Origin of the sequence: Streptomyces sp. NPDC001544, from assembly GCF_042894285.1 — a bacterium.
Lineage (GTDB): Bacteria > Actinomycetota > Actinomycetes > Streptomycetales > Streptomycetaceae > Streptomyces.
In genome coordinates this window covers 245,741-302,128 of the sequence record NZ_JBIAVN010000005.1, presented here as the reverse complement: position 1 = coordinate 302,128, position 56,388 = coordinate 245,741, and the positions used below count along the sequence as shown (strand labels likewise).

The 56,388-nt window shown below is 72.1% G+C and carries 48 protein-coding genes and 1 riboswitch (2 of these 49 only partly in view); of the genes, 28 read left to right on the top strand and 20 right to left on the bottom strand.

The genetic code is table 11. From position 1 onward, the window contains the following. The 4 genes from ACFY0F_RS16445 to ACFY0F_RS16430 form a co-directional block, all read right to left on the bottom strand. On the bottom strand, window positions 1–1,684 hold the 5' portion of the coding sequence (locus tag ACFY0F_RS16445) for an NHLP bacteriocin export ABC transporter permease/ATPase subunit (protein WP_388793721.1). The gene continues 1,169 nt to the left of window position 1, outside the view; the window shows 1,684 of its 2,853 coding nt (coding positions 1–1,684); its start codon is at window positions 1,682–1,684; its stop codon lies beyond the left edge, outside the window. Between the two features lies 1 nt (window position 1,685). After that, window positions 1,686–3,905, bottom strand: coding sequence for an NHLP family bacteriocin export ABC transporter peptidase/permease/ATPase subunit (locus ACFY0F_RS16440; RefSeq protein WP_388793719.1), 2,220 nt, complete (start codon window positions 3,903–3,905; stop codon window positions 1,686–1,688). Continuing rightward, the gene (locus ACFY0F_RS16435) at window positions 3,902–4,714 is read right to left on the bottom strand and encodes an HlyD family efflux transporter periplasmic adaptor subunit (protein WP_388793717.1); all 813 of its coding nucleotides are present in this window, start codon (window positions 4,712–4,714) and stop codon (window positions 3,902–3,904) included. Before ACFY0F_RS16435 ends, ACFY0F_RS16440 begins: the two co-directional genes overlap by 4 nt. Window positions 4,715–4,811: 97 nt before the next feature. Beyond that, window positions 4,812–5,027, bottom strand: a complete 216-nt coding sequence (locus ACFY0F_RS16430) for a type A2 lantipeptide (RefSeq protein ID WP_388793715.1) — start codon at window positions 5,025–5,027, stop codon at window positions 4,812–4,814. Between the two features lie 939 nt (window positions 5,028–5,966). Between ACFY0F_RS16430 and ACFY0F_RS16425 the strand changes: the two genes are divergently transcribed. Beyond that, on the top strand, window positions 5,967–7,436 hold the full coding sequence (locus ACFY0F_RS16425) for a S1 family peptidase (protein ID WP_388794086.1): 1,470 nt from the start codon (window positions 5,967–5,969) through the stop codon (window positions 7,434–7,436). A gap of 145 nt (window positions 7,437–7,581) precedes the next feature. Here ACFY0F_RS16425 and ACFY0F_RS16420 read toward each other — a convergent pair whose 3' ends face one another. After that, on the bottom strand, window positions 7,582–9,741 hold the full coding sequence (locus ACFY0F_RS16420; RefSeq protein WP_388794083.1) for a SpoIIE family protein phosphatase: 2,160 nt from the start codon (window positions 9,739–9,741) through the stop codon (window positions 7,582–7,584). 257 nt (window positions 9,742–9,998) lie between these two features. On the opposite strand from ACFY0F_RS16420, the gene ACFY0F_RS16415 reads away from it, so the two are divergent. Next, window positions 9,999–10,607, top strand: a complete 609-nt coding sequence (locus tag ACFY0F_RS16415) for a LuxR C-terminal-related transcriptional regulator (RefSeq protein WP_388793713.1) — start codon at window positions 9,999–10,001, stop codon at window positions 10,605–10,607. Here ACFY0F_RS16415 and ACFY0F_RS16410 read toward each other — a convergent pair. From ACFY0F_RS16410 to lanKC, 4 genes are all read right to left on the bottom strand, one after another. Further along, the gene (locus tag ACFY0F_RS16410; protein WP_388793711.1) at window positions 10,584–12,287 is read right to left on the bottom strand and encodes an ATP-binding cassette domain-containing protein; all 1,704 of its coding nucleotides are present in this window, start codon (window positions 12,285–12,287) and stop codon (window positions 10,584–10,586) included. The two genes, ACFY0F_RS16415 and ACFY0F_RS16410, sit on opposite strands and share 24 nt — an antisense overlap. Then, on the bottom strand, window positions 12,287–14,011 hold the full coding sequence (locus tag ACFY0F_RS16405; RefSeq protein ID WP_388793709.1) for an ABC transporter transmembrane domain-containing protein: 1,725 nt from the start codon (window positions 14,009–14,011) through the stop codon (window positions 12,287–12,289). Before ACFY0F_RS16405 ends, ACFY0F_RS16410 begins: the two co-directional genes overlap by 1 nt. 113 nt (window positions 14,012–14,124) lie before the next feature. After that, entirely contained in the window at window positions 14,125–14,241 is a 117-nt protein-coding gene (locus ACFY0F_RS16400; protein ID WP_388793707.1) for a SapB/AmfS family lanthipeptide, read from the bottom strand. 76 nt (window positions 14,242–14,317) lie between these two features. Then, on the bottom strand, window positions 14,318–16,930 hold the full coding sequence (gene lanKC, locus ACFY0F_RS16395; RefSeq protein WP_388793705.1) for a class III lanthionine synthetase LanKC: 2,613 nt from the start codon (window positions 16,928–16,930) through the stop codon (window positions 14,318–14,320). Between the two features lie 194 nt (window positions 16,931–17,124). Between lanKC and ACFY0F_RS16390 the strand changes: the two genes are divergently transcribed. The 3 genes from ACFY0F_RS16390 to ACFY0F_RS16380 all read left to right on the top strand — a co-directional run bounded on the left by ACFY0F_RS16390 (window position 17,125) and on the right by ACFY0F_RS16380 (window position 21,467). Continuing rightward, window positions 17,125–19,578: a SpoIIE family protein phosphatase gene (locus tag ACFY0F_RS16390; protein WP_388793703.1), complete on the top strand. Its 2,454-nt coding sequence runs from the start codon at window positions 17,125–17,127 to the stop codon at window positions 19,576–19,578. A 102-nt stretch (window positions 19,579–19,680) separates the two neighbouring features. Continuing rightward, window positions 19,681–19,956: a hypothetical protein gene (locus ACFY0F_RS16385; RefSeq protein ID WP_388793701.1), complete on the top strand. Its 276-nt coding sequence runs from the start codon at window positions 19,681–19,683 to the stop codon at window positions 19,954–19,956. Next, window positions 19,953–21,467: a cytochrome bc complex cytochrome b subunit gene (locus ACFY0F_RS16380; protein ID WP_388793699.1), complete on the top strand. Its 1,515-nt coding sequence runs from the start codon at window positions 19,953–19,955 to the stop codon at window positions 21,465–21,467. Before ACFY0F_RS16385 ends, ACFY0F_RS16380 begins: the two co-directional genes overlap by 4 nt. Here ACFY0F_RS16380 and ACFY0F_RS16375 read toward each other — a convergent pair. After that, entirely contained in the window at window positions 21,403–21,786 is a 384-nt protein-coding gene (locus ACFY0F_RS16375) for a cytochrome c oxidase subunit 4 (protein WP_388793697.1), read from the bottom strand. The genes ACFY0F_RS16380 and ACFY0F_RS16375 overlap by 65 nt on opposite strands. Beyond that, the gene (locus ACFY0F_RS16370) at window positions 21,783–23,333 is read right to left on the bottom strand and encodes a cbb3-type cytochrome c oxidase subunit I (protein WP_388794080.1); all 1,551 of its coding nucleotides are present in this window, start codon (window positions 23,331–23,333) and stop codon (window positions 21,783–21,785) included. The genes ACFY0F_RS16375 and ACFY0F_RS16370 overlap by 4 nt, the downstream gene beginning before the upstream one ends. Window positions 23,334–23,564: 231 nt before the next feature. Between ACFY0F_RS16370 and ACFY0F_RS16365 the strand changes: the two genes are divergently transcribed. The 6 genes from ACFY0F_RS16365 (at window position 23,565) to ACFY0F_RS16340 (ending at window position 28,047) form a co-directional block, all read left to right on the top strand. Next, entirely contained in the window at window positions 23,565–23,933 is a 369-nt protein-coding gene (locus tag ACFY0F_RS16365; protein WP_388793695.1) for a DUF6479 family protein, read from the top strand. Window positions 23,934–23,997: 64 nt separating this feature from the next. Then, window positions 23,998–24,174, top strand: a complete 177-nt coding sequence (locus ACFY0F_RS16360) for a hypothetical protein (protein ID WP_388793693.1) — start codon at window positions 23,998–24,000, stop codon at window positions 24,172–24,174. Window positions 24,175–24,327: 153 nt separating this feature from the next. Continuing rightward, complete coding sequence (locus ACFY0F_RS16355; RefSeq protein WP_388793691.1) at window positions 24,328–25,395, top strand: glucose-1-phosphate thymidylyltransferase; 1,068 nt, start codon at window positions 24,328–24,330, stop codon at window positions 25,393–25,395. Then, complete coding sequence (gene rfbB, locus ACFY0F_RS16350; RefSeq protein ID WP_388793689.1) at window positions 25,392–26,369, top strand: dTDP-glucose 4,6-dehydratase; 978 nt, start codon at window positions 25,392–25,394, stop codon at window positions 26,367–26,369. Before ACFY0F_RS16355 ends, rfbB begins: the two co-directional genes overlap by 4 nt. After that, complete coding sequence (rfbD, locus tag ACFY0F_RS16345) at window positions 26,369–27,247, top strand: dTDP-4-dehydrorhamnose reductase (RefSeq protein ID WP_388793687.1); 879 nt, start codon at window positions 26,369–26,371, stop codon at window positions 27,245–27,247. Before rfbB ends, rfbD begins: the two co-directional genes overlap by 1 nt. After that, window positions 27,244–28,047 carry a class I SAM-dependent methyltransferase gene (locus ACFY0F_RS16340; RefSeq protein ID WP_388793686.1) on the top strand — a complete coding sequence of 268 codons (804 nt, stop codon included), beginning with the start codon at window positions 27,244–27,246 and terminating at the stop codon, window positions 28,045–28,047. The genes rfbD and ACFY0F_RS16340 overlap by 4 nt, the downstream gene beginning before the upstream one ends. On the opposite strand, the gene rfbC is transcribed toward ACFY0F_RS16340, so the two are convergent. Then, entirely contained in the window at window positions 28,037–28,648 is a 612-nt protein-coding gene (gene rfbC, locus ACFY0F_RS16335; protein ID WP_388793684.1) for a dTDP-4-dehydrorhamnose 3,5-epimerase, read from the bottom strand. The two genes, ACFY0F_RS16340 and rfbC, sit on opposite strands and share 11 nt — an antisense overlap. 4 nt (window positions 28,649–28,652) lie before the next feature. Then, window positions 28,653–30,617, bottom strand: a complete 1,965-nt coding sequence (locus tag ACFY0F_RS16330) for a glycosyltransferase family 2 protein (protein WP_388793683.1) — start codon at window positions 30,615–30,617, stop codon at window positions 28,653–28,655. Window positions 30,618–30,884: 267 nt separating this feature from the next. Between ACFY0F_RS16330 and ACFY0F_RS16325 the strand changes: the two genes are divergently transcribed. The 6 genes from ACFY0F_RS16325 (at window position 30,885) to ACFY0F_RS16300 (ending at window position 40,767) form a co-directional block, all read left to right on the top strand. Continuing rightward, a complete protein-coding gene (locus tag ACFY0F_RS16325; RefSeq protein WP_388793681.1) occupies window positions 30,885–33,929 on the top strand; it encodes an FAD-binding and (Fe-S)-binding domain-containing protein in 3,045 nt (1,014 codons plus the stop codon). A 65-nt stretch (window positions 33,930–33,994) separates the two neighbouring features. Next, the gene (locus ACFY0F_RS16320; RefSeq protein WP_388793679.1) at window positions 33,995–35,104 is read left to right on the top strand and encodes an enolase C-terminal domain-like protein; all 1,110 of its coding nucleotides are present in this window, start codon (window positions 33,995–33,997) and stop codon (window positions 35,102–35,104) included. A gap of 13 nt (window positions 35,105–35,117) precedes the next feature. After that, on the top strand, window positions 35,118–36,875 hold the full coding sequence (locus tag ACFY0F_RS16315; RefSeq protein ID WP_388793677.1) for a glycoside hydrolase family 15 protein: 1,758 nt from the start codon (window positions 35,118–35,120) through the stop codon (window positions 36,873–36,875). Window positions 36,876–36,877: 2 nt separating this feature from the next. After that, window positions 36,878–37,885, top strand: a complete 1,008-nt coding sequence (locus ACFY0F_RS16310) for an SDR family oxidoreductase (protein ID WP_388793675.1) — start codon at window positions 36,878–36,880, stop codon at window positions 37,883–37,885. Window positions 37,886–37,931: 46 nt separating this feature from the next. Next, window positions 37,932–38,432: a metallophosphoesterase family protein gene (locus ACFY0F_RS16305; protein WP_388793673.1), complete on the top strand. Its 501-nt coding sequence runs from the start codon at window positions 37,932–37,934 to the stop codon at window positions 38,430–38,432. A gap of 478 nt (window positions 38,433–38,910) precedes the next feature. Then, on the top strand, window positions 38,911–40,767 hold the full coding sequence (locus ACFY0F_RS16300) for a cellulase family glycosylhydrolase (RefSeq protein ID WP_388793672.1): 1,857 nt from the start codon (window positions 38,911–38,913) through the stop codon (window positions 40,765–40,767). 51 nt (window positions 40,768–40,818) lie between these two features. Here the strand turns inward: ACFY0F_RS16300 and ACFY0F_RS16295 are convergent, their stop codons facing one another. Then, on the bottom strand, window positions 40,819–42,087 hold the full coding sequence (locus tag ACFY0F_RS16295; RefSeq protein ID WP_388793670.1) for a YncE family protein: 1,269 nt from the start codon (window positions 42,085–42,087) through the stop codon (window positions 40,819–40,821). A 148-nt stretch (window positions 42,088–42,235) separates the two neighbouring features. Between ACFY0F_RS16295 and ACFY0F_RS16290 the strand changes: the two genes are divergently transcribed. Next, entirely contained in the window at window positions 42,236–42,895 is a 660-nt protein-coding gene (locus ACFY0F_RS16290; protein WP_388793668.1) for a TetR/AcrR family transcriptional regulator, read from the top strand. A gap of 29 nt (window positions 42,896–42,924) precedes the next feature. Here the strand turns inward: ACFY0F_RS16290 and ACFY0F_RS16285 are convergent, their stop codons facing one another. Beyond that, window positions 42,925–43,332 (bottom strand): RidA family protein, encoded by a 408-nt coding sequence (locus ACFY0F_RS16285; RefSeq protein ID WP_388793666.1) that lies wholly within the window; start codon window positions 43,330–43,332, stop codon window positions 42,925–42,927. Window positions 43,333–43,472: 140 nt separating this feature from the next. Between ACFY0F_RS16285 and ACFY0F_RS16280 the strand changes: the two genes are divergently transcribed. Both ACFY0F_RS16280 and ACFY0F_RS16275 read left to right on the top strand, forming a co-directional pair. After that, window positions 43,473–43,853 carry a winged helix-turn-helix transcriptional regulator gene (locus tag ACFY0F_RS16280; protein ID WP_388793664.1) on the top strand — a complete coding sequence of 127 codons (381 nt, stop codon included), beginning with the start codon at window positions 43,473–43,475 and terminating at the stop codon, window positions 43,851–43,853. Between the two features lie 179 nt (window positions 43,854–44,032). Continuing rightward, on the top strand, window positions 44,033–46,000 hold the full coding sequence (locus ACFY0F_RS16275) for a ricin-type beta-trefoil lectin domain protein (RefSeq protein WP_388793662.1): 1,968 nt from the start codon (window positions 44,033–44,035) through the stop codon (window positions 45,998–46,000). Window positions 46,001–46,011: 11 nt separating this feature from the next. Here ACFY0F_RS16275 and ACFY0F_RS16270 read toward each other — a convergent pair whose 3' ends face one another. Further along, a complete protein-coding gene (locus ACFY0F_RS16270) occupies window positions 46,012–46,860 on the bottom strand; it encodes a bifunctional 5,10-methylenetetrahydrofolate dehydrogenase/5,10-methenyltetrahydrofolate cyclohydrolase (protein WP_388793660.1) in 849 nt (282 codons plus the stop codon). Window positions 46,861–46,883: 23 nt separating this feature from the next. Next, window positions 46,884–46,966, bottom strand: a riboswitch (ZMP/ZTP riboswitch). A gap of 25 nt (window positions 46,967–46,991) precedes the next feature. Next, window positions 46,992–47,840 carry a hypothetical protein gene (locus ACFY0F_RS16265; RefSeq protein ID WP_388793658.1) on the bottom strand — a complete coding sequence of 283 codons (849 nt, stop codon included), beginning with the start codon at window positions 47,838–47,840 and terminating at the stop codon, window positions 46,992–46,994. Window positions 47,841–47,900: 60 nt separating this feature from the next. On the opposite strand from ACFY0F_RS16265, the gene ACFY0F_RS16260 reads away from it, so the two are divergent. Then, entirely contained in the window at window positions 47,901–48,449 is a 549-nt protein-coding gene (locus ACFY0F_RS16260) for a MarR family winged helix-turn-helix transcriptional regulator (RefSeq protein WP_388793656.1), read from the top strand. A gap of 24 nt (window positions 48,450–48,473) precedes the next feature. On the opposite strand, the gene ACFY0F_RS16255 is transcribed toward ACFY0F_RS16260, so the two are convergent. Continuing rightward, the gene (locus tag ACFY0F_RS16255; RefSeq protein WP_388793654.1) at window positions 48,474–48,836 is read right to left on the bottom strand and encodes a nuclear transport factor 2 family protein; all 363 of its coding nucleotides are present in this window, start codon (window positions 48,834–48,836) and stop codon (window positions 48,474–48,476) included. A 234-nt stretch (window positions 48,837–49,070) separates the two neighbouring features. Here ACFY0F_RS16255 and ACFY0F_RS16250 point away from each other — a divergent pair, with 234 nt between their 5' ends. The 5 genes from ACFY0F_RS16250 (at window position 49,071) to ACFY0F_RS16230 (ending at window position 53,002) form a co-directional block, all read left to right on the top strand. After that, window positions 49,071–50,156, top strand: coding sequence for an S-(hydroxymethyl)mycothiol dehydrogenase (locus tag ACFY0F_RS16250; protein ID WP_388793652.1), 1,086 nt, complete (start codon window positions 49,071–49,073; stop codon window positions 50,154–50,156). After that, the gene (locus ACFY0F_RS16245) at window positions 50,156–50,785 is read left to right on the top strand and encodes an MBL fold metallo-hydrolase (protein WP_388793650.1); all 630 of its coding nucleotides are present in this window, start codon (window positions 50,156–50,158) and stop codon (window positions 50,783–50,785) included. The genes ACFY0F_RS16250 and ACFY0F_RS16245 overlap by 1 nt, the downstream gene beginning before the upstream one ends. Window positions 50,786–50,813: 28 nt before the next feature. Then, window positions 50,814–51,182: a DUF4180 domain-containing protein gene (locus tag ACFY0F_RS16240; RefSeq protein ID WP_388793648.1), complete on the top strand. Its 369-nt coding sequence runs from the start codon at window positions 50,814–50,816 to the stop codon at window positions 51,180–51,182. 75 nt (window positions 51,183–51,257) lie between these two features. After that, window positions 51,258–52,172 carry an SDR family oxidoreductase gene (locus ACFY0F_RS16235; protein WP_388793647.1) on the top strand — a complete coding sequence of 305 codons (915 nt, stop codon included), beginning with the start codon at window positions 51,258–51,260 and terminating at the stop codon, window positions 52,170–52,172. Between the two features lie 134 nt (window positions 52,173–52,306). Further along, window positions 52,307–53,002 (top strand): L,D-transpeptidase family protein, encoded by a 696-nt coding sequence (locus tag ACFY0F_RS16230; protein ID WP_388793645.1) that lies wholly within the window; start codon window positions 52,307–52,309, stop codon window positions 53,000–53,002. 3 nt (window positions 53,003–53,005) lie between these two features. Here the strand turns inward: ACFY0F_RS16230 and ACFY0F_RS16225 are convergent, their stop codons facing one another. Continuing rightward, the gene (locus ACFY0F_RS16225) at window positions 53,006–54,208 is read right to left on the bottom strand and encodes a Gfo/Idh/MocA family protein (protein WP_388793643.1); all 1,203 of its coding nucleotides are present in this window, start codon (window positions 54,206–54,208) and stop codon (window positions 53,006–53,008) included. A 98-nt stretch (window positions 54,209–54,306) separates the two neighbouring features. On the opposite strand from ACFY0F_RS16225, the gene ACFY0F_RS16220 reads away from it, so the two are divergent. Continuing rightward, window positions 54,307–55,485, top strand: coding sequence for an ROK family protein (locus ACFY0F_RS16220; protein ID WP_388793642.1), 1,179 nt, complete (start codon window positions 54,307–54,309; stop codon window positions 55,483–55,485). An 89-nt stretch (window positions 55,486–55,574) separates the two neighbouring features. Then, window positions 55,575–55,760 carry a hypothetical protein gene (locus ACFY0F_RS16215; RefSeq protein ID WP_388793640.1) on the top strand — a complete coding sequence of 62 codons (186 nt, stop codon included), beginning with the start codon at window positions 55,575–55,577 and terminating at the stop codon, window positions 55,758–55,760. A gap of 81 nt (window positions 55,761–55,841) precedes the next feature. On the opposite strand, the gene ACFY0F_RS16210 is transcribed toward ACFY0F_RS16215, so the two are convergent. Continuing rightward, window positions 55,842–56,388, bottom strand: the end of a protein-coding gene (locus tag ACFY0F_RS16210) for a S1 family peptidase (RefSeq protein ID WP_388793638.1). The gene runs 830 nt beyond the window's last position; the window shows 547 of its 1,377 coding nt (coding positions 831–1,377); its start codon lies off the right edge, out of view; the stop codon is at window positions 55,842–55,844.

Here is a 56,388-nt window from a genome sequence, read left to right as displayed (position 1 = left end):
ACAGACCGAGCCCCAGGAACACCGCCGCGATGACCACGAGCATGCCGATCGCCGCCATCGCCATCGGCACGCTGTACCAGAACAGCAGGCCCAGGTTCATCGCACCGACGGTCACCGACTGGGCGACCACCGGGCCGACGCCCGCCAGCAGCCGCCGGATGGCGCTGATACCCATGGCCGCGCTGGCCAGTTCACCGGTCGAGCGCCGGGTGAAGAACTTCGTCGGCAGCCGCAGCAGCCGGTCCCAGACGGCCGGTTGGAGCGTGGCCTCGATGCGCCCCTCGAGCCGGAGGATGGTGAGGTTCTCCAGGAGCATGAAGGCGGCCGACACCACGCTGCTGATCATCACCGCCAGACAGACCTGGACGATCAGCTCCTGCCGGCCCTTCGGCACGTACTCGCCGAGCACCTTGCCGGTCGCGACGGGCACCAGTGAGCCGATGGCCACCGTCACCAGTCCGGCAAGCAGCAGGTTCAGCAGGTCGCCGCGGGTGCCGCGCATGCTGAACCGGAGCAGGCCGAGCGGGCCGAGGCGCCGCTCGGGCAGCGGACGGTAGAACATCACCGCGCGTGGCTCGAACTCCTCGGCGTTGGCCTTCTCGACCGGCGTCTCCCGGCCGGTCGCCGGATGCACCGCCACATAGCCGCCGCGCCGCCACAGCAGCGCCACCGGCGCCCCCGACAGTGCCCGGTGACCCACCAGCGGCCCGGCGTTCTCCCGCCACCAGCGCCCGTTCAGCCGTACGGCCCTGGTGCGCACCCGGGAGGCGAGCGCCACCCGCTCGACCGGGTCGAGGCGGTCGCCGCCGGTGCCGTTCTGCGCCGGTTCGGCGAGGGTGATCCCGGCCGCCTGGGCGACCAGTCGGCACGCGGCGTAGGTGGCGTCGGCGTCGGCGGCCGTGGTGCGTTTCGCCGGGCCCTTCCCGATGGAGGCCAGCAACGTCCGGTCGGCCTGGGCGCGGACCGCCTCACCGGCCTTGATCCCGGCCGCCGTACGGTCCTCGTGGGTGCGTTCCAGCTGCTCGATCCACCGGTCGAGGGTGGTCAGCAGCCGGTACTGCTGGTCGACCATGCTCTGCCACACGGCAGGATCCATCAGCAGGTCGGCGGCGGCCTCCGCGCCGTACAGCGACCCGTACTGGACGCTGCCCGGCGGCACCTGCATCCAGAACACGTCCTCGTCGTCCCCCACGCTCGAATCAGCTCGCGCGGGGGCGCCCCCATCCCCGGCGGCCGCTTCCCCGGCCATCGGCGCCTGGAAGAGGACCGACAGACTGCGCCCCACGCCGAGCGCGAGGGCGTACTCCAGCGGGCTCGAAGTCGGCGGCACGTACTGGGGGTTGCCGTACTCGTCGTACGACCAGGTCTGGGTGTCCGCGGGCTGGTACAGCTCACGGAGCCCGATGCGGTGCACGACGCAGTCGCGCAACGGGCGGGCCACCAGGGTGTGCTGGGGGCCGGCGACCGGCCCGAGCAGCAGCGAGCCGGCCTCCAGACGGCCGAGATGGTGCCAGTGGCCCTGCTGCCCGGCGTCCACCGCGAACAGGTCCACGGCGCCCGCAGCCACCAGCCACAGCACCTGCGGACCCTCCAGGTCCAGCCGGTTCAGGCCCGTGCAGTCGATCGGGGTGCCCAGGGCGCCGAGCGCGCCGAGTACGAGGTCGCCTTCGGGTACGGACGTCATCTCATCGCTCCCTGACCAGCGCGGCGTACGCGCCGCCCCGCGCCACCAGTTCGGCGTGCCGACCGCGTTCGACGACCGTGCCGTGCTGGAGCACGACGATCTCGTCGCTGTCGCGCACGGTGCTCAGCCGGTGGGCGATCACCACACAGGCGCAGCCCCGTCGGCGCAGGTTGTCCATCACGATCTGCTCGGTCTCCGCGTCCAGTGCACTGGTCACCTCGTCGAGGACGAGGATGCTCGGCCGCCGCACCAGCGCCCGGGCGATCTCCAGGCGCTGGCGCTGCCCGCCGGAGAAGTTCCGGCCGTCCTGCTCGACCCTGCTGTGGATGCCGCCGGGGCGGCGCATGACCACGTCGTACAGGGCCGCGTCCCTGAGGGCCTCCACCACGGCCTCGTCCGGGATCGACGGGTCCCACAGGGCCACGTTGTCGCGGACCGAGCCCTCGAAGAGGAAGACGTCCTGGTCGACGAAGGAGACGGACGCCGCGAGCGCGCCGCGCGGGATGTCCTCCAGGCGCTGCCCGTCGATGCGGATCACACCCTCCCACGGTGTGTACAGCCCCGAGATCAGCCGGGAGACGGTCGACTTGCCACTGCCCGAACCACCGACCAGCGCGACCTGCCGCCCCGGGCCCACCACCAGGTCGAAGCCGGTGAGCAGGGGCTTGTCCAGGGGGCTGTAACCGAAGCTGATGTTCTGCAGCTCCACGTGCCCGTGCAGGCGCCGCGTGGAGTCGCCGCCGGGGCGGGCGTACAGCGGGTCGGTCTGGAAGTTCTCCACGTCCTTCAGCCGTGCCACGTCGGCCGCGAAGTCCTGGATGCGGCCGGCGACGCCGTTCAGCCGGGTCAGCGGGGCGGTGAAGCGGGTGACCAGCGCCTGGAAGGCGACCAGCAGACCGACCGAGATGTGGCCCTCCACCGCCCGCATCCCGCCGATCCACAGGATGAGCGCACTGTTGAGGGTGGCGAGCGTCGGGGCGACCACGCCGAGCCAGGCGCTGGGCACGCCGAGCCGCTGCTGCTCCTCCAGCGTGGTGGCGTGCTGTCCGGCCCACTTGCGGAAGTAGCCGTCCTCGCCGCCGGTCGCCTTCATCGTCTCGATCAGCTGCAGGCCGGTGTAGGAGGTGTTGGTCAGCCGCGCGGTGTCCGCGCGCAGTTTCGCCGTACGGGTGGCGCGCAGCCGTACGACGAACCGCATCGCCACCACGTTGAGCAGCGCCACGCCGATCCCGACGAACGTCAGCTGCGGGTCGTAGGTGTACAGCAGCACCGCGTACAGCACGACCACGACCGCGTCCACGCCGGCCGCCGCGAGGTCACGGGCCAGTGTCTCGGCGACCTGGTCGTTGGACTGCAGGCGCTGCACCAGGTCGGCCGGGCTGCGCTGGGCGAAGAAGGTCACCGGCAGCCGCAGCAGATGGCGCAGGAAGCGGGCGCTGGAGAGGGTGGAGGAGACGATCCGGCCGTGCAGCAGATTGGCCTGCTGCAACCAGGTCAGCACCACCGTGAGCAGCACACAGGCGCCCATGGACGCGAAGAGCACACCCAGCAGCGAGGTCTGATGACCGATCAGGAACATATCGATGTAGGTCCGGCTCAGCGCGGGCACCGCCGCGCCGACCGCCACGAGCAGCAGGCTCGCCAGCACGGCCGCGGGCAGTGTGCCCGCGGTGCCCCGCAGTCGGGCGGGCATGGCACCGAGCACCCCGGGCCTGCGCCCGCCCTTCACGAAGTCCTCGCCCGGCTCCATCACCAGGACGACCCCGGTGAAGCTGACGTCGAACTCCTCCATGGGCACGAAGCGGCGGCCCTTGGCGGGGTCGTTGACGTACACCCCGCGGCGGCCGAAGCGGCGGCCCATGCCGTCGTAGACGACGTAGTGGTTGAACTCCCAGAACAGGATGGCCGGTGCGCCCACCTCCGCGAGGGCGGCCAGGTCCATCTGCATGCCCTTGGCGGTCAGGCCGTAACTGCGCGCCGCCTTCAGCAGGTTGCTGGCGCGCGAGCCGTCGCGGGAGACACCGCAGGCGATGCGCAGCTCCTCCAGCGGGACGTGCCGGCCGTAGTGGCCGAGGACCATGGCGAGGGAGGCGGCGCCGCACTCGACGGCCTCCATCTGGAGCACGGTGGGGGTGCGTACGGCCCGGCCCCGGCTCTTGGGAACCGTGCGCCGGGGCGGCGCGGCCCGGCGTCTGCCGCGGGTTTCCTGGGCGGTGGTCACGGGAGCAGCCAATCGACGGGACGCTGGTCGGCCAGCCGGATCGAAGCGGTGGCCGGGGTCATGGAGTCCAGCCCGTACGGCGGTGCGGAGCGACTCCACTGGTACCGGCCCTTCGCCCCGGCCGATTCATGGGGCTTGTCGAGTTCGACGAGCACGGCCACCGGCCGCCCCTTCTTGGTGAACTGCTCGCCCAGCTGGCTGTCCCCGAGGAACGCGGTGATCGACTGGGCGGACTGGGCGGTGCGGTCCACCGACTTCACATGGCCGCGCAGCACCCCGTACTCCTGTGTGGACACCGACGACACGGTGAGGTCGACAGGGGCGTGCGCGGGGATCGAGGCGGCGTTCTCGGCGGGCACGTACACGGTCGCGTACAGCGGGTCCGAGGCGTGGGCGACCTTCTCGACGGCGGCGACGTTCGCGCCGGTGCTGACGATCTGCCCGATGGTGGCGGCCAGCGCGGTGATCCGGCCGGCGGCGACCGTACGGACGACCGACTCGCCCTGGCTCGTACGCACCTTCAGCACGGGCGAGCCGGCGGGCAGCCGCTCACCCTGCTTCGCCAGCACCGCGGTGACCTGCCCGGCGACCGGGCTCTGCAGGACGTAACTGCCTTCGGCGTGCGTGAGGACGGCGGGCGCGCCGACGGTGGAGGCGACCGAGCCGGTCACAGCCCAGACGGAGGCGGCCGCCATGGCGACGACCGAGACGGACAGGGCCAGCCAGCCCTGGGGGCGGGCCAGGCGCACCGGGAGGTCCAGCTCTTCCGGCGACTGCAGCTTGGCGAGGGCCTGTTGGCGGAACTGCACGGGAGTCATCCCTCACCTGTGGGGTGGGACTGTTACGGCACCCGAAGAGTCCCGGAACCGGGGGACGGCTCCGGGACTCTTCGACAACGAGGTGCGATCAGAGACCGGCGACCAGGTTGGTGACCGGCTGGGTGTTCAGGCCGGTGACACCCTCGACCGTGCCGACGGCCGTGTCGACCAGGCCGGAGACCGGGGCGATGCCGTTCACAACGCCCGTGGCGCTGTTGAGGGCGTTCACGGACAGACCGCCGGAGACGTTGTCGAGCTCGGCGTCGGAGATCTCAACGGTCTCGACCTGGGGGGTGGAGTTCATGGGGAACTTCCCTTCACATATGGGTATTTCACAAGGGGGGAGCGGCCCCCTCTGGGGACAGATGACGGCCGCGACCGCGGGCGTCCGTTCCGGCAAGCCCCGAGCGGCCCCCCGCGGTGCGATGGATCAAAGCACGCGCGCGGCTCGCGCTTCCAATCAACAACCGCTCTCACCTGCGCACTTGCCCTCAGGGCCGGTTCATCCGTGCAGGCTTGCGCACGGCTTGTCGGCGACTCCTTCACATCCGTCACGGCATCGGTTCGGGTGGGCGCCCGCACCGCCTCGACGAAATCGGGCACTCCGCGCCAATGGCATGGCGGGGGGCGTGCGTCTGTGCAGAATCCCCGTACGCCGTGACCCGGTTGGGTAGTCGGTGTGCAGATTCCCTGAAGCCAGGATTCCGCTCGATGTTCGCGACGGACCGTGAATGAACGATCGCTGATCGTGTTCGGTTGTCGCCCGTCGGAAGAACGTCGATCGCCGGCCCGCCGTCATCGGTACGAAGGTGCCGCTCGCCGTCGGCACCGCGGGCACCGTCACGCTGTCTGCCGCCGCCGTCAGCGCCTGCCCCGACGGGCCGCCACCCTCCCGAGCCGACCGCCCTGACCAGGGCGGACACGGTAGGGCGCGGTCCTCGGTCATCCGCTGAACCGTCAGTCCGGGCTCCCGGACCAAGGGCACGAAGCCGGTGGAGGGAATCTTGTCGGCTTCGGCGGTGGTCATCGCCATATAGGGGGTGGCGCACGGGCCGCGCGGCGACCCGCGGGACTCAACCCGACGGGGCCGATTCGCCGTCGAGCAAAGGTTTTTGGCAAACGCAATTGAACGCGCCGCCCATCCCCCGCGTATCAACAGCCAACCAGGCGCCCAGGATCCACTGCCCCACAGCGGCAGACCCCCCCCGTTCCCAGGAGGTCGAGTAGTTTGAGTCACAAGCGAATGCCGAAGCGCAAGGCCGCGATAGCGGTGGGTGGCGTTGCGGCACTCGGAGCGGCGGCCTTCCTGCTGCCGAACGCCAACGCGTCCCAGGACGGCGCCTCGGGTGACACCTCCGCCGCCGCCCCCAAGGTTCTGAAGGCGTCCGACGCCTCGGATCTCGCTTCGCAGTTGCAGAAGATTCTCGGTGACGCCCTCGCCGGCTCCTACTACGACAGCAACGCCAAGCAGCTCGTCGTCAACGTGGTCAGTGGCGACAACAACGTGATCGTCCAGGCGAAGAAGGCGGGCGCGGTCGTCCGCCAGGTCAAGAACAGCACGGCCGACCTGCGGGCCGCCGCGAAGACCCTGAAGGCCAAGGCGACCGTTCCCGGCACCGCCTGGGCGGTCGACCCCAAGACCGACAAGGTCGTGGTCACCGCCGACAGCACGGTCACCGGTGCGAAGTGGGACCGGGTGCAGTCCACCGTCAAGAGCCTCGGCTCCGACATGGCGACGCTCAAGAAGTCCTCGGGCAAGTTCAAGACGTTCGTCTCCGGCGGCGACGCCATCTTCTCCCAGGTGCAGAACGGTACCGTCCGCTGCTCCCTCGGCTTCAACGTCACCGCCAAGGACGGCAGCCCCGCCTTCCTGACGGCCGGTCACTGCGGTGTCGCGGCCAAGGACTGGTCCGACTCCGAGACCGGCCAGCCCATCGCCACCGTCGACCAGGCGACGTTCCCCGGCGACGGCGACTTCTCACTCGTGAAGTACAACGACGCCAACACCCAGGCGCCGAGCGAGGTCAACACGGGCAACGGCCAGACCGTCCCGATCACCCAGGCCGTGGACGCCACGGTCGGCGAGACCGTGTTCCGGATGGGCTCCACCACCGGTCTGCACAACGGCCAGGTGACCGGCCTCGACGCCACCGTCAACTTCCAGAGCGAGACCGACCCGAACGGTGTCGACACCGTCAACGGACTGATCCAGACGAACGTCTGCGCCGAGGCCGGCGACAGCGGCGGCTCGCTGTTCACCCAGGACGGCGGCGCGGTCGGCCTCACCTCCGGCGGCAGCGGTGACTGCACCGCCGGCGGCGAGACCTTCTTCCAGCCGGTCACCGCCGCCCTCCAGGCCACCGGCGCCACCCTCGGCGACGCCGGTGCGGGTGCGGGTGCGGGCGCGGGTGACCAGGCGGGCGGCGGCCAGCAGGCCGGCGGCGACCAGGTGGGCGGCAGCGCCGACCCGTCCGCGTCGGCCGGTGACCAGGCCGGCGCCGGCGACCAGTCGGGTGCGGGCGACCAGTCGGGCGCCGGTGACCAGTCGGGCGCCGGTGACCAGTCCGGTGCCACCGCCGACCCGTCCGCGACGGCCGGCGACCAGAGCGGAGCCGGCCAGTCCGGCGCGGGCGACGCCTCCGGCACCGGTGAGCAGGCCGGCGACAACGGCCAGGCCGGCAACGGCAACCAGTCCGGCAACAGCGGCGAGTAACGGCGACGGCCCGTCCCTCACCGAGACCCACTGAGCGGCCTCACCCAGCGGTTCCGGCCGACGGTGGACGGCCCGGCCCTCCGGCGGGAGGGCCGGGCCGCGTCGCGTCGTGGCCACGGCCGGCTCGTCCCGCGGCCGCAGGAGGTCAGTCCTCCGGTAGTGCCCGCAGCAGCAGCACCGCCACGTCGTCGACCGGCTCCCGGGCCGCCGCGGCGTGCCGGAGCAGTTGGTCCGCCAGCCGGTTCAGGGGCGGTTCCCCGGCCCCGGCCAGCAACTCGCCCAGGTCCGCGAGGGAGTCCTCGATGTCCACCCCCGGCGACTCCACCAGGCCGTCGGTGTAGAGGACGAGGACCGAGCCGGGGGCCAGCGAGACCTGCGTCGTCGGATACGTCGCCGACGCGTCGATCCCCAGCAGCGGACCGCCGGCCAGATCCAGCACGCGCACCCGCCCGTCCGGGCGCCTCAGCAGCGGAGGCGGATGCCCCGCGCGGGACATGACGGCCCGTCCGTGCGCCGGATCGAGGCGGAGGTACAGACAGCTCGCGAACAGGTCGGCGCCGAGGTCGATGAGCAGCCGGTTGGTGCTGCGCATGACCTCCTGCGGCGGCTGTCCCACCGTCGTGTAGGCACGCACCCCGGTCCGGATCTGCCCCATCAGCCCGGCCGCGGTCACGTTGTGCCCCTGGACGTCCCCGATCACCGCCGCCGGCAGTGGACGCGCGGGCACGAGGTCGTAGAAATCGCCGCCGATCTCCATGCCGTGGGTGGCGGGCACGTAGCAGGCGGCGGCCTCCAGGCCCGGCAGCGTGGCCAGCGAGTGCGGCAGAAGAGCCTCCTGCAGGCCGTGCGCCAGCCGGTGCTTGGTGTCGTACAGCTGTGCCCGCTCCAGCGCCTGCGCGATCAGGCCGCCCAGGCTCGTCAGGACGGCCCGCTCCTCCGCCGGAAAGACATGGGGTTCGGCATAGGCCAGCACACAGGTGCCCACCGGCCGCCCCGACGCGATCAGCGGCAGATACGCCCAGGCCGCGAAGCCGTCCGGGTCCTGGCGCAGGTTCGGGTACACCCGCAGCAGCTGCTCCGGCGAGTCGAAGAACCCGGGCACCCCGCTGCTCAGGGCCTGCGTGCCCGGGGTCCGCTCGCTCAGCGGCAGCCCGTCGAACCGCCCGACGACCCGCGGGTCCGGATACCCGCGGTGTCCCAGCACGTGCAGCCGGCCGCCCCGTGAGCCGAGGATCACCAGGGCCGTGCTGCCCACGGCGGGGGCGATCTCGTCCGCGACCAGCTGGACGACGTCCTGCACGCCCGCCGCCTCGGTCAGCGCGCCGGCCAGGCTCAGCACCGTGGAGATGGTCACCAGCCGGGACGGGCCCGCGTCGTCGGGCCGCGGCATGTCCTGCGCCAGCTCCGCCACCGACCGGGCCCGGCCGATACGCACGCTCAGCCCGCTGGTGCTCGGGTACAGCCGGAAGGACAGCCAGGTGCCGGGCGGGCGCAGCGCCACGAACGAGGTGGTGTGCTGGCTGATCAGCGCGGCCCGGTAGCGGTCCTCGTACACCGGGTCGTTCAGCCAGGGCACCGAGGTCCACGGCTGGACGCCGAGCAGGTCGCCGACCGCCCTGCCGAGCAGCTCGCCGGCCGCCTCGTTGGCGAAGACGATCCTGCCGCGCAGGTCGAGCGAGAGCAGCCCGTACGGCAACCGCTCCACCATGCGGGCGGCCTCCACCGTGCCCAGGGTGCCGGCCGCTCCCGGCAGCGGCGGGGCAGCCAGCAGATCGGGCTCGTGGTGCGGCGACGGGCGGTTGTACTGCGCGGCCCGCTCCAGGCGCTTCGCCAGCCGGTCGCAGGCCGCCGTCAGATGCTCCCGCTCCCAGTCGGACAGCAGCGGCGGGTGGGAGCCCGGCCAGGTCACGAAGACCGCGCCGTACGCGGCGTTGCCGGTGGCCACGGGCAGGGCGGCCAGGGCGAAGGGGTACGGCAGCACCACCGCGATACGCGGATAGCGGCGCGCCATGTCCTCCTCGCCGCCCACCCACACCAGCCGCCGCTCACGCACCGCCTGGGCGACCGGGATCGGCGCGCTCAGGCCCACCCGCTCCCAGGGCGCGGCGAACGCCCGGGGCAGTCCCGCCATCACCGCCATCTGGAGCACCGACCGGTCCGGGGCCAGCAGGTACACCGCCCCCGAGTGCGCGTGCACCTCGTCCATCATCGAGGCCAGCGCCACCGACAGCACGGGCGGTCCGGCCTGCTGCCTGGCGGGGGCGGGCGTCGGCCCGGACGTCTGCCCGTCGGACACGCCGACCACCTCCTCGCACGGCCGCGCGTCGCACCCCCGGGTCAAGACTCCCTCCTCGCGAGGCCCGGCGCACGGCGAGTGGCCCTCTGTACCCCCTCCGCGTCGTCCCATGCCCCCACAGTCGATGCGCGGGGGCGGGTACGGGCGCCGTGAGTGCGCCCCCGCGCACCCCGATGGCCGGTTCTCCGCGCCCACGAACTGTCACCGCCGCAAAGAATGGGGCACGCGCTCAACACCTGGATGTCCGGCGAGCCGAAGGGGCGGTAGTGATCCGAGTACTTCTGGTCCACGACGTGTGTCTGGTGCGGTCCGTGTTGGCGGAGTGGCTGAGCCGCGAACCCGACATACGGGTGGATGGCACGCCGTGGCGGGGCGTGTCCGCGCTGATGCGGTCACTGCGGCCGGACGTGTGCGCGGCGGACCTGGAAACAGCGGGCGGCTACCGCATTCCGCCGCTGGGCGAGCTGTGCCCGCCGGGTGCCGCCGCCAAGCTCCCACGGCTCCTCGTGCTCGCCGGGGCGAACCGTCCCGGGCTGCTGAGACAGGCGGTCGAGGCAGGGGCGCTCGGCTACGTGGACAAGGAGGGATCCCCCGGGAACCTCATACGCGCGATCCGGCACGTCGCCGAGGGGAAACGTTTCGTCGACGACTCGCTCGGCTTCGGTTTCCTCAAGGCCGCCCAGATGCCGCTGACGCGCCGTGAGCTGAGCGTGCTGTCCCTGGCGGCCGGCGGAGCGTCCATCGCCGAGATCGCCGGAAGCCTGCACCTGTCGCACGGAACGGTGCGCAACTACATGGCGGCGATCACCCGCAAGACCGGGGCCCGCAACCGGATCGACGCGATCCGCATCTCACAGGGGGAGGGCTGGCTGTGACGGTCCGGTGGCCGGGGCCGGGGTCCAGCCGCCGACGAGGTCGCGGTACAGCGGGGAGGTGCCGAGCAGCTCGTCGTGGGTGCCGTACGCGGTGCGGCTGCCGTCCAGCACCAGGATCCGGTCCGCGCGGCGTGCCGAGCTGATGCGGTGGGCGACCACCACCAGGGTGCCGCCCGGACGCTCGGCGAAGGCCCGCTCGGCGCGTGCCTCCGCCTCCGCGTCGAGGTGGCAGGTCGCCTCGTCCAGCAGCGCCAGCGGTGCCCGGGAGAGATAGGCCCGGGTCAGTGCGATCAGCTGCCGCTCGCCCGCGGACAGCGCCGCCGGCTCGACCTGCGCGTGCGGCCCGCCCAGCGCTTCGAGGACGCAGGTGAGCCCGACGGCCTCGGCGGCGGCCAGCAGCTCCCGCTCCGGCACCGGGTCCGCGCGCAGGCCGCCCAGGTTCTCGGCGAGGGTGCCGGTGTGGACGTACGCCTCCTGCGGGATCAGCACCCGCAGCGCGGCCGCCTCCTGGCTCGGTACGGGGTGCCCGTACACCCGGATCGTCCCGGCGCCGGGCTCCAGCAGGCCCGCGGTCAGCGCGGTGAGCGTCGACTTCCCGATCCCGCTCGGTCCCACCACGGCGAGACGACCGCCGTCCGGCACGCGGAGGTCCAGCCCGTCGAGGACGGGTTCGCTCGCGGGACCGTAGGCGAACGTGACGGAGGTGAGGGTGAGGGCGTCGGCCGCCGAGGCGGTGCCCGGGTGCGGTGGGGACGAGGGCGCTTTCGGCGGTGTCTCCTCCGGCCCGGTCAGACGCCGCAGGACCACCGTCAGACGGGAGCCGCTGGTGCCGAGGCCGTGCACGAGGTTCTGGAGGGCGGGCAGCAGGGACTGGGTGACGTAGGCCAGGGCACCGACCAGAGCGCCCGGAGTGACGCCGTGGGCGAGGAGCCAGGGGGCGGCGGCGAGCAGGAGGACGATCGGCAGCTGTCCGCCGAGGGCGAGGCAGACCACCCGTACGACACCGAAGCGGGCCAGGGAACGGGCGGCCAGCAGCTCGGCATCGGTACGGCGGCGCAGGTCGGCGCCGACCTGCGCCTCGGCCCCCGCCGCCGTCACGTCGCGCAAGCCCGGGCACACCGCGCCCCACTGCCCGGCGAGGGCCTCGTCGGCGACCAGGAAATCCTGCTGGCGCCGGGCCAGCGGCCGCAGCGTCGCTGCGAACAGGCCGACCCCGGCGAGCAGCGGCGGTGCGACGACCAGCAGCAGCCGCGGCGACAGCGAGAACAGGCCGACGAGAGCACCCACCGCGGTGAAGAGGAACGAACGCGCGACCATCACCAGGCCCGCGAGGGCGTCCCGTGCGATCTCCACCTGCTGGGTCAGCCCGGACAGCGCCCCGCCGTCCGCCTCCCGCACCCCGCGTGCCACCACCCGCCGCACGAGCCGGTCCCGCACCGGCTCGACCAGCGCGGCGACGGCTCCGTAGACCCGGCCGGTCCCGTACGCACCGGCGACGGCACCCAGCCCCGCCACCCCGAGCCACAGCAGTCCGGCTCCGGCCCGGCCGGCCAGGAACCCCTGGTCCAAGGCCCGTGCGAGCCCGTACCCGACGAGGAACGTCTGCCCCGCCTCCAGCAGCGACCAACCGCCCAGCCGTGCCAGCACCCGCCACGGCGGCGGTCCCAGCGCCCGTGACATCACCGCGGCACCTCCTCCCCGCTGCCGAACACCGCCCGGTACGCCGGGTCCCGCCACAGCCGGGCGTGCGGTCCGACCGCCCGCAACCGCCCCCCGTCCAGCCACGCCACCGCGTCCGCGCGGGCCGCCGTCGCCGCGCGGTGGGCGACGAGCAGACGGGTGCGGCGGCCGCCGTCGCCCAGCAGGGCCTCGGTGACCTGGTGCCCGGTGACCGTGTCGAGGCTGGAGAGGGCGTCGTCGAGGATCAGCAGTCGCCCGCCGCGGGAGAAGGCGCGGGCGAGGCCGAGGCGCTGGGACTCGCCGCCCGAACGGGGGGCGTCCGCGCAGGGGGTGGCGTAGCCCTGCGGCAGCCGGCGTACGAACGCGTCGGCGCGGGCCCGGCGGGCGGCGGCGCGGACCCGGTCGGGGCCGGGGGACACCAGCCCCAGCGCGATGGTGTCCTCGATGGTCGTGCCGAGCAGGGCGGGGCGTTCGAACGCGTAGGCGACCGCGGCCCGCAGGTCCTCGGGGGCCAGCTCGGTGAGCCGTACGCCGTCGAGCAGCACCTCGCCGGCGTCCGGGTCGGCCAGGCGCCCGGCCAGGGCCGCGAGCAGGGACTTGCCCGCGCCGGAACGGCCGACCACCGCGAGGGTCGTACCACCGGGGACGTCCAGGTCGACGCCGTCGAGCACGGTGCGTCCGCCGCGCCGGACGGTGACGCCGCGCAGCTCAAGGCGCCCGGGGCCCGGTGGCAGCCGGCGCGTGCCGGGCACGGGCGCGGGTTCGGCGAGCACCTCGCCCAGCCGGTGCGCCGAGGCCCGGGCCCGCGACAGCGCGGCGACCCGGCCGACCAGCACGCCCACCCCGCCGGCGAGGACGGCGTACCGGGAGGCGGCGAGCACCTCGCCCACGGACAGCCGGTGCCGGGTGAGCAGGAAACCGGCCACGGCGACGACGCCCAGCTGCAGCAGCGGTGCCACGGCCACCGCCTGCGCCGCGGCCCGTCCCTGCACCCGCCACATCCGGTGTCCCGCGCGGGACAGCTCCGGCAGCGGCCGCAGGACGCGCGCCGTCTCCCGGTCCTCGGTGCCGGCCGCGCGGATGGTGCGGGAGCCGCCGACCGCCTCCGCCAGGGCCGCCGCGATCGAGCCCTGCACCCGCTGGTAGTCCGCCAGGCACTGGGAGGTGTCGCGGGCGAAGGCGCGCAGCAGCAGCGCGAGCAGCGGCGCCCCGGCGAGCAGGACGGCCGCCGTCCGCCAGTCGATGAGGCCGAGCGCCACCACGCCCCCCACGGGCCCGGCGAGCGCGGCCAGCAGCGCGGCGAGGGCGCCGGGCGCCGTCCCGGCCTGAGCCGCCCCGCCGACCAGCCGGGCGACGAGGTCGCCGGAGGCGAAGCGGTCCGTGGCCCGCGGGCCGAGCGCCAGCACATGCCCGGCCAGCCGCCGCCGCAGCCACGCCGTGGCCCGCGCGTCGACCGTGCCGGACAGCACGCTCTCGCACCCGTCGAGGACGGCGAGCAGCACGACCAGGCCCACGCAGCACCACACCCAGCGGGCCGCCGGGCGGTGCGCCAGCAGCAGGTCGAGGGTCCGGCCCAGTACGGCCGGCAGCAGCAGCCCGACGCCGGTGGCCGCGCTGCTCACCGCGCACAACGCGGCGCCGCGCACCCCGTCGTGCCGGACCGCCCCGCGCAGCAGCGCACGGGCCTCGGCGGCCGCCGGGTCGTCGTCAACGCGGGTCGTCATCGGTCTGCGGCCTCACAGCGAGGGAGAAGATCGAGGGGGAAGCGTCATGGGTGAGGCCCCGGGCGGCCCCTCCCGCAGGAGAGAGCCACCCGGAGCCGCGGACCCGGTGCTCGTCAGAGACAGAGCAGGACGCTCGTCGCCGAGACGCAGGAGAGCAGGCTCGCCGTGCTGGCGCCGCCGCCGCCCGTGTGCTCGTCGGACTCCATGGTCTGCAGGTCGAGGAGTGCCATCGTGATGTCCTTTCGGTCGTTGTGCGTCGGTTCCCTTGAACCCCTTGATGGGGACGGGGGTTGTGTCACGACTCCGTCAGTCGCGGAGCCGCGTGGTGGGGGCCGCCGGTGGCGGCGGCAGGAACGGCAGGTGCGCGGTGTGCTCGCCGTCGAGCGCCGCCGCGAGCGCGAGCAGGCACCCGGCCGTTCCGGTGGCGAGGTCCATGGACAGCCGCATCATCTGGTGTCCGGGGAAGGCCAGTTGGCCCTGATAGGCCATGGCGAACCAGCCGAGCCCGGTGATCTGGTCGGCCAGCCGCGACGGTGTCGCGCCCGGCGTGGTGGTGCGGCCGAGATGCAGGATCATTCCGGCGCGGCCCTGGAACAGGCCGGGCTGCGCGTAGAAGCGGGAGGTGGCGGCGGTGAGGATGCTGGCCCGGGCCTCCTCGAACTCCCCGGTGTCGCCGGTGGCGTGCGCCAGGAAGTCGTCGAGGACCAGCCCGATGCCCGCGCTGCCGTCACCGAGGTAGGGCAGGGTCCGCCAGCCCTCGTCCACCTCCAGCCCGCCGGTCTTGACCTGCAGCACGCAGCGCGCCAGGTCGCGGCGCAGCGCCTCGGCGGCGGCCGCCAGCAGCCGGGGCTCGCCGGTCGCCTCGTACCGGCGCAGCAGGAACAGCGCCGGGCCGGTGGCACCCCGCAGCAGTCCGGCCCGTGGCCTGGCGCCGTCCGGGACCGGTTCGGCGAGGCGGTCGACGAGGAGGTCCGCGGCCTCGGCGGCGCGCTCGGCGAGTTCCCGCTCGCCGGTCGTGCGCGCCAGGCCGTCCAGGACCAGGCCGAGGCCGGCCAGTCCGCCGTGCAGGTCGGAGGAGAGGTGCTGCCATCTCTCCCGGAGGATCCCGTCGACCAGGTCCAGGGCGCGCTGCCGGTGCCCGAGCCGGTCGAGGACGTGGGCGACGCCCGCCAGGCCGTCGTACAGGCCGAGCGGTGTGCCGGCCGGCGGTGGCGCGGTGCGGGCCAGCAGCCAGCGCTCGCCCTCCTCGTAGCGGCCCGCGCCGGCCTCGGCCAGCGCGTACAGCACGCCGGCCGCGCCGTGTGCGAGGCCGAGTCCGCCGCCGTCGTTGAACTGCGCGATGTCACCGGGGAACAGCCGGTCCTCGCGCTCCGGGGTGGCCGAGGCGAGGATCGCCTTGACCATCGAGTCCCGGCTGTAGGGCCAGTCGCCCGGCACCACCGGCCGGGTCGGTTCCACCGCGCGGGCCGGGCCGGCCGGATCACGGCTGATCTCCGCGACCGCCTCGTCCAGGAAGGCCCGCGGCACGTCCGGGAACTGCTCGGCGACGACCCGGGCCAGATGCGCGGCCTTGCCGCGGTCGACCACGAACAGCGTGGTCACCGGCAGGAACAGGGCCAGCCGTAAGCAGGCCAGCGCGTAGCGGTCGACGTCCTTGCCCCGGCGGTCGGGCGGTGCGAAGAAGCCGGGGTGGGCGACGATCTGGCGGCCCATCTCCTCGACCGGGGCCGCGGCCTCGAAGTCGATGAGGAACACCGACTCCTCGTCGGGCGCCACCATGATGTTGAAGACGTGCAGGTCGTTGAAGACCAGCCCGCGCTCGTGCACCGCCTCGACGGCCTCCTCGACCGCCCGGTGGATGCGCAACGCCCACGCCGTGTAGTGGGCGACCGCCTGCGGATCGGGGTCGGTGGTCAGCAGCGGGTGCCGTTCGGCGAAGAAGGAGTTGAGCGGACGCCCCTCCAGGAAGTCCATCACCAGGAAACGGTGGTCTCCCAGGGTGAACCAGTCCCGGACCTCGGGGGTGACACCGGTCCCCGCGACCCGTTCCAGGGCGGCCTTCTCCCGCTCCAGCCGCGCCACCGCGTCAGCGCCGTCGGCGGCGAGACCCGCGTGCGGCCTGCCCTCCTTGAGCACCACCCGGCGCCCGTCCCGGGTGTCCGTGCCCGCGTACACCCCGCCGCCGTTGGAGAAATGCAGCGCCTTCTCGATCCGGTACGGCAGTTCACCGACCGTCGTGGTGTTGCGGGCCGCCAGATGCGGCTCCAGGAAGGACGGCAGCGTCACCCACCCGGGCACCTGGAAGGACGGTGCCCGGTTGTCCGGCACCAGTTGGCCCTCGGCGTCGCGCACCGCCGGGACCAGCGAGCCCCGCTCGTCGACGACGAAGGCCCGCGCGAAGGCGCCGTAGCGGACGTAGAGCGGACCGTCGTGCCAGCGCAGATCGGTCAGGATGTACGGTCCCTCGAAGCCGTCGAGCAGTTCTCCCAGCTCGCGCAGCACCCGGTGGAGCTGCTCCTCGCCGTCCGGGTACACGGTGACGAACTTGCCGCTGGTGTCGCGGCCCGCGTACTTGGCGTTGCGAAGGTGCAGCAGGTGCGGGGCCGGCACGAACTTGAACGGGATGCGGCGCGGCACGCAGTAGTCCCACACGATCGCCGCGATCCGCTCCGCGTCGTCCCGGGTCGCCGAGGCGTGGATCTTCCAGCCCTGCGCCGGTGACGGCAGCGGTGTGCCGTCCGCGTCGAGCGGCGTCAGCATCAGCCAGTCACCGGTGCGCCCGGCGTGCCAGCCCTCCGGCACCTCGCGCCGCGCCGTGTCGTACAGCGGCGCCGCGTCCGGACCGGCCGCGGACAGCCGGTCGGGCGTGTCGTAGAAGTGCCGGTCGGCGAGCGCGTACACCTCGTACCGCTTGTCCATGCCCTGCCCTGCCTTCCCCTCCTTGGCCCACAACGACCTTCCCAGGGCCCGGGGGGACGCGGACAGTCACGGCTGTCACGACATCGCCGTGCGGAACGCACGGGTAAAGACATGTTCGGCCGGTTTCGATCGCGCCCCGCCGTGGGCTCCCCGGACCGGCACAGGGGCTGCGCGGGAATCCCATAAGCGCTGTAATGGCGAACGTGGTCAGTGAGGGCGCTGCGGTGAGCAGAACGAGAACGGAGCGTGCCGAACTTGCCCTCGAGGCGGTCACCGCCGACCTCGGCTCGCCCGACCGGCTGCGCCGTGTCCTCGAACACGCCCTCGTCTTCGCCGGTGCCGCGTTCGCCGGGGTGTACGCGCCTGCCGCGAACGGCGTCTCGCTGTTCCTCGTCGAGTCGGCGGGCCTGCCGCGCACGCTGTACGGGCTGCGCGACAGCTATCCCGCCGCCGGCCGGTCCCCGGCTGCCGAGGCCCACCGCGACGGGCGGCCCGTGTGGCTGGGCCCCGAGGCGATCGCCGGCGGCCCGGAGGGCCGGCGCACGCCCTCCACGGACTTCTCCCTGGCCTGCCTGCCGGTGCCCATGGACGGGGGTGGCTGTCTGCTCGCCGTCACCGAGAGCCCCGGGGGGTTCGGCACCGAGGACCGCGCCTGCCTCGAACTCATCGCGCGCGCCGCCGCCTGGCCCGCCCCGGTGGGCGCCGCCGACACCGGTGAACTGCCCGCCGACGCCTTCAGCCTGGCCATGGACACCGGCCGCATCGAGGTCGGCGAGGGGATCCTGGAGCTGTTCGGAATCACCAGGGAACAGTTCGACGGCAAGGTGGAGACCCTGCTCGGCCGGACGGTGCCGGAGGACCTGCCCGCACTGATGTCGGTCGTCGAGGCCGGCCACATGTCCATCGGCGACCGCGAGCTGGAGTTCCGCATCCTGCAGCCGTCCGGCCCGCCGAAGTGGCTGAGACTGCGCGGGCGGCTGCTCCCGGGCGGCGAGGGCCTGCCCGCACGCCTGGTCGGCACCGTCGCGGACGCCTCCACGCTGCGGTCCGCCGTCACCGACGTGGCCCGGGTACAGCGCCTGGCCGCCGCGCTCGCCACCGCGGGCACCGTCAAGGACGTCAGCCAGGCCGTGGTCGCCGCCCTGCGCCGACCGCTGCAGGCCGACCGGATCGCCCTGGCCGAGCTGGAGAACGACCGTCTGGTGGTCACCGTGCTCGACCCGCCCGAACCGGAGGTCTGGCCCGAGCTGTGGCGTTCGGAATGGCGCACCGAGTGGCCGGACGCACCGGTGCGGGCGATGCCCACCCTGGCCGCCGCCCTCCGCGAGGGCCGCACCCGGATCTGGTCCGCAGGGGCCGAGCTGGAGCCCGCCCTCGCCGAGGTCGGCCCCGGCGGCCTCGCCGTGCTGCCGCTGCCCGCCGCGGGCCGTATGGCGGGGGCCTGCCTGATCGGCTGGGACCACCCGCACGACTTCGGCCCCGACGAGCGTGCCCTGCTCACCGCCGCGGCGACCCTGGCCGGCCAGGCGCTGATGCGCGCCCACGCCTTCGACGCCGAGCACGAACTGGTCGGCATGCTGCAGCGCACCCTGCTGCCGCGCCGTCTGCCCAGGCTGCCCGGCGGGGTCGCGGTCGCCCGCTATCTGCCCACCACCGCGGGTCTCGAGGTCGGCGGCGACTGGTACGACGTGATCCCGCTGCCCGACAACCACGTGGCCCTGGTCATCGGCGACGTGCAGGGCCACAACGCGGGCGCCGCGACCCTGATGGGTCAGATGCGCACCGCCCTGCGCGCCTACGCGGCCGAGGGACACCCGCCGGACGTCGTCGTCTCCCACACCAACCGCCTGCTGCTGGAGATGGAGACCGACCTCTTCGCCACCTGCGCCTACGTCGACGTGGACATGGAGGAGGGCACCGCCTGGTGCGTGCGGGCCGGGCACCTGCCGCCCGTGCTGCGCCATCCGGACGGCACCACCACCGTCGTGGAGACGGAGGGCGGCCCGCCGCTCGGGGTGGCCGCCCAGGCCGAGTTCCCCATGACCCCGCTCCGCCTGCAGCGCGGCACCGTACTGGCGCTCACCACCGACGGCCTGGTGGAGTCCGCCGAGGAGGAACTCGACGCCGGGCTGGACCGGCTCGCCCACGACCTGTCCGCGTCCGACCCCGCCCACCTCGGGCTCGTCGCCGACACACTGCTCGCGGGCGCCCACCGCGGCGACGACGTCGCACTGCTTCTGCTGCGGTACGACGGCCTGGCGGTGCTCCCGCTCAGGGAGGGGTGGACGGTGTGGCGGGTCCCGGAGGCCGTCCGGCACGCCCGCCGCTTCACCCGGCGCACCCTGCGCGGCTGGGAACTGCCCGCCGACGACCTCGACGCCGTGCTGCTGGTCGTCTCCGAACTCGTCACCAACGCCCTGGTGCACACCGACGGCCAGGTACGCCTGGACCTCACCTTCGTCAGCCGGCGGCTGCGCGTCGCCGTCACGGACGCCTCGCCGCGCACACCGGTCAAGCCCACCAGCATCGGCTGGGAGGCCACCGGGGGCCGGGGCATCCTGCTCGTGGACGCCGTCTCGGCGGCATGGGGGACGCTGCCGGTCAGCGGTGGCAAGCAGGTCTGGGCCGACCTTCCGCTCGACGGCTGACCGGTCACGGCACCGGGGCCGACCCGCCACACGGGTGCGGGTGCGAGCCGCGTACGGCAGGTCGCACGGGTCCGCACGGCCGCCTTGCCTAGGTTTTCCGACGTGGCACACACCTTCGATGAGCTCGTGGAGAAGCAGCGCGCGGCCGCGGCGGCGCACGCGAGGGCGATGGCACTGCGTGACGCGTACGGCCCTCCGGCCCAGGGGCAGTGGACCGGCGCCCAGTCGTCGACCTACGAGACGGCACTGCGGGCCTGGCGCGACCTGGCCCGCGAGGTGCAGACGGCGCTCGGCGAGTACGCGAAGGAGACGGGAAGGTCGCGGGCGGAGATCGAGGCGGAGGTGCAGCGGGCGGCCGCGGAACCGGAAGAGACGTGACGGAACCCGTGCCGCCCGAGCCCGACCGCAGGTCCCGCGGTGAGCGGCTCGCCGACGCCGCGGACGCCCGGCTGCCGGTCGTCGAGGCCGGGTCGCTGCTGCGCAAGGCGTTCCCCGAGCACTGGTCCTTCCTCCTCGGCGAACTGGCGCTCTACAGCCTTCTCGTCCTGGTGCTGACCGGCGTCTGGCTGACCCTGTTCTTCAGGCCGGAGATGCACGAGGTCGTCTACACCGGCTCGTACCGGCCCCTGCGCGGGGTGCTGGTGTCGGAGGCCTTCGACTCCACCCTGCGCATCAGCTTCGACGTGCGCGGCGGCCTGCTGATCCGGCAGACCCACCACTGGGCCGCGCTGGTGTTCGTCGCCGCGATCGGCCTGCACATGCTGCGCATCTTCTTCACGGGCGCCTTCCGCAGACCCCGTGAGCTGAACTGGGTCATCGGGCTCACCCTGTTCGTGCTCTCCCTCGCCGAGGGTTTCGCCGGCTACTCGCTCCCCGACGACCTGCTCTCCGGCACCGGGCTGCGCATCGCGCAGAGCATCATGGCCTCCCTGCCGGTGGTGGGCACCTACGTCAGCTTCTTCGTCTTCGGCGGCGAGTATCCCGGCCACGACATCGTCACCCGGCTGTACCCGGTCCACATCCTGCTGCTGCCCGGGGCACTGATCGCCCTGGTCACCGTCCATCTGGTCCTGGTCTTCCACCTCAAGCACACCCAGTGGCGCGGACCGGGCCGGAGCAACGCAGGCGTCCTCGGCAAACCCCTCGTACCGCAGTTCACCGCCTCCTCGGCGGGCCTGTCCGTCATCGTCTTCGGCGTTCTGGTCCTGCTGGCCGCCCTCGCCCAGGTCAACCCGGTGTGGAACTACGGCCCCTACCGGCCCGACCTGGTCTCCACCGGCTCCCAGCCCGACTGGTACGTCGGCTTCCTGGAGGGCTCGCTGCGGCTGACACCGCCGTGGGAGACGAACATCGCCGGGCACACCTTCATGTGGAACGTGCTGCTGCCCGCGGTCGTGCTGCCCGCCCTGCTGTTCCTCGTGCTGTACGCCTACCCCTTCGTGGAGCAGCGCCTGACGGGGGAGTGGCATCAGGAGCGGCACCTGTGCGACCGGCCGCGCGAGCGCCCCGTACGCACCGGCCTGGGTGTCGCCGGGACGGTTTTCTACGGCGTGCTGCTGCTGGCGGGCGGCAACGACATCGTCGCCCAGACCTTCCGGATCTCGCTGAACACCCTGACCTGGGTGCTGCGCGTCGCGCTGGTGGTGGCCCCGGTGGCCGCGTTCCTCCTGACCCGATGGGTGTGCCTGGCCCTGGTGGAGGCCGAGCGGCACCGCCTGGACGAGGGCGAGCCCACCGGCGAGGTGCGCCAGGACGTCACCGGCGGCTACGACAGCGCCCACCACCCGGTCGACACCTTTCCGCCCGGTGCCCCCCGGCGGCCCCTCACCGATCCGCGTACTGGAAGACCAGCCCGAACACCCCGCGCGCCAGCACGCCGCAACCGATGAGGAACAGCCACAGCCCGAACACCACGCCGGTGGCCGCCAGGGCGAAGCCCAGTGCCGTGACCACCGGCCAGGGGCTCTCGTCCGGGAAGAACGCCACCGGCCCGGCGCCGTCGGCGACCTCGGCGTCCCCGCGGTCCTGGGCCCGCGCTCCCCGGCGCCGGTACTGCACCGCACAGAAGAACGCGACCACACCCCCCATCCCGAAGGCGATGACCAGGGCCGCGGTGCCCGCCGGCTCGCCCGACCAGGCCCCGTAGAGCGCGGCGGCCCCCGCGAAGAACAGTGCGACACCGCCGAACAGGAACGCCTCGGCCTTCATCGCAGCCCCTCCTCCTCCGCCCGCCTGACGATCGCGGGATGGTGCAGGTCGAAGGCGGGTGCCTCCGAGCGGATACGGGGCAGCGCCACGAAGTTGTGCCGCGGCGGCGGGCAGGACGTCGCCCACTCCAGCCCCCGCCCGTACCCCCACGGGTCGTCCTCCGTGACGGCCGGAGCCCGGGCGGCGGTGCGCCAGACGTTGTAGAGGAACGGCAGCGTGGACACGCCGAGCAGAAAGGCCCCGCCCGTCGAGATGCTGTTGAGCAGCGTGAACCCGTCGCCGGGCAGGTAGTCCGCGTAGCGGCGCGGCATGCCGGACTCGCCCAGCCAGTGCTGGACGAGGAACGTGAGCTGGAAGCCCGGGAAGAGCAGCCAGAAGTGGATCTTCCCGAGCCGCTCGTCGAGCATCTTGCCCGTGATCTTGGGCCACCAGAAGTAGAAGCCCGCGAACATCGCGAACACGACCGTGCCGAACAGCACGTAGTGCAGGTGCGCCACGATGAAGTACGAGTCGGTGAGGTGGAAGTCCAGCGGCGGTGAGGCGATCAGCACCCCGCTGAGCCCGCCCAGCAGGAACGACACCATGAAGCCCATCGACCACAGCATCGGTGTCTCGAACGACAGCGAGCCGTACCGGATGGTCCCGATCCAGGCGAAGAACTTGATCCCCGTGGGCACCGCGATCAGGAAGGACATGATCGAGAAGAACGGCAGCAGCACCGCGCCGGTGGCGAACATGTGGTGCGCCCACACCACCGCGGACAGCATGGTGATCGCGATGGTCGCGCCGATCAGCGGCAGGTAGCCGAAGAGCGGTTTGCGGGAGAAGACCGGCAGGATCTCGGTCACGATCCCGAAGAACGGCAGCGCGACGATGTAGACCTCCGGATGCCCGAAGAACCAGAACAGGTGCTGCCACAGCAGCGCGCCCCCGTTCGCCGCGTCGAACACATGCGCCCCGAACTTCCGGTCGGCCTCCAGTACCAGCAGCGTCGCGGTCAGCACGGGGAAGGCGGGCAGCACCAGGATCGAGGTGAACAGCACGTTCCAGGTGAAGATCGGCATCCGGAACATCGTCATGCCGGGGGCGCGCAGACAGGTGATCGTGGCGATGAAGTTCACCGCGGTCAGGGTCGTCGACACACCCGACACCACCAGCCCCATCGCCCACAGGTCACCGCCCGCGCCGGGGGAGAAGTACGCGCTGTTCAGCGGCGCGTAGGCGAACCAGCCGAAGGCGGCCGGGCCGCCGGGCACCAGGAAGCCCGCCACCACGATCAGTCCGCCGAACAGGTACATCCAGTACGACAGCGCGTTCAGCCGCGGGAAGGCCAGGTCCGGGGCGCCGATCTGCAGCGGCATGATCGCGTTGGCGAACCCGGCGAACATCGGCGTCGCGAACAGCAGCATCATGATCGTGCCGTGGATCGTGACGAACTGGTCGTAGCCCTGGTTGCTCAGGAACTGCAGGCCCGGACGGGCGAGCTCGGCGCGCATCGCGAGCGCCAGCAGTCCGGCCAGGAGAAAGAAGCAGAACGCCGTGACCATGTACAGCCGGCCGATGACCTTGTGATCGGTGGTCGTCGCCCAGCGCACCAGTGCCCGGCCCGGGCGGGGTGCTGTACGGGTGTACCGCTCGAGGACGTCGCCGCCGTCCGGAATCTCCGATAGTTCCGACATCGTCCATGAAGCTACCCGGGCGGGGGAGCGGCCCGCCCGCGCCACGCCGGAACCGTCCGGGCCAGGCATTCGCCGCGCACGCCCGGGTACCCGGGGTTCATGGACACTGCCATCAGCGAGGCCGCAGGAGCCGGCTCCGCCTTCGGGTACATCGCCATCCTCGTCGTGGGCGTCGCCGTCGTCGCCGGGCTGATCTGGGCCTTCCGCCTGGGCTTCAAGGTGCGCCGGCGCGAGCCGGCCCCGCCCCGGCCGGAAGAACAGCCCACGCGCCCGGTGTCCGGGCCGGTCCAGGAGGAACGCCAGGCACGCTCGTGGGACGACGTGCCCCAGGCGGCCGACGAGAGCGAGCGGCTCACCCCGCACCAGCTCAACCCCACCGGGACCAAGCCGGCCGACGATCAGCGGCGCCCGCGCTGGGAGCCCGGTTCGAGCGGGTCGTTCGGCGGGGGCGGCGGAGGCCGCACGTGAAAAGGCGGCAAGAAGGCAGTAAGAGGCCGCCCGGTAAGGGACAGCAAGGAAGAAGTGAGAAGTCGTGACCGTGCACAGCAGTGAGAAGCCCGTCGCCGGCATGGCCGAGACGGGCTGGGCGAAGGCCCGCCGACGGTGGGGAAAGGGGCTGCGTACCTGCCTGCCGGCCATCGTCGAGCGCGGCGGGCCGCGGGAGGCGCCCCAGGGCCGGGACGGCAACATCGTCCGCGGGGAGGACTGACCCGGCGGAGAGCGGGAGGACCGGCCCCGGCCGAAATCAGTAGACCGGTCCACCCCGGCCTCATCAGAACCGCACACCAGAGCCGCGCGGTCTTAACAAACCGGCAGAACCAACAAAGGCCGAATCTCGACCATCGCCGTTAAGGTGTGGCAGATGAAGGCTCTGGTGCTCTCCGGCGGTGCCGGTACCCGGCTGCGTCCGATCACCCACACCTCCGCCAAGCAGCTGGTCCCCGTGGCCAACAAACCGGTGCTCTTCTACGGGCTGGAATCCATCGCCGCCGCCGGGATCACCGAGGTGGGGATGATCGTCGGGGACACGGCCGCCGAGATCGAGGAAGCGGTCGGCGACGGCTCCAGGTTCGGCCTGAAAGTCACCTACATACCCCAGGAGCGCCCCCTCGGCCTGGCGCACGCGGTGCTGATCGCACGGGACTTCCTCGGTGACGACGACTTCGTCATGTACCTCGGGGACAACTTCATCGTCGGCGGCATCCGCGACCTGGTCGAGGGCTTCCGCGCCAGCCGCCCCGACGCGCAGATCCTGCTGACCCGGGTCCCCGACCCCCGCTCCTTCGGCGTCGCCGAGCTCGACCCCTCGGGCCAGGTGATCGCCCTGGAGGAGAAGCCCGAGCATCCCAAGAGCGACCTGGCCCTGGTCGGGGTCTACCTCTTCACCCCCGTGATCCACGAGGCGGTGCGTGCCGTCGAGCCGTCCTGGCGGGGCGAACTCGAGATCACCCACGCCATCCAGCGCCTCATCGACGCCCGCGCCGACGTCCGCTCCACGGTCATCAGGGGCTACTGGAAGGACACCGGCAACGTCGGCGACATGCTCGAGGTCAACCGCATGGTCCTGGAGGGCGTGGAGCGGCGCATCGACGGCGAGGTGGACGAGGCGTCCGAGACCGTCGGACGGGTCGTCGTCGAGGAGGGCGCGCGGATCGTCAACTCACGGATCGTGGGCCCCGCCGTCATCGGCGCCGGAACCCTCGTCGGCGACTCCTACGTGGGACCGTTCACCTCCATCGCGGAGAACTGCCGGATCACGGACAGCGAGCTCGAGTTCTCCATAGTGCTGCGGGACTCCTCCATCGACGGGGTGGGCAGGATCGAGTCCTCGCTGATCGGCCGGCACGTCGAGGTGACCCCGGCGCCCGACGTGCCCAGTGCCCACCGACTCGTCCTCGGAGACCACAGCAAGGTGCAGATCCGTTCATGAATCTCCTCGTCACCGGCGGCGCCGGGTTCATCGGCTCCCGCTACGTCCGCACCCTCCTCGCCGACGACGCGCCCGACGCGCCGCGCATCACCGTGCTGGACAAGCTCACCTACGCCGGCACGCGTGCCAACCTGCCCGCCGGCCATCCCCGCCTCGAGTTCGTCCAGGGCGACATATGCGACGCCGGCCTGGTCGACCAGCTCATGGCCGAAGCCGACCAGGTCGTGCACTTCGCCGCCGAGTCCCACGTGGACCGCTCGATCGCGGGGGCGGGCGAGTTCGTGCTCACCAACGTGGTCGGCACCCAGACCCTGCTGGACGCTGCGCTGCGCCACGGCGTCGGCCCGTTCGTGCACATCTCCACCGACGAGGTCTACGGCTCCATCGACACCGGCTCCTGGCCCGAGACCCATCCGCTCGCCCCGAACTCCCCGTACTCCGCCTCCAAGGCCTCCTCCGACCTGCTCGCCCTGGCCCAGCACCGCACCCACGGCCTGGACGTGCGGGTCACCCGGTGCTCCAACAACTACGGCCCGCACCAGTTCCCCGAGAAGGTCATCCCGCTGTTCGTCACCAACCTCCTCGACGGCCGGCAGGTCCCGCTCTACGGCGACGGGCGCAACGTCCGCGACTGGCTGCACGTCGACGACCACTGCCACGGCGTGGAGCTGGTGCGCACCAGGGGCCGTGCCGGTGAGGTGTACAACATCGGCGGCGGCACGGAGCTGAGCAACAAGGAACTCACCGGGCTGCTCCTCGAGGCCTGTGGAGCGGACTGGGACCGGGTGGCGTACGTCGCCGACCGCAAGGGGCACGACCTGCGCTACTGCGTGGACTGGAGCAAGGCCCGCGACGAGCTGGGCTACCGGCCGCGCCGCGACTTCGCCACCGGCCTCGCCGACACGGTCGCCTGGTACCGGGACAACCGGGCCTGGTGGGAACCGCTGAAGCAGCGCACTCGTCTGGGGGCCTGATGAGGTGGCTGGTCACCGGCGCGGGCGGCATGCTCGGCCGCGACACCGTCGGGGAACTCCTGCGGCGCGGTGCGGACGTGACGGGCCTGGACCGCGCGGCCCTCGACATCACCGACGCCGACGCCGTCCGCCGGGCCTTCGAGGAGCACCGGCCCGGCATCGTCGTCAACTGCGCCGCGTACACGGCCGTCGACGACGCCGAGACCGACGAGGCGCGGGCGCTCGCCGTCAACGGCGACGGACCGAGGCTGCTCGCCCGCGCCTGCGCCGGGCACGGCGCCCGCCTGATCCATGTCTCCACCGACTACGTCTTCTCGGGCGAGGCCCGAGCCACCCCGTACGCGGAGGACCACCCCCCGGCACCGCGCACCGCCTACGGCCGGACCAAGCTGGCGGGGGAGCGGGCGGTGTTCGAGGAGCTCCCGGACGCGGCCGTGGTGCGCACCGCCTGGCTGTACGGCGTCCACGGCCGCAGCTTCGTGCGCACGATGCTGGAACTGGAAGGCCGCCGGGACACCCTCGACGTGGTCGACGACCAGCGCGGGCAGCCGACCTGGAGCGCGGACCTCGCCGTCCGGATCGCGGACCTCGGTGCGAAGCCCTCCCGCGAGGCGGCCGCACAGGGTATCTTCCACGCCACCGGTTCCGGTGAGGCCAGCTGGTACGAGCTGGCCCGGGAGGTGTTCCGGCTCGCCGGCGCCGATCCGGACCGGGTGCGCCCCACCGACAGCCGGGCCTTCGCCCGGCCCGCCCCCCGCCCCGCCTACAGCGTCCTGGGCCACAACCGGTGGCGGGAGGCGGGCCTGGAACCGCTGCGGGACTGGCGGTCCGCCCTGCACGAAGCACTGCCCCACATCCGCGAGGAGATCGCTCAGTGAAACGGCACGAGTTCCTGCGGGAACTCCACAAGGTCACCGCGAACCGCAACTACCTGGAGATCGGCGTCAACGACGGCCGCAGCCTGACACTGTCCCGGGTGCCGAGCATCGCGATCGACCCGGCGTTCAAGGTGGTCACGGAGATCCGCTGCGACGTCCACCTGGCGAAGGCGACCAGCGACGACTTCTTCGCCCGTGACAACCCCCTCGCGCACCTCAGGGGCGGCCGCCACCCGCTGCGCAACCTGGCCCGCAACCGCAGCCCGTTCGGCTACTGGCGGCGCACCACCCTGGACCTGTCGTTCATCGACGGCATGCACCTGTTCGAGTACGCGCTGCGCGACTTCATCAACATCGAGAAGCACTCGGACTGGGCCAGCGTGATCGTCTTCGACGACATGCTGCCGCGCAACGTCGACGAGGCGGCCCGCGACCGGCACACCGACGCCTGGACCGGCGACGTCTACAAGCTCGTCGAGATCCTGAACCGGCACCGTCCCGACCTGGTGACGGTCCTGGTGGACACCGCGCCCACCGGGCAGCTGGTCGTCTTCGGCGCCGACCCGGACAACACGGTGCTGAGGGACAGGTACGACGAGATCATCGCGGAGTTCGAGGTCCCGGATCCGCAGAAGGTGCCCGAGCAGATCCTGGAGCGTACGACGGCCGTTGAGCCTCAGGCGCTGATCGACGCGGGCTTCTGGAAACCGCTGGTGGCGGCCCGTGACCGCGGCACCAAGCGGTCGCGCGGCTGGGAGCCCCTGCGCCGCGCGGTGCAGCAGCTCGGCGTCAGCCGCTGAGCCGCCCCCCGGCCCGGAGCCACTCGTCGTGGGCGGAGCAGTCCGCATAGGTGGGAAGCAGTCCGGACCGCTTCGCCTCGGCGAGTGAGGGGGACGCCGCGTCCTTCTCGGACAGCAGCGGCTCGATGCCCTCGGGCCAGGCGATGCCCAGCTCGGGGTCGAGCGGGTGCACCCCGTGCTCACGCTCGGGTGCGTACCCGGCCGAGCACAGGTACACCACCGTGGCGTCGTCGGTGAGCGCCATGAACGCGTGCCCCAGCCCCTCCGCGAGGAACACGGCGGTGCGGGTGTCGTCGTCCAGGCGTACGGCCTCCCACCGGCCGAAGGTGGGCGAGCCGACGCGGATGTCCACGATCACGTCCAGGACGGCGCCGCGTACGCAGGTGAGGTACTTGGCCTGGCCGGGCGGTACGTCGGCGAAGTGGATCCCGCGCAGCACGCCCCGCCGCGACACCGAGCAGTTGGCCTGGGCGAGGTGGAGGTCGTATCCGGTGGCCTCGCGGAACTCCGCCCCGCGGTACCACTCGTGGAAGCTGCCCCGGGAGTCGGGGAACACCTTGGGTTCCAGGACCCAGGCGCCTGCTGTCTCCAGTGCGCGCACGCCGTCACGCCTTTCGTGTGTCGCCGGTGGAACCGATCCTGCGCCGGGCCGCGCCCGCCATCCGCCGCACCGTGCGCGCCAGCCGCCGTACCGGGCCGGGCACGGGCGGACCCGCCAGGCGGACGCCGCCGCCACGGCTGACGTGCAGGGCCAGCGGCAGGGCGAGGAACCGCGGCGTCGCCGCCCGGGGCGCCGGACACAGCTCCGGCCGCCACACCGCCCCCCGCATCGCGGACAGGGGCAGCGCGGTCTGCAGCAGGGCGCCGTCGCCCTCCGCGGGGGTCAGTGTCCCGGTCTCCTGCAGGGGGCCGCCGGACGCGGCGCCCGACCAGCGCAGCACCACGTCGGTGCGGTCGGCGACGTACAGCGGCAGCACGAGGCCGAGCAGCCGGCCGCCGGAGACCGTGGCGTCCTCGGGGGTCAGTCCGCCGAGCCCGAGTGCCCTGGTCGCCCGGTCGACGTCCAGGGAGAAGTTGTCGTGACTCCTGGTCCAGTACGGCAGCACCACCCGGCCGGCGACGAGCCCCGCGGGGAGAGCGGGGCGGTCACGCCGCGGGGCCGGGCCCAGCCGGCAGTCCTTGGTCCAGCCGCCGAGGCCGACCCGCACGTACGCGTCCCACAGACCGGCGTGCAGCGGGGCGCCGCCCGCCGCGTCGGCGGGGTCGACGGTGGCCGTGCCGTGCAGCACCAGCCGGACACGGCCGTCCTCGGCCGGAACGCGCTCTCGGGTGAGGTCCACCTTCTGGAAGAAGGAGGCGGCGCTGGCGCGGTCGCGCAGGATCAGATGGGCGCTCGCCCTGCCGAAGCCGTCCACGGCGGCCCCGCCGAGCCAGGCGGCCGCCTCGTCGAGGTCCCGGGGCGCGCCGTCGGCGGGGGCGGCGGCCTGGTCGGCGGCGAAGGTCAGCGCCCGGCCGTCACGGTGGTACTCGGCGGTGAAGGCGACCCGCAGTCTCCCGTCCCGCCACTCCACCCCGGTGGGCACCGCCTTGGGCGTGACGCCGCTCTCCCACTCGGCGTAGGCGACCAGGTCGTCGTAGCGGTCCTCGCGGATGAGCGCGGCGACGATCCGCTGCCCCGGGCGCAGCCCGCCCGCGACACCGGGGCCGAAGCGCTCCAGGACGACGCCGCGCATCTCCTGGAAGAGTTGGCGCCGGTAGTCGTCCGGCTTGTGCAGCAGGCGGCGGCCGCTCATCCGCTCGACGATCTCCACACGCAGCCAGCGGCGCAGCAGCCGGTCGCGCAGCGGGCCGGGCTCGGTGTACCGCTCGACGACGTCCAGGGCCTCGCGGAGGTTCTTGAAGTAGCCGACCGGGTCGAACCGCTGGAAGCCGGCGTTGGACGCGTCGTCCCGCTTGACGTGGTAGTAGCAGACGTAGTCGCTGAGCACCGAGACGTTGTCCGCCCGCAGATACGCCTCCGTGACGAAGACGTGGTCCTCCAGGCGCCGCCGGCCCTCCGGGAAGCGCAGGCCGGTGCGGTCCAGGAACGCGCGGCGGACCATCTTGTGCGGGGTGAGGCTGTCGATCAGCGGGGCGTTCTCGACGGTGGCGTGCGGGTGGTTGCGGCGGAACAGCTCCACCGGGACCGGTCGGCCCTTTCCGGCCATCTTTCCGACGATCACGTCGGCCTTGTTCGCCACCCCGTACTCGTACATACGTTCGAGAGCTTCGTCGCCGAGGTAGTCGTCGTTGTCGACGAACATCACGTACTCGCCCCTGGAGGCCTCGATGCCGACGTTGCGGGGCTTGCCCGACCAGCCGGAGTTCGCCTGGTGGATCACCTGGATGTGCGGGTGCTCGGCGGCGAGTGTGTCCAGGTGAGCGGGTGTCCCGTCGGTGGAGCCGTCGTCGACGAAGATCACCTCGAACTCGTCGGTAGGCAGTGACTGCCGCAGCATCGAGGCGATGCAGTCCTCGATGTACGGCCCGGGGTTGTACACGGGGACGATGACGCTGACCTTGACCGGCATCCGGCTTTCGAGCCCCCTTCGATCACCACCCGTCGCCTGGGCGGCACGTGCGCGTGGCCGAATGCTAACCCGGCCACTTGTGCGGAAGCCTGTTCGGTCTCGGTAAGGGATCGGCTCGATATGGGTAAGGAACCGCTCGCCCCGGACGGGGGCCGGCAGCCTTCCCGACCGCCGCCGACAGAGGTCAGTTGCACGCAACGATCCCTGGGTACTCGCACGTCCGTGACCGGGCGAAGGCCATCCGGCGAGACACGAGGATGTGAGCAGATGACCCCTCCGGACGTGACGGGATTGGAGGCGGCACTGCGCGCGGAAGTGGACGGCGAGGTCCGCTTCGACGCCGGCAGCCGCGGTGCCTATGTCACGGACGGCTCGAACTACCGGCAGGTCCCGCTCGGTGTGGTCGTCCCCCGCACGGTCGAGGCGGGGGCGCGGGCGGTGGAGGCCTGTGCCAGGTTCGACGCCCCGGTGCTCTCCCGCGGCGGTGGCACCAGCCTGGCCGGGCAGACCACCAACACCGCCGTGGTGATCGACTGGAGCAAGTACTGCAACGCGGTGGTCTCGGTGGACCCCGACGCACGCACCTGCGTGGTCGAACCCGGCATCGTCCTGGACGAACTCAACCGGCAACTGGCCGACCACAAGCTGCAGTTCGGGCCGAAGCCGTCCACACACAGCCACTGCGCGCTCGGCGGGATGATCGGCAACAACTCCTGCGGCGCCTCCGCCCAGGCGTACGGCAAGACCGTCGACAACGTGCGCCGCCTGGAGATCCTCACCTACGACGGCGTCCGCGCCTGGGTGGGACCGACCTCGGCCGCCGAACGCGAGCGGATCGCCGCCGAGGGCGGACGGCTGTCCGAGATCTACGCCGGACTGGACCGCATCGCCGGCGAGTACCTCGCCGACATCCGCCGCGGCTACCCCAAGATCCCCCGCCGGGTCTCCGGCTACAACCTCGACTCCCTGCTGCCCGAGAACGGCTTCGACGTCGCCCGGGCCCTGGTGGGCAGCGAGGGCACCCTGGTGACCGTGCTGCGCGCCGAACTGGACCTCGTGCCGGTCCCGCCGTACAAGTCGCTGCTGGTGCTCGGCTACGACGACATCTGCGCCGCCGGCGACGACGTGACGCGCCTGCTGGAACACTGCTCGCCCAGCCAGCTGGAGGCGCTGGACGGACGGATGGCGCAGCTCATGCGCGAGGAGGGCGCCTACCTCGACTCCCTCGCCATCCTTCCCGAGGGCGACAGCTGGCTGATGGTGCAGTACAGCGGCGACAGCCAGGACGACGTCGACGCACAGGCACACGCGCTCCTGCGGGCCATCGGCCGCGACGAGAAGGACAAGAACGTCGCCTTCTCCGACAACCCCGACCGCGAGGAGAAGATGCTCAAGGCCCGCGAGGCCGGCCTCGGCGTCACCGCGCGGCCCCCGGACGACCGCGAGACCTGGGAGGGCTGGGAGGACTCGGCCGTACCCCCCGAACGACTCGGCGACTACCTGCGCGACCTGAAGAAACTGTTCGAGGAGTTCGACTACGGCCACCCCTCCTTGTACGGGCACTTCGGGCAGGGCTGTGTGCACACCCGCATCCCCTTCGGGCTGAAGACCGCCGAGGGCGTACGGGACTTCCGCCGGTTCCTGGAGCGCGCCGCCGACCTCGTGGCCTCCTACGGCGGCTCCCTGTCCGGCGAGCACGGCGACGGCCAGTCCCGGGGCGAACTGCTCACCCGGATGTTCGGCGAGCGGCTGGTGACCGCGTTCGGCGAGCTGAAAGCCCTGTTCGACCCCCGCGACCGGATGAACCCCGGCAAGATCGTCCGCCCCAACCCCGTCGACGGGCAGCTGCGCCTCGGCCCCTCCTGGCGCCCGGCCACCCCCGAGACGCACTTCGGCTACCCGGACGACGACCACTCCTTCACCCGCGCGGTCATGCGCTGCGTCGGAATCGGCAACTGCCGCGGCCACTCCGGAGGCGTGATGTGCCCCTCGTACCGGGCCACCCGGGAGGAGGAGCACTCCACCCGCGGCCGGTCCCGGCTGCTCTTCGAGATGCTGAACGGCCACGCCGACTCCACCATCAAGGACGGCTGGCGCTCCACCGAGGTCCACGACGCCCTCGACCTGTGCCTGGCCTGCAAGGGCTGCAAGTCGGACTGCCCCACCGGGGTCGACATGGCGACGCTCAAGGCGGAGTTCCTCGCCCACCACTACGAGGGCCGGGTACGCCCCGCCGCCCACTACGCCATGGGCTGGCTGCCCCTTTGGGCCCGCCTCTCCCGGATCGCCCCCTCGCTCGTCAACGGCGCGCTGCACGCGCCGGGCCTCGCCCGGCTGGGCAAGCGGCTGGCGGGCGTGGACGCGGCCCGGCCCGCGCCCGTCTTCGCAGGACAGTCCTTCCTCCAGTGGTGGCGGGAACGCGGCACCGAGCAGCCCGACCCCGCCGACCCGCGGACCGTGGTGCTGTGGCCCGACACCTTCAGCACCTACTTCCACCCCTCCATCGCGATCTCGGCCGTACGGGTCCTCGAGGACGCCGGCTTCCACGTCGCCGTACCCGAAAAGCCGGTGTGCTGCGGCCTGACCTGGATCTCCACCGGACAGCTCACCGTCGCCGAGAAGGTCCTGCGCCGCACCATCGACACCCTGCGCCCCTACCTGGAGGCCGGCACCCCGGTCATCGGCCTGGAACCGTCCTGCACCGCCGTGTTCCGCTCCGACGCGCCCGAGCTGATGCCCGCCGACCAGGACGTGTGCCGGCTCGCCGGGCAGGTGCGCACCTTCGCCGAGCAACTCGTCCACCACGCGCCCGACGACTGGCGGCCGCCCCGGCTCGCCCGGCAGGCGACCGTGCAGACCCACTGCCACCAGCACGCCATCATGAAGTTCGACGCCGACCGGGAGCTGATGCGCCGCGCCCACCTCGACGCCGACGTGCTCGACGAGGGCTGCTGCGGCCTGGCCGGCAACTTCGGCTTCGAACGAGGCCACCACGAGGTCTCCATGGCCGTCGCCGAACAGGGCGTCCTGCCCGCCGTCCGCGAGGCGGCCCCCGACAGCCTGGTGCTCGCCGACGGCTTCAGCTGCCGCACCCAGATCGAGCAGGGCGACACCGGCCGCCGCGCCCTGCACCTCGCCGAGGTGCTGGCCCTGGCGATGGACGGCAACCTGCCGAGCGACCGGCCCGAACGCCTCGCCCAGCGCCCGCCGGAGCCCTCCCGCACCGCACGCTGGGTGACCGCCGCCTCGATCGCCGCCCTGACCGGCGCGGCCGCCGCCGGCACCGCCCTGCGGCTGCGGCGCCGCACCTGACGATCCCGGCAGCACCACCGCACCGCCGAACACGCCTGTACACGGGCCCATGCCTGGGAGGAGACATGACGGATCAGCCGGTCGTCGAGCTGGTGGACACCTCCGTCTACACCGTGCCCACCGACGCGCCCGAGGCCGACGGCACCCTCGCCTGGGACAGCACCACGCTCGTCCTGGTCACCGTCCGCGCCGGCGACGCGAGCGGACTCGGCTACACCTACGCGCCCGCCGCCACCGCGGACCTCGTGGACGACCTGCTCGCCGGTGTCGTCACCGACTCCCCGGCGTTCGACGTGCCCCGCCTGAACGAGGAGATGCACCGCGCGGTGCGCAACGCGGGCGGGCCCGGCGTGGCCGCGCAGGCGATCGCCGCCGTCGACATCGCGCTGTGGGACCTCAAGGCCCACCTGCTCGGCCTGCCTCTCGTCGACCTGCTGGGCGCAGCCCGCGACGACGTGCCCGTGTACGGCAGCGGCGGCTTCACCACCTACGACGACCAGCGGCAGGACCGGCAGCTGCGCGGCTGGGCCGAGGAGCAGGGCATCCCCCGCGTCAAGATCAAGATCGGGGAGTCGTGGGGCACCCGCGAGGACCGCGACCTGGACCGGGTCCGCCGGGCCCGCGCGAGCGTCGGTGACACCACGGCCCTGTACGTGGACGCCAACGGCGGCTACAGCGCGAAGCAGGCCCTGCGCATCGCCGACGCCCTGGCCGGCCAGGGGGTGACCTGGTTCGAGGAACCGGTCTCCTCCGACCACCTCACCAGCCTCGCCTCCATCCGCGCCCACGCCCCCATGGACGTGGCGGCGGGGGAGTACGGCTACACCCTCCCGTACTTCGAGCACATGCTCGCCGCCGACGCGGTGGACTGCCTCCAGGCCGACGTCACCCGCTGTGGCGGGATCACCGTCTGGCTGCGGGCCGCCGCCCTGGCCCATGCCCGGGGTCTGGACATCTCCGGGCACTGCGCTCCGCACGCCCACGCGCACGCCGCCGCGGCGGTGCCCAACCTGCGCCACCTGGAGTGGTTCCACGACCATGTGCGCATCGAACGGATCGTCTTCGACGGGGTCCTCGACCCGGCGGGCGGCAGCGTCGTCCCCGGCGCCGACGGAACGCCGGGACTGGGGCTGACCCTCGCCGCCGAGCGCGCCCGGCCCTACCGCGTGCGGTGAGCGAGGAGACCTGATGAGCGACCGTTTCGCACCACACGCACTGCACGACTACGCCCTGCTCGCCGACGGCGAACGCGGCGCGCTGATCGGCCCGGACGGCGGCGTCGTCTGGCTGTGCGCGCCCGGCTGGCACGACGACGCCGTGCTCGCCTCCCTCATCGGTGGCCGGGGCGGCTACGCCGTCACCCCACGAGCCCCCTACGTCCCCGGCGGCTACTACGAGAACGGCAGCCTGATCCGGCGCAGCCGCTGGGTCACCACCGAGGGCGTCGTCGAATGCCGCGAAGCGCTCGCCTTCCCCGGCGAGGCGGACCGCGTGGTCCTGCTGCGCCGGGTACAGGCCGTCGACGGACCCGCGCAGCTCGACGTCGTCCTGGACCCGCACGCCGACTACGGCCGCGCCCCGCTCGACTCGGCCCACCGCGACGACGCCGGTGTGTGGCACCTGGCCACCGGCGCCCACCGGCTGCGCTGGCAGGGCGCCCCCAGCGCGACCCTCGGCCCCCACGGGCTGACCGCCGAGCTGGTCCTCAAGCCCGGGGAGAGCCACGACCTGGTCCTCGAGTGCTCCCCCTCCCCGCTCCCGCACACCCCGCCGCACGCCGAGCAGGTCTGGGCGGCGACCGAGCAGGCCTGGCGGCGGGCGGTACCCCGGCTCGAGGACACCATCGCCCCGGGCGACGCCCGGCTCGCCTGCGCCGTCCTGCGCGGCCTGACCACCTCCGGTGGCGGCATGGTCGCCGCGGCCACCACCAGCCTCCCGGAACGCGCCGAGGAGGGCCGCAACTACGACTACCGGTACGTGTGGATCCGCGACCAGAGCTACGCGGGCCAGGCCGCGGCCGCCGCCGGGGTGCCCGAGCTCCTCGACGACGCCGTACGGTTCGTCGCCCGGCGACTGTGCTCCGACGGGCCCCGCCTCACCCCGGCCTACACCGTGCGCGGCGAGCCCGTCCCCGACCAGCGCGACCTCGACCTGCCCGGCTACCCGGGCGGCTTCGACCGGGTCGGCAACCGGGTCGAGCACCAGTTCCAGCTCGACTGCTTCGGCGAGGCGCTGCTGCTGTTCGCCGCGGCGGCCCGGCAGGACCGGCTCGACGCCACCGCGGCCGAGGCCGTCGGCATCGCTGTACGTGCCATCGCCGACCGGTGGCAGGAGCCCGACGCCGGGATCTGGGAGCTGTCCCCCCGGCGGTGGACCCACAGCCGCCTGGTCTGCGTCGCCGGCCTGCGCGCCATGGCCGCCGCCGATCCGCGTCACCCCCGCGCGGACACCTGCGCCCGGCTCGCCGACACCCTGCTCGCCGCCATCACGGCCACGTCCGTGCACGCCGACGGGTACTGGCAGCGCAGCCCCGACGACCCCGCCGTGGACGCCGCCCTGCTGCTGCCCCCGGTACGCGGCGCCCTGCCCCCCGACGACCCGCGCACCCGGGCCACGCTCGACGCCTGCCGCCGCGCGCTCGCCGAGGACCACTTCATGTACCGCTTCCGCCACGACGACCGGCCCCTCGCGGACGCCGAGGGCGCCTTCCTGCTCTGCGGATTCGTCATGGCGATGGCCGAACACCAGCAGGGGCGGACCGTCTCAGCGCACCGCTGGTTCGAACGCAACCGCGGCGCCTGCGGCGCCTCGGGACTGTACGCCGAGGAGTACGACGTCGCCCAGCGGCAGCTGCGGGGCAACCTCCCGCAGGCCTTCGTGCACGCCGTACTGCTGGAGACGGCGGCCCGGCTGGGCCGCGACCACTCCCACCCCGGAAGGAGCTGACCATGCCCGCCACCGTCGTCATCACCGGTGCCAGCGCCGGTATCGGCCGCGCCACCGCCCGCCTCTACGCCAAGCGGGGCGCCGACGTCGTCCTGGTCGCCCGCGGTCGTGGCGGGCTGGAGGCCGCCGCCGACGAGGTCGCCGCGCTCGGCGGCCGGCCGTTGGTGCAGGTCGCCGACACCGCCGACGCCGACCAGCTCGAGGCGGTCGCCGACGCCGCCGAGAAGGAGTTCGGCCCCATCGACGTCTGGATCAACTGCGCCTTCAGCTCCGTCTTCGCGCCGTTCGACGAGATCACCGCCGAGGAGTACCGGCGGGTGACCGAGGTGACCTACCTCGGCTTCGTCAACGGCACCCGGACGGCGCTGAAGCGGATGCTGCCCCGCGACCGGGGCACGATCGTGCAGGTCGGTTCGGCACTGGGGGAGCGGTCCATCCCGCTGCAGTCCGCGTACTGCGGCGCCAAGCACGCCATCAACGGCTTCACCTCCTCCCTCCGCGTCGAGCTGCTGCACCGCGGCAGCAACGTGCACGTCACCGTCGCCCAGATGCCCGCCGTCAACACGCCCCAGTTCGACTGGGTGCGCTCCCGTCTGGGCAAGCACCCCAGCCCCGTCCCCCCGATCTACCAGCCCGAGGTCGCCGCCCGGGGTGTGGTGTACGCCGCCGACCACCCGCGCCGCAAGCAGTACTACGTGGGCGCCACCACCGTGGCCACGATCTGGGCCAACCGCCTCTTCCCGGCCGTGCTCGACCGCTACCTGGCCCGCACCGGCTTCGGCTCCCAGCAGACCGACAAGGAGGCCCCGACCGGCCGCAGCAACCTCTTCGAGCCCGTCGACCGGCTCCCCGGCGACGACCACGGCGCCCACGGCATCTTCGACGACAGCTCCCACAGCCGCTCCTGGCAGACCACCCTCGCCCACCACCCCGCCGCCACGGCGCTCGGCACCGGCCTTGCCGCGGTGACCGCGCTCCGCGGCATCCGGCGCCTCGCCAAGTCCGGGTGAAGGCCGGGTGACCCACTTCGGGCAGGCGCACCGATAGCCTGACCACGTGCGCCTGCTCGTCATGTCCGACACGCATCTGCCCAAGCGCGCCAAGCGGCTGCCGGACCAGCTCCTGGCGGAACTGCCGCGGGCCGATGTCGTGATCCACGCCGGGGACTGGGTCGACACCGCCACCCTCGACCTGCTGGAGGGCCGCAGCCACCGGCTCGTCGCCGTGTACGGCAACAACGACGGGCCGGGGCTGCGCGCCCGCCTCCCCGAGGTGGCGTACGCCGACCTGGGCGGCCTGCGCTTCGGCGTCGTCCACGAGACCGGTGCCGCCCAGGGCCGCGAGGCCCGCTGCGCCGCCCGCTTCCCCGGCCTCGACGTGCTGGTCTTCGGCCACAGCCACATCCCGTGGGACACCACCGCCCCCGGTGGCCTGCGCCTGCTCAACCCCGGCTCCCCGACCGACCGCCGCCGCCAGCCGTACTGCACCTATCTGACGGCGACCGTCGCGGACGGAGAGCTCACGGAGGTGACCCTGCACCGGCTGCCACGCCGGTGAGGGCAGCGACTTCGCACGTCAGGCGGGTGATACGAGATCCGGGCCGCCCCATGCAGGGGAGCGGCCCGGGCACTGTGGATGATGCGCTGTCACGGACCTCCTTCCGGGAAGTACCGCAGAGGACATGCATGCCTCATCCATTACTGTTGCGCCGCCTACCCGTCCTCCGCGGACCTCACACACATATCCGGTCAATGGCTGGAAAAGAATCCGTGGACGAGAAACTCCGTGGACACGGAAGAGGGCGCGTTCCTGCCCGCCCCGGCCCGCGAGGCGTTCCGCGAGGCCGTCGGCGCCGACGACGCGACCTGGGCCCGCGCCCGGGGTGACCACGGCCCTGCGCCACCTCGAGGCGGACCTCGCCGACCACCGCCGGGTGACGGGCCGAGCGGCTGAGGGCAGAGGGGCGACCGAGCCCGGACTTACTCAGGAGTCAGCGGTGTTGACTGTGTGCTGACATCGCCGGAATGTAGTGGACATGTCGAATATCCGGGCGCGTCTGATCGTTGTCCTGGTTGTCCTCTGTGGATTCCTGTCGGTGGCGGGCGCCCAGCCCGCCACCGCCGCCCCGTCCGACTCCCTCTGGTTCGACGGCACCTCCCTCACCGTGCAGAACGGCCGCTTCACCGACGGCCAGGGCCGCGAGGTCGTCCTGCGCGGCTACAACGTCTCCGGCGAGACCAAGCTGGAGGAGAACGGCGGTCTGCCCTTCGCCTCGGTCGCCGACGCGAAGAAGTCCGCGACCGCGCTACGCGCGCTCGGCGGCGGGAACTCGGTCCGCTTCCTGCTCTCCTGGGCCCACGCCGAACCCGTGCGCGGGCAGGTCGACACCGCCTATCTGGCCGCCGTCACCGACCAGATGCGCGCCTTCCTCGACGCCGGTATCCGTGTCTACCCCGACTTCCACCAGGACCTCTACTCCCGGTACCTCTTCAACACCGGAAGCTGGTACACGGGCGACGGCGCCCCCGCATGGGTGGTCGACGCCGGCGGTTACCCGGCCGAGTCGTGCGGCATCTGTCTCTTCTGGGGGCAGAACATCACCCAGAACCAGGCCGTGACGAAAGCGCAGTACGACTTCTGGCACAACAAGTACGGCCTCCAGGACGCCTTCCTCACCACGGCCCGGACGGTCATGTCGTACCTGGCGCAGCACCTGAGCGACACCGAGTTCGCGGGCGTCGTCGGCTTCGACCCGTACAACGAGCCGTACGCGGGCACCTACGACTCCGGTCAGACCAGCCGCGCCTGGGAACGGGATCTGCTGTGGCCGTTCTACGTGAAGTTCCGCGCCCGCATGGACGCGGCCGGCTGGCAGGCGAAGCCCGCCCTGGTCGAGCCGAACCTCTTCTGGAACTCCAACATCGACTCCCAGAAGCAGGAGGGCGGTCTGCTGGACGCCGGCACCCTCGGCCCGCGCTATGTCCTCAACACCCACTTCTACGACCAGAAGGCCATCTCCGGCATCCTGATGTGGGGCAAGGCGGGTGACGGCCAGTACGCGACCGACTTCGGCACGGTCCGTGACCGCGCGTCGGCCGCGCAGAGCGCCGCCGTCGTCAGCGAGTTCGGGCACCCCTTGTCGGGAACGGTGTCGGACAAGGCGCCGACCGTGCTCAAGGCGATGTACCAGGCCCTGGACTCCCGTCTGCCCGGGGCGAGTTGGTGGGACAAGCCGGCGTCCTCCGGGCCCGTCCTGTCCGGCACCCAGTGGCAGTGGGACCTCTACAACGGCCGTCACCACGAGGCGATGAACGGCAATCCCGGCAAGGTGCTCACGTCCGGCGACGCCTGGAACGACGAGGACCTCTCCGCCGTGCGCCTGGACGACTCCGGTGCGGTGACACTCCGTCAGGACGCCCGTCTGCTCGACCGGCTGTACCCGGCCGCGACGGCGGGCACGGCGCTCGCCTTCACCTACGAGGACCGGTCGAGGGACGGCTCGACGACCCTGACCTGGAACCCGGTGCCCGGATCGCTGCCCAACGTCTCGAGGCTGGTCGGTTCCGGCCAGTACGGGCTGCTGGTCTGGCGTTCCGGCAGTGGTACGGCGCCCACCGAACTGCACCTCCCGGCGTCCTTCCCCAGCTCGGCGACGACGGTCGTCTCCGACCTCGCCACCGTGTACGCACCCCCGTCGTACACCGCCTCGACCCCCGTCGGCGTGGCCCCCGAGCCCGGCGGCACCGGCAGCCGCCGCGTGCTGCTCACCGACGCGGACTCCGGGGTCCTGCACTACGCGCTGGTGACCAACGGCACGACGAGCGCCCCCTCCACGGACCTGCTGGGCGCGGCGAAGTCCGAGCTGGCGGCATGGGTGGCGGCGCACTTCTGAGCCGCGCCGGCCTCCGGGGCGCCGCCGCACCCCGGAGGCCGCTCAGGGACGTCAACTGCCGGACGGCCCCGTCCAGTCGGCCGGCACATGCCCCAGCCGGACGCGCTGCGGGTGGTCGCCCACCGGCACGGACGCCACCTTCTGGCCGGTGGCGAAGTCGATGGCCGTGACCTGGTCGGCGCCGGACTCGGAGATGATGCAGTCCTTGCCGTCGCCGCTGACCGTGGCCCAGTAGGGCTTGGAGGCGGTGACCAGCGGGCCCTCCTGGAGGGTGGCGCGGTCGACGACGGTCGCGTAGTCGTCCATGGTGCCCGCCACGCACAGCTTGGTGCCGGCGGGGTTCATCGAGATGCCGTGGTGGCGCGAGTCGTTGACCCACGTGGTGCGGTCCTCGCTGGTCGCCGGGTTCTTCGGCAGGGTCTTCATCCGGGTGATCTTGTCGGAGGCGACGTCGTACTCCAGGAAGCCGTTGAAGAACGACACCTGGAAGTACAGCTTCGACTCGTCCGGGGAGAAGACCGCCGGGCGGACCGCGTCGGAGAAGTCCTTCAGGCCGAAGGCGTCCAGCCTGCTCCGCATGTCGATGATCTTGACCTGCTTGTACGTAGTCGCGTCCACCACCGTGATGTGGCGGTCGCCCTTGGTCCAGTCCGCGGACGGGTCGTCGAGGGAGGTGTTCACGTCCCCGATGGACATGTTCCAGATGTACTTGCCGTCCTTGCTGAAGATGTTCTCGTGCGGCTTGTCACCCGTGGCGAACGAGCCGAGCTGCTTGCCGGTGTTGATGTCCAGGACGTGCACCTTGTTCGCGGTCGAGGCGGAGACCGCGACCCGGGTGCCGTCGGGGGAGACCGCCATGTGGTCGGCGCGGTAACCGGCGACGGGGAAACGCCAGTTGATCTTCCCGGTGGCCAGGTCGATGGAGACGACGTCGGCGAAGCTCGGGCGGGAGACCACCACCGACCTGCCGTCGGGCGTGGAGTACATGTCGTCCGCGAACTGGTCGTGGCCCTCGCCGACGCTGTTGCGGATCGCCTGGAAGTAGATCCACTTGATCGGATCGGCGTTGATCTCCGCCATCCGCTGGTCCTTGTCCGGGATGACGTTGATCCGGCCGACCTTCGCGAAGTCCCCGGAGGACTTGATGACGTCCGCGGTGCCGTCCCAGTTGTTGCCCACGAACAGCACCTCGCGCAGGGCGGAGGCGTCTGAAGCGGTGGACGCGGTGGTCGCGGCGGACGCGGCAGTGGCGGGGCCGGCGACGGCCAGGACGAGGGCGGCGGCTATGGAGCAAAGGTGCCTGGATCTGGGGGCAGGCATGACTGCTCCCTCCTCTGAGGAATCTGAACACGGGTGCTTTCAAACTGAACTTACTGAAAAGTAAGGACGGGGTGGCCTACTCGACAAGATGCGTGCACGACAAGATTGGTCATCGGCGGGATGACGGACGGGATGACGGAGGGGGAGCATGGCGGGCAGACTCAGGCCGCCGACCGGTCGCTACGGCGGCAGGTCCGCGCAGGAGCGGCAGGCCGAGCGGCGCCGTCGCTTCCTGGACGCGGCGCTCCAGCTGTTCGGTGACAGCCCGGGTTTCCGCGCGACGACCGTCGCCGCGCTGAGCCAGGCGGCGGGGCTGTCCACGCGTCAGTTCTACGAGGAGTTCCGCACCCTGGAGGACGTGCTGGCGGCACTGCACCTGCAGGTCAACGACTGGGCCGAGCAGGCGGTGCTGGCGGCCCTCGCGGAGGCGGAGGCGTTGCCGCTGGCCGAGCGCGTCACCGTGCTGTTCCGCGCCTACGCCCGCGACGTCACCTCCGACCCGCGCCGTATCCGCATCACCTTCGTCGAGATCATCGGCGTCAGTCCGCGCCTGGAGGAACAGCGCCTGGCCCGGCGCGCCGGCTGGGTGGACCTGATCTGCGCCGAGGCGAGCGCCGCCGCCGCGCGCCAAGAGGCCGAGGACCGCGACTACCGCCTCGCCGCGACCGCGTTCATCGGCAGCGTCAACGGCCTGCTCCACGACTGGAGCGCGGGGTGGGTGGACGCGACCCTGGACGAGGTGGTCGAAGAACTGGCCCGGCAGCTGCTGGGCATCCTGCGCCCGCAGGACTGGACACGGGAGCGCTGAGCCGGGCGGACGGCCTCGACCTCCGCTGTTCAGTCGAGGACAGCGGTGGCTTCGATCTCGATCAGATGCTCGGGGACGTCCAGCGCCGCGACGCCGATCAGCGTGGTCGGCGGGGCCGAAGCGAAGCCCAGCTTCGCGGCCGCCCGGGAGACCCCCTCCAGCAGGGCGGGCATCTTGTCGGCCGTCCAGTCGACGACGTAGAAGGTCAGCTTGGCCACGTCGTCGAAGGAACCGCCGACCCCGGCCAGCGCGGTGGCGACGTTGAGACAGCACTGCTCGGCCTGTGCGGCGAGGTCGCCCTCGCCGACCGTGACCCCTTCCGCGTCCCAGGCGACCTGCCCGGCGACGAAGACCAGCTTCGAACCGGAGGCGATCGCCACCTGCCGATAGACATCGATCTTCGGCAGTCCGTCGGGGTTCTTCAGGGTGATGGCCATGCTGTCCTTCTCCTCGTCCGGGCTCGGGTGAGCCGGGGTTCGTCACACCAGAGCCTCGTGGTCTCTTGTGGTTACTCGGGAACGGTAGGAGAGTGAGGGCTGACATGGAAGAACGCACTTTTCGGTGACGGGGGAACCTGATGGTGACCAAGCAGTTCAGCGGCTCGGCCGAGGAGGCCGACCTGCGCCGGGCCGACTCCCTGGGGCGTGAGATCTTCTCCGACGTCGCCAACAAGTGGGCGTTGCTGATCATCGAGGCCCTGGGGGAGGGCACCCTGCGCTTCAGTGAGCTGCGCAGCCGGGTCGAGGGCATCAGCCACAAGATGCTCACCCAGAACCTGCGCATGCTGGAGCGCAACGGCCTGGTCGAGCGGACCGTCCACCCCATCGTTCCGCCCCGTGTCGAGTACACCCTCACCGAAGCGGGCCACGCACTGCGGGCGACGGTCGACGGGATGTGCGAGTGGACCTACCGGTACTTCCGGCACATAGAGTCCGCCCGGCGGCGCTTCGAGGCCTGACGGCCGGTCAACGCGGGTCTCGGCCTCCCAGTTCGGGCCTGCGGGGGCCGTCCGGTCGCTCCGGTCACATCCGTTGACTTCCCCCTCCGGCGGCTCTACGGTCAGCGCGCTACGCGTTCGGAGTGCCGATCCGTGTTCGAAATACCGTGCGAGCCTGGAAGAATCCCCGGAGGAGCCGCATGTACCCCCCATCCCCGTCCCGGCGCAGCGCCTTCGCCGGGCGCCGCAGAGCCGCCGCCGTACGCGCCCTGGCCCTGGCGCTGACCGTGGCCGCCGCGCTCCTCTTCGCCCAGCCGGTCACGGCCCAGGCCGCGACGATCCGTCAGATCCCCGTTCCCACCGCGCCGATGGGCTGGGCCTCCTGGAACAGCTTCGCCGCGAAGATCGACTACAACGTCGTCAAACGGCAGACCGACGCCTTCGTCGCCGCGGGACTGCCGGCCGCCGGATACAAGTACGTCAACATCGACGAGGGCTGGTGGCAGGGCACCCGGGACAGCGCCGGCGACATCACCGTCGACACCTCGGAGTGGCCGGGCGGGATGAGCGCCATCGCCGACTACATCCACAGCAAGGGGCTCAAGGCCGGCATCTACACTGACGCGGGCAAGAACGGCTGCGGCTACTACTACCCGACCGGCCGCCCCGCCGCCGCGAACACGGGCAGCGAGGGCCACTACGCCCAGGACATGCTGCAGTTCTCCAAGTGGGGCTTCGACTTCGTCAAGGTCGACTGGTGCGGCGGCGACGCCGAGGGACTCGACGCGAAGACGACGTACCGGTCCATCAGTGACGCGGTCGCCAAGGCCACCGCGACGACCGGCCGTCCGCTCACCCTCTCGGTCTGCAACTGGGGCAAGCAGAACCCGTGGAACTGGGCGCCGGGCCAGGCCCCGATGTGGCGGACCAGCACCGACATCATCTACTACGGCGACAAACCGTCGATGACGAACCTGCTGTCCAACTTCGACCAGACCCTGCACCCCACCGCCCAGCACACCGGCTACTACAACGACCCGGACATGCTGATGGTCGGCATGGACGGCTTCACCGCCGCCCAGAACCGCACCCACATGAACCTGTGGGCGATCTCGGGCGCCCCGCTGCTGGCCGGCAACGACCTGACGACGATGACGTCGGAGACCACCTCGATCCTGAAGAACCCCGAGGTCATCGCCGTCGACCAGGATCCGCGCGGACTGCAGGGCGTCAAGGTCGCCGAGGACACCACCGGGCTGCAGGTGTACGGCAAGGTGCTGTCCGGCAGCGGCAACCGCGCGGTCGTGCTCCTCAACCGCACCTCCGCGGCCAGGGACATCACGGTGCGCTGGTCCGACCTCGGCCTGACCAACGCCTCAGCGACGGTCCGCGACCTGTGGGCCCGGACCGACGTAGGCAGCCACGGCACGGCTTACACCACCGGTGTCCCGGCGGGCGGCTCGGTGATGCTCACGGTCACCGGTGGCACCGAGGCCACGAGCAGCACGTACCCGGGTACGTCGAGCTTCACCGGCGTGGGCGCGGGCAGCACCGGCGTGAAGACCGTCGACGTCTCCTACACCAACACCGCCGCCACCGCCCGCACGGCCACGCTCCAGGTCAACGGCCAGGACAGCACGACGGTCTCCTTCCCGCCCACGGGGCCGAGCGCGGGCACGGTCTCCGTCGCGGTCGCCCTGTCCAAGGGCTCGGCCAACGAGCTCACCTTCTCGAACGCCCCGACGCTCGACTCCATCACGGTCAGACCACTGCCCGGCGCGAACGGCACCCTGGTCGCCGGCAAGCAGTCCGGCCGCTGCCTCGACATCTACGACAACACCATCACCAACGGCACCCAGGCCGAGGTGTGGGACTGCAACGGCGGCCAGAACCAGTCCTGGGCGTACACCTCCCGCAAGGAACTCGTGGTGTACGGCAACAAGTGCCTGGACGCCTACGACCAGGGCACCACCAACGGCACCAAGGTCGTCGTCTGGGACTGCAACGGCCAGAAGAACCAGCAGTGGAACGTGAACGGCGACGGCACGATCACCAACGTGGGCGCCGGTCTCTGCCTGGACGTGTACAACAACGCCACGGCCAACGGCAGCCCGCTCGACCTGTGGTCCTGCAACGGCCGGACCAACCAGCAGTGGTCGCTGACGTAGCGACCCGCTGATCACGCCGGTAGTTGCCGGGCGGCGGCTGCCACGGTCTGCTCCAGGAGCGTGGCGATCGTCATCGGTCCCACGCCGCCCGGCACCGGCGTGATCAGCGAGGCCCGCTCCACGGCCGAGTCGAAGTCGACGTCACCGACGTTCCCCGGGTTGCAGCCCGCGTCGATCACGACCGCCCCGGGCTTGATGTCCTGGCCCTTGACCAGCCGGGGGCGCCCGGCCGCGGCGACCACGATGTCCGCCTCGCGGACCGCCGCCGACAGGTCACGGGTGCGTGAGTGGCAGTACGTCACCGTGGCGTCGCGGGCCAGGAGCAGCATGCCGACCGGCCTGCCCAGGATCGCGCTGCGGCCGACCACGACGGCCCGCCGGCCGGCCGGGTCGACGCCGTACTCGTCGAGCAGCCGCAGAATCCCGCCGGGGGTGCAGGACACGAACCCGGGCAGACCGAAGCTCATCGTGGCGAAGGAGGCGAAGGCGACGCCGTCGACGTCCTTCTCGGGCGCGATCGCCTCGAACGCGGTCCGCTCGTCGATGTGGTCGCCCACCGGGTGCTGCAACAGGATCCCGTGGACGCCGGGGTCTGCGGAGAGTTCCCGCAGCCTCCCGACCAGCTCCCCGGTGGTCGTGGTGGCGGGCAGCGCCACGTGCCGCGACTCGATGCCCGCCTTGCGGCAGCGGTTCCGCTGCATCCGGACGTAGGTGACGGACGCCGGATCCGCACCTACCAGCACGGTCGCCAGACAGGGCGCCGTACCCGTCCGGCCGGTGAGTCCGGCGGCCTTCGCGGCGGCGTCCTCGACGATGCGGCGGGCGAGCGCGGTGCCGTCCATGAGCCGGGCCTGCGACATGGTCCACTCCTGAGCTGGTCGGTCCTCATCGCCCAGGCGCACGGCATGCACGGTGCGGACCGCTCCCCGGTGGTGCTCCACCTCAGCGCCAGTCACGGCCCGCCTCCACCCTGACCGAGGTGCCGGCAGGCTCAGTTGCCGTCCTCGGGGGGCGGCGTCGTCGGGGCGGCCTCGGCGAGGAAGCCGGTCGCCTGGGCCGCGAGCCGGGTCGCGCCGATGGCCTCCGCCCAGCGGACGATCTCCGTCGCCAGCGCCCTCGCTCCGGCTTCGTCGCCGGTGTCCCGGGCCAGTACCGCCAGCACGAGGTGCTGCGAGAGTGTGCCGGGGACCGTGCCCTGGCCGGCGCCCAGCGCGGTGGCTCGGCGCCAGCGGTCGAGCGCGCGGTCGTCGGCACCGGCGGCGTGGTCCTGGCCGCCGAGATGCCGCAGCGCCTCGCGGGCCAGCAGGTCGTCCGGACCCGACTCACCGGCGCGCAGGGCGGCCGCGTAGTGAGCGGTGGCGGACGCGCCGTCGGCGAAGTGGTTGTCCGTGATCAGGCCGACGTAGTGCGCCGCCCAGCCGCGACGCACCGTGTCCGGGGCGTCGTCGTGGAGCTCCCGCGCCCGTCGCAGAGTTGCGTCGAGTGCCTCCGGGTCCTTGCCGTCCGGCCCGCGGCGCAGTGAGCCGTCGACGAAGAGCAGCCGGCCGTAGGTGTGCCGCAGCCGCAGGAAGGCCACGTCCCAGTCGCCGTCGGGGAACGCCTTCTCCGCGTCGGTGATCCGCTCCGCGGCGGTGTCCGTACCCGCGAACCAGTCCCGCTCCAGGGCGACTTCGGCCGCAGCCCGGGCGATGCGCGCTTGGACCGCAGGCCCGTCGGGGATCGCCGCCTCCAGCAGCCGCGAGGCCCGCTCCCAGCGGCCGGCCAGTCGCAACTCCCGGACGGCGGCGAAGAGTTCGTCGGATCTCACGGGCATCGTGCCGCTGTTCTGCTCAAGGGTCATGCGCCGCACGGTAGTTAGGGAGAAAATCATCCACAAGGAAACCACTGCGGGAGGCAGACGATGGAGGACTCGGTCGACCGGCTCGTCGCGGCCTGGGCGCGGGAGACACCCCGGGTGGACCCGGTGAAGGAGGCCGTCGTCGCCCGGCTGACGATCCTGGCGCGGCACACCGCGCAGGTCCGGCGGGACGCGCTGGACTCCGGCGGGCTCGGGCACGGGCAGTACAAGGTGCTGCTGATGCTGCGCAGATCGGGGCCGCCGTACGAGTGCAGCCCGTCCCGGCTGGCCGATCTGCTCGGGCTGACCCGCGGGGCGCTGTCGGCCCGGCTCGGGCCGATCGAGGAGGCCGGGCTGATCACCCGTACGCACGAGACGGGCGACCGGCGGCGGGTGCGGGTGCGGCTCACCGCGGCAGGGCACGCCGCCTTCGAGGCGCAGGCCGGATCCGAGGACGCGGGCGAGAGCGCGCTGCTCGCAGCACTGACCGCACCAGAGCGGCGGACACTGTCCGACCTGCTGCGGAAACTGGTCCTGGCCGCCGAGGCCGACCGCGATGGGCCCGCCCCAGTGCCGCCCGCGCCGAGAAGGTCCAGGTCAGACGCGAGCTGACCTGGACCCTCGCGGTCCTCCTCCCTATTCGTCCCATGCCTGGATCATGATCTGCTCGGTGATCCGGCCGTCGCGCAGCGTGATCATCGACTCTGCGAGGACCCGGACGCCGTCCGCGTACTCGCAGGACTCGGTGAAGGCAGCACGGTCGCCCTGCACGACGCAGCCGTCCAGCCTGTGCGTCATGTCGCGGCTGTAGACGTCGTCGAGCATCTCGGCGATCTGGCCCCGACCGTGCAGCACCTTGGGGTGGCTGGGCTGGGAGTTGCGGTCGACGATGCGGATCTCCGCGTCGTCCGAGTAGAGCGACAGCAAGGTGTTCTTGCCGCCCTCTATCCCTCGACGCAGCGTCTCGGTGCTGAAGGCGGATCCTGACGCGGTGCCCATGGTGATCTCCTTCCAGGGCCCGCGACGCGAGGAGCAGCGGGCCGCGCGGGCCCCTCCCTTCCGAGACTCCTCCGGCCCGACGGCCTCGGCAAGCGCAGTCCGGCCGTCGCTCGGGTGCCCGGAGAAAGATCGGCGGCCTGCGCCGTGCGCGCTGCGGCTACCGAGCGGTCGCACGTAGGGTCACCAGTGCAGGAGCATCACCGAAGCAGGAGCTTCGACGGAAGGAGCCTGACCATGGCGCAGGAAGTACGCGGCGTGATCGCACCCGGCAAGGACCAGCCCGTGCGGATCGAGACGATCGTCGTACCGGACCCGGGGCCGGGCGAAGCCGTGGTGCGGGTTCAGGCCTGCGGCGTCTGTCATACCGACCTGCACTACAAACAGGGCGGCATCAGCGACGACTTCCCCTTCCTGCTGGGGCACGAGGCGGCGGGCGTGGTGGAGTCGGTGGGCGAGGGCGTCACCGACGTCGCGCCGGGCGACTTCGTCGTCCTCAACTGGCGCGCGGTCTGCGGGCATTGCCGGGCGTGTCTGCGGGGGCGGCCCTGGTACTGCTTCGACACCCACAACGCGGGGCAGAAGATGACCCTCACCGACGGCACCGAGCTCTCCCCGGCCCTCGGGATCGGTGCCTTCGCGGAGAAGACGCTGGTCGCGGCCGGGCAGTGCACCAAGGTCGACCCGTCGGTCTCCCCGCAGGTGGCCGGGCTGCTGGGCTGCGGCGTGATGGCCGGCATCGGCGCCGCGATCAACACCGGCGACGTCGGGCGGGGCGACACCGTAGCCGTGATCGGGTGCGGCGGGGTCGGGGGCGCGGCGATCGCCGGATCGTACCTGGCGGGCGCGGCGAAGATCGTCGCGGTGGACATCGACGAACGCAAGCTGGAGACGGCCCGCTCGCTGGGCGCCACCCACACGGTCAACTCCAAGGAGACCGACCCCGTCGAGGCGATCCGCGAGCTGACCGGCGGCTTCGGCGCCGACGTCGTCATCGAGGCGGTCGGCCGCCCGGAGACCTACCGGCAGGCCTTCTACGCCCGCGACCTGGCCGGCACGGTCGTGCTCGTCGGGGTGCCCACACCGGAGATGAAGCTCGAACTGCCCCTGCTGGACGTCTTCGGCCGCGGCGGGGCGCTGAAGTCCTCCTGGTACGGCGACTGCCTGCCGAGCCGGGACTTCCCCCTGCTGATCGACCTGCACCTGCAGGGGCGGCTGCCGCTGGAGAAGTTCGTCACCGAGACCATCCAGCTCGACGAGGTGGAGAAGGCGTTCGAGCGGATGCACCACGGCGACGTGCTGCGCTCGGTGGTGGTGCTGTGATGGCCGCGCGCATCGAACGCCTCGTCACCTCCGGGCAGTTCACCCTCGACGGCGGCACCTGGGACGTCGACAACAACGTGTGGATCGTCGGCGACGACCACGAGGTGATCGTCATCGACGCCGCGCACGACGCCGACGCCATCGCCGAGGCGGTGGGAAACCGCCGGCTGACCGCAATCGTGTGCACCCACGCCCACAACGACCACATCGACGCCGCGCCGGCCCTCGCCGACCGCACCGGCGCCACGATCTGGCTGCACCCCGACGACCTGCCCCTGTGGAAGCTCACCCACCCCGACCGCGACCCCGACGCCCACCTCGCCGACGGTCAGGTCATCGAGGCGGCCGGCGCCGATCTCACCGTGCTGCACACACCCGGTCACGCGCCCGGCGCGGTGTGTCTGTACGACCCCGGACTGGGCACCGTCTTCACCGGTGACACCCTCTTCCAGGGCGGCCCCGGCGCCACCGGCCGCTCCTACTCGCACTTCCCGACCATCATCGACTCCATCCGCGACCGCCTCCTCACCCTCCCCCCGGAGACCAAGGTCCTCACCGGCCACGGTGATCCGACCACCATCGGGGCCGAGGCACCTCACCTGGAGGAGTGGACAAAGCGCGGGCACTGATCCCCAACTCGACCGTACGATCAGGAACATGACCACCAACACGCTCGAAACACTCCACGACGTCCGCGTCCTGCGCTGCGCCGCCGACGGCCCGTCCCTCGACGGCGAGGCCGCGGCGCTCGAGCTGATCGGCGATGCCTACGGGCACGACGCGGAACTCGTCGCGGTGCCGGTCGAGCGGGTCGCGGACGAGTTCTTCCGGCTGCGGTCGGGCGTCGCGGGGGCCGTCGTGCAGAAGTTCGTGAACTACCGGCTGCGGCTCGCCGTCGTCGGGGACATCTCCCCGCACGTCGAGGCGAGCACGGCCCTGCGGGACTTCGTGTACGAGTCGAACCAGGGCGGCCACCTCTGGTTCGTCTCCGGACACGACGCCCTGGAGGACAGACTGCGCCGCTGAAAGGCGACAGAAGGTGTCCGGCTTCCCCGTCACTCTGGACCACGACAGCAGTCGTACGGGTAAGGGAGGCCGGACATGCCGGGTCCGCTGGAAGGCAAGGTCGCACTGGTCGCGGGGGCGACGCGAGGGGCGGGACGCGGGATCGCGGTCGAACTCGGCGCGGCCGGCGCCACGGTGTACGTCACCGGACGCAGCACCCGCGCGCTGCGCTCGGAGTACGACCGCCCCGAGACCATCGAGGACACCGCCGACCTGGTCACCGAGGCCGGCGGCCGGGGCGTCCCGGTACCCGCCGACCACCTGGACCCGGAGCAGGTCCGTGGCCTCGTCGACCGGATCGCCGGTGAACGCGGACGCCTCGACGTCCTGGTGAACGACGTCTGGGGCGCCGAGCACCTCTTCGCCTGGGACACCCCGCTGTGGGAACACGACCTCGACAAGGGGCTGCGCCTGCTCCGCCTCGCCGTCGAGACCCACGCGATCACCAGCCACCACGCGCTGCCGCTGCTGCTGCGGCACCCCGGCGGCCTGGTCGTCGAGGTCACCGACGGCACCGCCGAGTACAACCGCGACACCTACCGGGTGAACTTCTTCTACGACCTGGCCAAGGCCTCCGTGCTGCGCATGGCCTTCGCCCTCGGCCATGAACTCGGCCCGCGCGGAGCCACCGCCGTGGCCCTGACCCCGGGGTGGCTGCGTTCGGAGATCATGCTGGACACCTTCGGGGTACGGGAGGACAACTGGCGCGACGCCCTGCGGCGCGAGCCCCACTTCGCCATCTCCGAGACCCCCCGCTACATCGGCCGAGCCGTCGCCGCCCTGGCCGCCGATCCGGAGGTGTCGCGCTTCAACGGCACCTCCCTCTCCAGCGGAGGGCTCGCCCAGGTGTACGGCTTCACGGACCTGGACGGCAGCCGCCCGGACGCCTGGCGCTATCTGGCGGAGGTACAGGACAGGGGCGGGCCGGCCGACACCACGGGGTACCGCTGATCCGGAGCTCGTCGGTAACGAAGTTCCCTGTTCGGTCACGGCGTGATGGTTCCTACAACCGCCGTCCCCTCCCACGAGTCTCCTTTTCCGGCATCGTGGGCATGGTGACCGCGACTGAAGGGCAGAGGGTTGGCATGGGGGACATACGCAGACGGGGCGCAGTGGCGCTCGGGATAACAGGACTTGTGGCGCCGCTCACACTCGCGCTGGGCACCGCCCCGGCGCAGGCGGCCAGTTGTACGACACAGGCGGGGCCGTACCAGAAGCAGGTGGAGAAGTTCCTCGGCCGCCCGGTCGACGGAAAGCAGTCCTCCGCCGACTGCAAGGCCATCCAGGCGTTCCAGAACAAGCACGGGATCACGCCCGCCGTCGGGTACGCGGGTCCCGTCACCTGGGGCGTGATGGACCTGATGAACAAGCAGAAGGCCGTCGGGAACAACCCCAACAAGGACGGCAAGTGCCCGGTGGACAAGGGCCGCATCGCCTGTGTGAACCTCAGCCTCCAGCTGAGCTGGATCCAGGACGGCGACAAACTGGTCTACGGCCCGGTGCCGGTGCGCACCGGGCGGGACAAGTTCGAGACCCGCACCGGCCTGAAGAAGATCTACTGGCGGGACATCGACCACGTCTCGAGCGTCTACAACGTGCCGATGCCCTACAGCCAGTTCTTCGACGGCGGCCAGGCCTTCCACTCGGTGAACCTCAGCATGTGGAACCCGCCGGGCTCGCACGGCTGCGTCAACATGACGACGAAGGACGCCAAGAAGTACTGGTCGCTGCTGAAGACCGGTGACGACGTCTTCGTCTACGGCCGCAAGCCGGGCACCTGAGTCTCACGCCTCCGGCGCGTCCCCGAGGTCGGGGATCTCCAGCCGCACCCCGCCCTGCCGCGCGGACTCGTGGGCGACGATGCCCGGCAGGGTGTAGCGGGCCGCGACCCACGCGTTCACCGACGGCAGGGTGCGGGTGGCCACGGCGGTCACGAAGTCGTCCACCAGGAAGTGGTGGCTGCCCTCGTGACCGTTGTGCAGGTGGTCGAACTCCCTGGGCAGCCGCGACCGGTCGTGCACGGGCGCCGACCCGGAGGTGAACGCCGCCCGCAGCTCCGGCGCGATGTGCTGGAGCGAGGGGTCGTCCGGGGACATCGTGGGCTTCGGCTCCAGCAGCTCCGTGATGTCCTTGACGCCCTTCTTGTCCTGCCACAGCGCGACCGTGGCGAGCTGTTCCATGCTCGCGTCCGTGCCGAAGAACCGGAACCGCGACTCCCGTATGTGGGAGGGGTAGCCGACCCGCCGGAACTCGTTCGTGCGGAACGAACCGCCGCCCGCCACCTCGAACAGGGCGGTCGCGTTGGAGAAGTCGTTGTCGAACCGGCTGACCTCCTTGTCGAACACACCGTCCCCGCGCTCGTCGACCACGCCGATCGCCGACACGCTCACCGCGTGCGTCCGCCAGGCGCCGAGCACGCCGCCCACCGAGTGCGTCGGGTACAGCAGCGGCGGATAGCTGGCGGTCGACTTCCAGTTCTCGCCGCCGCTGTACTGGTACGCCTCGTAGAACCCGAGATCCATGTCGTGGACGTAGTCGCCCTCGGCGTAGAACAGGCGCCCGAAGGCACCCTCGGCGATTCTGTTGCGGGCGTGCACGGTCGCCGGGTTGTACTGGCTGGTCTCACCCATCATGTAGGTCAGACCGGTCGCCCGGACCGCCTCGACGATCGCCGCGATCTCCTCGGTGGTGATCGCCATGGGCACTGCGCTGTACACGTGCTTCCCGGCCGCCAGCGCCTGCAGGACCAGCGGGCCGTGGGTCCAGCGCTGGGTGAAGATCGCGACCGCGTCCACCGCCTTCGACTCCAGCATGGCCTCGTACGACGGGAAGGTCCCCGCGAGTCCCTGCGCGGCGGCGAGCCGCTCGGCCCGCTCGGGCAGCAGGTCGGTGACGAAGACGTCGCCGACCCCCGGGTGGGCCTGGAAGAGCGTGGCGAACTGACCGGAGAACTGTCCGGCTCCGACGATGCCGAGGGAGAAAGTCATGGGCTTACTTTTGGATCGAAAGAATCACGGTGTCAAGGCCCGGCATCAGGCCACCACTCTCGCACCGGAGCGGCGCCGGGATGGCATGATTACTTCTGATGCAGAAGAATTCCGGGCTCGGGTGGCCCCCTCTGAGCCCCGCTGAGCGCTCCGTGGCGATCGAGGTGCTCCTCCACGGCCCCCTCTCGCGTACCGAACTCGCCCGGCGGCTGAATCTGTCGGCAGGCAGTCTGACCCGGCTGACCAAGCCGCTCATCGGGTCCGGTCTGCTGGTCGAGGTGCCCGACGCAGGCCCCATGGCCCTGGTGCGGCAGGGGCGTCCTTCACAGCCCCTCGATGTCGTCGCCGGCTCCCACGCCTTCCTCGGGTTCAAGGTCACCGGTGACACGGTCTACGGCGTCCGCACCACGCTCCGCAGTGAGGTCACCGCCCGGCTGGACCGCCCGCTCACCGGCCGCGGACCGGAGGAGGTGGCCGGCACGCTGGCCGCCATGACGGCCGAGCTCGGCGCCGCCGCCGGTGCCCCGCTCGCGGGAATCGGCATCGGCGTGGGCGGCCTGGTCCGGGAGCGGGCCGTGGTCGGCGACTCGCCTTACCTGGGCTGGCGTGACGTGCCGCTCGCCGAGCTGGTGGGGGAGCGCACCGGGCTGCCCGTGGTCGTCGAGAACGACGTCGCCGCCCTGGTCGAGGCGGAGACCTGGTTCGGCGCCGGACGCGGACTCGAGCGCTTCGCCGTGCTGACGATCGGGGCCGGCATCGGCTACGGACTCGTACTCGGCGGCAAGCGGGTGCCGCACGCCGGGGAGGACCGCGGCTTCGGGCACCACTGGATCATCCAGCCGCACGGCCCGCTGACGCCGGACGGCGCACGCGGCAGCGCCGTGTCCCTGCTCACGATCCCCAGCATCCGTTACCAGATCCGGGCCGCCACCGGCCGCGACGCGACGTACGGGGAGATCCTCGCCGGCGCCGCCGAGGGGGAGCCGATGGCCGCGCGGGTGATCGACGAGGCGGCGCGGGCGCTGGGCACGCTGATCGCGCAGATCGCCAACTTCGCGATGCCGCAGAAGATCCTGCTGGCCGGGGAGGGCGTCGGGCTGATGGATGTGGCCGGCGCGACGGTCGAGGAGGGCATCCGGGCGGGCCGTCACCCACTGGCCGCTCCGGTCGGCCTGGAGACGAAGATCTCCGACTTCCACGACTGGGCCCGCGGGGCGGCCGTGCTGGCGATCCAGGTGCTGGTCCTCGGCGACTGCCGAAGGGTGAACTCGCCGTAGCTTCCCGCTCTCTTGACGTGATGAGTAACACGGTCCGCAATGTCCGAATTCCAGGTACTTACTCACGGCACCTTCACGCCGATCGGCATATGCTTCACATCATGTCCACCACTGTTGAAGCCGTCTCCGAGCGATCGGCCGCGGAGGTCAACGAGGAGATCCGGGCCCTGTGGCTCCGGTCGGGCGGGACACTGACCACCGAGCAGCGCGAGGAGTACCAGCGGCTCGTTCTGGAGTGGGCCGCCGCCACCCCTCAGCCGGACCCCGCGGCCTGATCCGCCGACCCCGCAGTACCGTCCAGGGCACCCGTGAGCGCACGGGTGCCCTTCCTGTCCTGTCCCGCGTGTCCGGCCGGGTCAGCCCCACGTGGCCCCGTAGTACCTCTGGTACGCCCTGCGGTCCTGTTCCGAACGGAAGTACCGCGTCGCGACCAGGGCGATCAGGCTGCCCGCGATCACCAGCAGGCCGGGGCCGACGTTCCTGGTGTCGGTGAGCCGGGACAGGAAGGTCGTGCCCTCCACGGTACCGGTGACCGGCGCCGACGAGCCGGGGGTGGCCGCGTTGGGCGCCACGGCGCTCTGGGTGGCCGCCCCGGACGGGGCGGGGGAGGCGCCCTGGTTCCCGGCGGCGTTCTGCGTCGACACGATCAGCTGGACGCCCAGCGCCGACATCGCCTTGGTGATCGGCTGGAAGAAGGTCGTGCCGCCCGTGGTGCAGTCGCCACTGCCGCCCGAGGTCACGCCCAGTGCGACGCCGTCCGAGAACAGCGGGCCGCCGCTGTCACCCGGTTCGGCACACACGTTGGTCTGGATCAGCCCGGTGACGGTGCCCTCGGGGTAGTTCACGGTCGCGTTGAGCCCGGTCACCGTCCCGTCGTGCAGCCCGCTGGTGCTGCCGCTGCGG

What these genes read in the sequence shown, in the direction of transcription:
- ACFY0F_RS16430 (WP_388793715.1), bottom strand. Translation starts at nt 5,027, where the DNA reads ATGAACTCCACCCCCCAGGTCGAGACCGTTGAGATCTCCGACGCCGAG.
- ACFY0F_RS16425 (WP_388794086.1), top strand. Translation starts at nt 5,967, where the DNA reads ATGCCGAAGCGCAAGGCCGCGATAGCGGTGGGTGGCGTTGCGGCACTC.
- ACFY0F_RS16410 (WP_388793711.1), bottom strand. Translation starts at nt 12,287, where the DNA reads ATGTCACGGGCGCTGGGACCGCCGCCGTGGCGGGTGCTGGCACGGCTG.
- ACFY0F_RS16405 (WP_388793709.1), bottom strand. Translation starts at nt 14,011, where the DNA reads ATGACGACCCGCGTTGACGACGACCCGGCGGCCGCCGAGGCCCGTGCG.
- ACFY0F_RS16400 (WP_388793707.1), bottom strand. Translation starts at nt 14,241, where the DNA reads ATGGCACTCCTCGACCTGCAGACCATGGAGTCCGACGAGCACACGGGC.
- lanKC (WP_388793705.1), bottom strand. Translation starts at nt 16,930, where the DNA reads ATGGACAAGCGGTACGAGGTGTACGCGCTCGCCGACCGGCACTTCTAC.
- ACFY0F_RS16390 (WP_388793703.1), top strand. Translation starts at nt 17,125, where the DNA reads ATGGCGAACGTGGTCAGTGAGGGCGCTGCGGTGAGCAGAACGAGAACG.
- ACFY0F_RS16375 (WP_388793697.1), bottom strand. Translation starts at nt 21,786, where the DNA reads ATGAAGGCCGAGGCGTTCCTGTTCGGCGGTGTCGCACTGTTCTTCGCG.
- ACFY0F_RS16370 (WP_388794080.1), bottom strand. Translation starts at nt 23,333, where the DNA reads ATGGTCACGGCGTTCTGCTTCTTTCTCCTGGCCGGACTGCTGGCGCTC.
- ACFY0F_RS16365 (WP_388793695.1), top strand. Translation starts at nt 23,565, where the DNA reads ATGGACACTGCCATCAGCGAGGCCGCAGGAGCCGGCTCCGCCTTCGGG.
- ACFY0F_RS16355 (WP_388793691.1), top strand. Translation starts at nt 24,328, where the DNA reads ATGAAGGCTCTGGTGCTCTCCGGCGGTGCCGGTACCCGGCTGCGTCCG.
- rfbB (WP_388793689.1), top strand. Translation starts at nt 25,392, where the DNA reads ATGAATCTCCTCGTCACCGGCGGCGCCGGGTTCATCGGCTCCCGCTAC.
- rfbD (WP_388793687.1), top strand. Translation starts at nt 26,369, where the DNA reads ATGAGGTGGCTGGTCACCGGCGCGGGCGGCATGCTCGGCCGCGACACC.
- ACFY0F_RS16330 (WP_388793683.1), bottom strand. Translation starts at nt 30,617, where the DNA reads ATGCCGGTCAAGGTCAGCGTCATCGTCCCCGTGTACAACCCCGGGCCG.
- ACFY0F_RS16325 (WP_388793681.1), top strand. Translation starts at nt 30,885, where the DNA reads ATGACCCCTCCGGACGTGACGGGATTGGAGGCGGCACTGCGCGCGGAA.
- ACFY0F_RS16320 (WP_388793679.1), top strand. Translation starts at nt 33,995, where the DNA reads ATGACGGATCAGCCGGTCGTCGAGCTGGTGGACACCTCCGTCTACACC.
- ACFY0F_RS16315 (WP_388793677.1), top strand. Translation starts at nt 35,118, where the DNA reads ATGAGCGACCGTTTCGCACCACACGCACTGCACGACTACGCCCTGCTC.
- ACFY0F_RS16310 (WP_388793675.1), top strand. Translation starts at nt 36,878, where the DNA reads ATGCCCGCCACCGTCGTCATCACCGGTGCCAGCGCCGGTATCGGCCGC.
- ACFY0F_RS16300 (WP_388793672.1), top strand. Translation starts at nt 38,911, where the DNA reads ATGTCGAATATCCGGGCGCGTCTGATCGTTGTCCTGGTTGTCCTCTGT.
- ACFY0F_RS16295 (WP_388793670.1), bottom strand. Translation starts at nt 42,087, where the DNA reads ATGCCTGCCCCCAGATCCAGGCACCTTTGCTCCATAGCCGCCGCCCTC.
- ACFY0F_RS16290 (WP_388793668.1), top strand. Translation starts at nt 42,236, where the DNA reads ATGGCGGGCAGACTCAGGCCGCCGACCGGTCGCTACGGCGGCAGGTCC.
- ACFY0F_RS16285 (WP_388793666.1), bottom strand. Translation starts at nt 43,332, where the DNA reads ATGGCCATCACCCTGAAGAACCCCGACGGACTGCCGAAGATCGATGTC.
- ACFY0F_RS16280 (WP_388793664.1), top strand. Translation starts at nt 43,473, where the DNA reads ATGGTGACCAAGCAGTTCAGCGGCTCGGCCGAGGAGGCCGACCTGCGC.
- ACFY0F_RS16275 (WP_388793662.1), top strand. Translation starts at nt 44,033, where the DNA reads ATGTACCCCCCATCCCCGTCCCGGCGCAGCGCCTTCGCCGGGCGCCGC.
- ACFY0F_RS16270 (WP_388793660.1), bottom strand. Translation starts at nt 46,860, where the DNA reads ATGTCGCAGGCCCGGCTCATGGACGGCACCGCGCTCGCCCGCCGCATC.
- ACFY0F_RS16265 (WP_388793658.1), bottom strand. Translation starts at nt 47,840, where the DNA reads ATGACCCTTGAGCAGAACAGCGGCACGATGCCCGTGAGATCCGACGAA.
- ACFY0F_RS16260 (WP_388793656.1), top strand. Translation starts at nt 47,901, where the DNA reads ATGGAGGACTCGGTCGACCGGCTCGTCGCGGCCTGGGCGCGGGAGACA.
- ACFY0F_RS16255 (WP_388793654.1), bottom strand. Translation starts at nt 48,836, where the DNA reads ATGGGCACCGCGTCAGGATCCGCCTTCAGCACCGAGACGCTGCGTCGA.
- ACFY0F_RS16250 (WP_388793652.1), top strand. Translation starts at nt 49,071, where the DNA reads ATGGCGCAGGAAGTACGCGGCGTGATCGCACCCGGCAAGGACCAGCCC.
- ACFY0F_RS16245 (WP_388793650.1), top strand. Translation starts at nt 50,156, where the DNA reads ATGGCCGCGCGCATCGAACGCCTCGTCACCTCCGGGCAGTTCACCCTC.
- ACFY0F_RS16240 (WP_388793648.1), top strand. Translation starts at nt 50,814, where the DNA reads ATGACCACCAACACGCTCGAAACACTCCACGACGTCCGCGTCCTGCGC.
- ACFY0F_RS16235 (WP_388793647.1), top strand. Translation starts at nt 51,258, where the DNA reads ATGCCGGGTCCGCTGGAAGGCAAGGTCGCACTGGTCGCGGGGGCGACG.
- ACFY0F_RS16230 (WP_388793645.1), top strand. Translation starts at nt 52,307, where the DNA reads ATGGGGGACATACGCAGACGGGGCGCAGTGGCGCTCGGGATAACAGGA.
- ACFY0F_RS16225 (WP_388793643.1), bottom strand. Translation starts at nt 54,208, where the DNA reads ATGACTTTCTCCCTCGGCATCGTCGGAGCCGGACAGTTCTCCGGTCAG.
- ACFY0F_RS16220 (WP_388793642.1), top strand. Translation starts at nt 54,307, where the DNA reads ATGCAGAAGAATTCCGGGCTCGGGTGGCCCCCTCTGAGCCCCGCTGAG.
- ACFY0F_RS16215 (WP_388793640.1), top strand. Translation starts at nt 55,575, where the DNA reads ATGCTTCACATCATGTCCACCACTGTTGAAGCCGTCTCCGAGCGATCG.